We start from the raw sequence: 57,671 nt of genomic DNA, 5'->3' as shown, positions 1-57,671 counted from the left end.
TTGCTGCGGAAAGCTAGAGCAGTTGCACCAGCTTGCTGTAACCCGTGCGGGAGATGGCCAGCTGCATGCCGTTTTTAAGGTTCGCGAGGCGACTGTCTTTGGTTTCGGTTTCGATACCGGCGAGGTAGTCGAGGTTGATAATAGCTGAGCGGTGAATGCGGCAAAACTGGCGTGGGTCGAGGCGGGTCTCCAGTTTGTTGAGTCGCTCCTGCTTGATCAGTTTTTGTTGCTCGGTGTGAATAACCACGTAATCGTCGGCCGCTTCGAGCGCGATAATATCCCGTGTCATTACCACATGCACGTCGCCCTTTTCTCGCACCAGAATACGGTTAATCGGCGTGTTTGCCTGTTGATGAACGGTCAGCAGGTTTGCCATTGTGTTGTCGTCTTGCGGAGTGCTGGTTTGCAGCCGAGTGTGCAACCGGTCGACGCACGCCTGCAATCGCGCTTTAGCAACGGGTTTGAGAAGATAGTCGACTGCGTTATTTTCGAATGCCCGAATCGCGTAGTCGTCGTGCGCGGTTACAAACACCACCGGTGGGGCCGCTTCGCCCAACAGCTCGAGCACATCAAAACCGTCGAGCTTGGGCATCTGAATATCGAGAAATAAGACATCGGGCTGCATTTTGTGCACGGCTTTGACCGCCGCAAGGCCGTTTTCGCAGCGATCAATTATAGCGATATGTAGACACTCCCCCAGCATGCGTTCCAGTGCCTGGCGCGCATGGGGTTCGTCATCCACGATAATCGCTGATAGCGTCATAACGGGTAGTAATCCACGTTAAATTCCAGTTCCGCGTACTGCTCTATTTTTATATTTCCGCCATCGTAATGGCTGTCGAGAACGCCTTCAACTATGCGCGAAACCCGAAGCTTCCCGGAGCAACTGCTGTCTTCGTGGGGCAGCTCATTGTCTAGCAGCTCGGCAAAATTAAAGCTGTTGTAACTACCGGTATCAGTAATCTCTTCTTCAAAATAATAGCTATTAGAGGTACTCATGTAAGTACAGCTGAGCCCGGTGTTGACAGTGATCGAGCCAGAATAGTTTTTCTCCCAGCTGACATTGATATCTTCGTCGATGCTGACACTGTGCTTGGTGGTGGGTGAATGGGAGACAAAGTTCACCTTCGGCGGCACGACCACGTAGCTTTCCGGCGCATCCGCGTCGTTGGGTCGCATAAAAATAATATCGATAGTTTCGCCTGGAATGTTATCCGTAAATGAGGTGATGTAACTGTCAAACAGGCCGAAAGCCTGCGGCTCTCGTTCGAGCTTCTGAATATTGCCGTAGGCGGTCGCATAGAGCAGTTCGTCACTGGTTAATTCAACATCAGAACCATTGGGGCCACCTGCGGTAAGGCGCACGTCAACGTCGGTTTTATTGCCGACAGCATAAATTCGGATAGTTGCGTGAATACCTTCGGTTTTTAAGTCGCTCGAGTCGACTGTGCCGCCACCGCAGGCACTCAACAATACAGCTGGCAGTGCCGTCAAAAGTAAAAGTTTTGGCTTCATTATTAAATTCCTTGTGCACAATTGAATGGGTATTCCGTCAAGTCTAAGCCAATGACTCCGCTGATTGTGTAACAAGGTGTATCGTAAATGGTAGTTCAACCTGCACGATAAAACTCCCATCTGTCGTTTTTGTGTAAAGTTGGAAATTAACGCCAAAGTGCGCGTGGAGGCGCTTGCGCAATGTACTGAGCCCTATTCCGGTGGAATCGGCCTTAGTACCACTGGGGTCGACGGAATTTTCTATACGGACGGTGAGTGTCTCGTTGGCAACAGTGGCATCCACGGAGATAAATCCTGAATCCGTACTGGAGTTAATACCGTGTTTTATACTGTTCTCTATGAGTGGAAACAGCAACAAAGGAAAAACCTGCGCGGCGTTGGCCTGTTCACTAATCCGAATGTTGAGTTTAATTTTCTCAGGAAAACGCTCCCTCTCCACTGCAAGGTAATTTTGAATATGATTAATTTCATCGGCCAGAGAGACTTGGGGACGGCTTGAATAATTGACGCTATAACGTAAAAAGTCTGCCATTTGCACGCATAAACCGTGGATTTTTTCCGGTGCCACCAGACTCAAGTTTGCCAATGTGTTTAAGCTGTTATACATAAAGTGAGGGTGCACACTGGCTTTCACACTGGTGAAATCGATACTTTTTATCAACAGTTGTTGCTGTAACTCCTCTGCTTTTTTTTGTTCATTGGCAACTGCGTGCAAATAGGTGTAGTGAATTAAAATCCAGGTGCAGTATAAAATAGCTCCCAGTAGACAATGCCCGTTAAACGTACGCTGATAGAAAAAGTTTCCTTCCAGTAAACCTACATTATCCATTTGGCTAGCCCAGCCAAAACCTAGTAGCAGCCAGAGAGAAACACTTATTGCCAGTGCGATAAACTGACTGCCGATGATGACTGGCAGAGAGTAAACATTAAATTGCAGTAATTGGCATAAGTAGTAATTAGAAAAACAAACAAATAGAAAGAACAAATACCAGGGCAAAATCAGCACGAAGCTGTGTGCGTATGGCTGTTCGATATTAGCGTTGGTTGCCAGTAGCACCATTAGCATGGCCACACAGCAGCAAATAAACAACCAGAAAACAAACACCACAATAAAGTTGCGCGGTGCGCTTAGTAAAGGGTGCATAGCTCAGACCCAGGTTGTGAGTTGGTCGCGAATCAGTTGCGAATATTGATACCACCCATACACGCAACACCGGAGACAACCAAGGTTTTTTTCGGTACACCAATTTTATCTGCTAGACAAACGGATTTATCAGACACGCCACCTAACAATGGCAATACCTTTAGTGATACCTGCCAGTGAGGAGGGATCTTTATATCAGCGCCGCCCATTAGCGCGACTATATCGAGCTGCATTGTTGAGCCGATAAAATCCGCTTCGCGCAAGTCCAGATCGGCACCGCCCATCAAACAAAAAATGTTGCCGCCGCTTAGTTCCTGAGAGCTTTTTGTGTAGTTGCCGCCGCCGAGGATCGCATAAATATCCAGGCGTTCGTCATTCGGTGGTGGCAGACTTTCTGAGTCGTCGTTTGGTTTATTAAAATTAAACAGCGATTTCTTAAAGTTCGTGCGCTGGGGGTTTAGGAGGTAAAGGCCCACGCCGAATATAACCAATGGTGCAACAACGCTGTGAAAACTGAGATTGAACAAGCCGCGCTGGACGAGAAAAAACAGTGTGCCGACCGCGATTAGCGCGTAGGGGCCAAAGCCTGTGTGCATGCTTGGGTGGCGTTTCGCGCGGTACAGTAGCAGTGCGCCTATTACAATTAATACCAACGGCCACTGTGAGAGAATATAACCGAGCAGTCGAATGCCAATATTATTAAGAAATACCAGCAGTGCGATTGCGATTAGAACTAGGCCAATAACTACGCGAGGCTGCGTATGACCGCGCCATTTGTGCATGTGAGAGCTCCCTTTAGGCGATAGAACACAGGCTGCTGGGCAACCAGGTGACCAGTATGGTCGCCCAGAGTTTAAAGCCTATAGTGTCGATAAGTAAGAATGTAAAAAATAAAACAATTCCGGCAAGCGCAATGGTTCGCGCAGAAACTCGATCCAGTAGTTCCATGCGAATATCCTCAGCTAGTCCCGGTTGTCCGCAGGCCACTGCTGTGTAGGTGATGGATTTGGCCAGGGCGCGAATGGAAAGGGTTTTTCGTCGCTGTTGTAGCTGACAAAAAGCAGTGCGCGATGAATAAACTGGCTGAGGGAGCGGGCAAAACTGCGCAGCTGGCTGTTGTCCTCTCCTGTGGTAACAACAAAAATAAACTGTAGCAGGCAGATTACCCACATTACGCCGGCAGCGAGATTAAGCAAAGCGGCAAAAAGTAACATGTACAGCAAGCGCAGCCAGGCCTGCTGATTGCGCAAATGGTTGTGAATATCGTCTTGGTCCAATGAATTCTGTGTTTGCATCGTCATCTCCTTGAAACAGAGATGGCAGAATACACGGGCTAGGTCAGAAAATACGGCACAACTCGGTGAGTGGCGCCGCGACATCGGCGAATGACGAACATGGCGTGAAGGTCAATGTTAATCCGTGGCGGAATCGACCTTTAAGCGCGCTTTAAAGGCATTAACCACCGTTTCCAACACCTGCACCCGTGCGCGGTCTTTAAAGTCTGTACTCACCACCGTCCAGGGTGCATGTGGGGTGCTGGTGCGTTCAATCATATCTTCCACCGCTGTTACATAGTCGTCCCAGCGTTCGCGATTGCGATAGTCTTCATCGGTGATTTTGTACTGTTTGTAAGGTGTTTGCTCGCGATCCTGAAAGCGTTGCAGTTGTTCCTGATTGCTGATATTGAGCCAGAATTTCAATACCACGCAGTTATGGATGGTGAGTTGCTCTTCGAAGTCGTTAATCTCCTTGTATGCGCGCAGCCATTCGGTTTCGCTGGCGAAGCCTTCGACACGCTCGACGAGAACACGGCCATACCAGCTGCGATCAAATAGGGTCATTTGGCCGTTCTGTGGTATATCACGCCAAAAACGCCACAAATAATGATGGGCGTACTCTTCTTCGGTGGGCTTTGCGATGGGTTTAATGCGATAAAAACCGGCGTCCAAGGGGGCGACCAGGCGCCGGATTGCGCCGCCCTTACCGGCGGCATCCCACCCTTCAAACGCCATCACCACAGGAATATTGCGTTCGCGCAACTGGAAGGTGAGCTTGCGCAACTTGGTTTGCAGCTTTTTCAGACGCGCTTTGGCGTCGCTTTTATCTGGCTTATTGTCGCTGGACTCCGGCGCCATATTGATGGCGGGGCGCGGTGCGACCGGCAAGGGTTCGATGCTTTCCGATGATTGCGGTGTATCCTGTGCCAGCCACTGCTGGAGCTGGATTTTGATTATTTCTGCCACCTGTAGGTTGCGGTGGCGATCATCAGCGCCGTTGACGACGTGCCAGTGATTGCGGTGTGTGCTGGTGGCGTTCAGGGTATTTTGGATTGCCTCAATTGCGTGCGGGTAGTTTTTTAGCGCCAGTTCATCTTTCACGTCAAAATAGGGCGTGTCGCGCACTTCAGCCAGGCGCTCGCGCAGCACGTCCTCACCAATATGCAGCCAACACTTGATCATTAAGGCGCCGTCGTCAGTGTGTTTTTGTTCGAAGTTGCGTATGTAACTCTCCCTCCGGCGCAGCTTCTCTGCGTCGATTTCGCCGTTGAGATATTGCACGATGGAGGTGCTGGTCCAGTCGCGCAGGTAGATTGCGATTTGGCCTGCGCCGGGCAGGTCCCGCCAGAAGCGCCAGAAAAACGGTTTGCGGTCGTCTTCGTACTGGCTCGGGCCATAGGCGTTTACACTGAGAAAGCGCGGGTCCATCCAGGCCGACAAGGTATTGATGGTTTCGTGGCGACCAGAGCGATCATCGCCTGCGATAACGATAATCACGGGTTTATTGCGGTGGCGCACCTGCTGCTGTAGCTGCAGCAATTCTGCGCGCAAATCGCGCACGCGGGCTTTGTATTCCTCTTTGGGAATTTTCGGAGCGGGTTGGCTGAGTGAGATCATAGTTTCTGCCGGGATTTTATCTGGGGGTCAATGGTTAACGCTAAATATAGCGAATCCGGCCTTTCGCCTTTTGGCGTTCATCAAACCAGATTGCCTGTTAACGCTTGAAAGTAAGCATTTATGCACCTGCTGTGCCTTTACCGTTATAATTAGGGCTTTTCTACCGTCTGCCCGCCCGTGCCCGATTATCTACAGCAACTGCAAGCCGCCCTCGCCCACTTTCCTGTGGAATTTTCTGACGACCAGCGCGTTCGCCTGGGCGCATACCTCGAGCTTTTTATTAAGTGGAACAAAACGTATAACCTGTCGGCTATTCGCGATCCTCAGGAAATGGTCAGCAAGCATTTGCTCGATAGCTTGAGTGTTGCTGAACACCTCACCGGCGAACGTTTTATCGACGTGGGCACCGGTGGCGGTCTGCCCGGCATTCCCTTGGCAATTACTTTTCCGGAACGGCATTTCACGCTGTTGGATTCTGCTGGTAAAAAAACCCGTTTCTTGTTTCAGGTAAAGCAGGCGCTCGGGTTGCACAATGTGCAGGTGGAAAACCGACGCGTCGAAAGCTTTGAGCCGGATGAACTCTACGACGGTGTGATCAGCCGAGCTTTCGCGTCATTGCAGGATATGACCGACTATTGCCACCATTTGCTCAAACCTGGTGGCCATTTTTGGGCTATGAAAGGGGTTTTTCCTGAACATGAGTTGAGTGAACTGAAAAAACACTATATCTTCGAGCACAATTTCCCCCTCCAGGTACCCGGTGTAACAGGCGAGCGTTGCCTGATCGTATTGGGAATGGAAAACGCTCAATAATATCAATGTCTTGTAGGACTTATCGTGGGCAAAATCTACGCAATTGCTAACCAGAAAGGCGGTGTGGGCAAAACCACCACCTGCGTGAATCTTGCGGCTTCCCTGGCGGCGACCCGCAAGCGCGTGCTGCTGGTTGATCTGGACCCGCAAGGCAATGCGACCATGGGCAGCGGCGTGGACAAAAACGCGCAGGAATTTACCGTGTACGATGTGCTGATGGGGTTAACCCGCATCGAAAACACGGTGCAGCGCTCCCCCGAGGGCCACTATGATGTGCTGCCTTCCAACGGCGATCTCACCGCGGCAGAAGTGGAGATGTTGTCGCTGGAGAAAAAAGAATACCGCCTCCACAAGGCGCTGGCTGAACTGACTGCGCCCTATGACTATGTATTGATCGACTGCCCGCCGTCGTTGAACATGCTCACGGTTAACGCCTTGACTGCGTGCCAGGGCGTAATCATTCCAATGCAGTGCGAGTACTACGCACTCGAGGGGTTGTCTGCACTCGTGGATACCATTACCACCATTCAGTCGGTACTCAATCCGTCGCTTAAAATCGAAGGTATATTGCGCACCATGTACGATCCGCGCAACAGCCTGACTGGCGACGTTTCCCAGCAGCTGCACAGCCATTTTGGCGACCGTTTGTACCGCACCTGCGTGCCTCGCAATGTGCGCCTGGCCGAAGCGCCAAGCTTCGGGTTGCCTGTAATTGCTTACGACAAGCAGTCGAAAGGTGCGCTCTCCTATATTGCGCTCGCTGGCGAAATTATTCGTCGCAACGATCCCAAAGCACCAGAAGTGCCCGCTGCTGTCTAGACTAGTGGGCACAATCGCAAGAATTTAGAGGTTTGAAGAACACACATGGCAAAACGTAAGGGACTGGGCCGTGGCCTGGACGCGTTGCTGGGAAGTGCCGGCGCTGCCGCGACTGGCGACAGCCCGAAGACCGTCACCGAGATGGCGGCGCAAATCACATCACCGGAAACCAGCCGCGACGGTACCTTGAAAGAACTTCCGGTTGAGTTTCTGCAGCGCGGTAAGTACCAGCCACGGCGCGACATGCATCCAGAAGCGTTGGAAGAGCTGGCAGAGTCCATTAAAGCGCAGGGTGTAATGCAACCGATTGTGGTGCGCCCTATCGCCGACAATCGCTACGAAATTATTGCGGGTGAACGCCGTTGGCGAGCGACGCAGCAAGCGGGCCTGGATACAATTCCCGCCGTTGTCCGCGATGTTCCCGATGAAACCGCCATTGCTTTGGCGCTGATCGAAAACATTCAGCGTGAAGATCTCAACCCGGTCGAAGAGGCCATGGCACTCAAGCGCTTTCAGGACGAATTCGAGCTCACTCAACAGGAAGTTGCCGATGCGGTGGGCAAATCACGCGCGGCTGTTACCAACCTCATGCGCCTTCTAAACCTCACCACTGAAGTCAGCAAAATGCTGGAACACGGCGATCTGGAAATGGGGCATGCCCGCTGCCTGCTGACACTGGAAGAAGGTGCCCAAAAACGGGTGGCCAGACAAATCGTTGCGAAAGGGTTATCCGTGCGTCAGGCGGAAGCCCTGGCAAGGCGGACCCAACAGGAAGACGCCAGCGACGGGTCGGATGCCGCAACCGTCGACCCGGATATTAAAAAGCTAGAGGAAGCACTCGGCGAAAAGGTGGGCGTGCCAGTGATGGTTCAACACAGCGCTAAAGGCAAAGGTAAACTGGTGTTGAAATACAACAGCCTGGACGAGCTGGACGGTATTTTGGCGCATTTGGGGTACGAGCACTAAGTAGCTTCTCACCCCACATTGCCAGACACCGTTTAGCTGGCGTTCGCCAGCTGGGTGCGAGGGGCATATCAGTTTAATTCTCTATTTTTTTACTTGTTCTTTCCCCGGAAAATACCACCGTTTATCGGTGAGTTATCAGGGCCAAGCGGTGGTCTGTGTACACACGGCTAACTGGAACTTCAGGTACCTGGAGGCAGATTTTGGCTATTCAGTGGGTGAATGTTGGTGCGCTAAAATGGCGCTCTAAATTGCATAAAGGGTCAGATTTTGAGGCAAAAATAGAAGAAATAAATGGCGCGACCTGCACCCATTTGATGTTACCTAATGCGCCTGGTAGCGAAAGTGCTTAATTTTGGTGGGGATATTTCGATCGTAAACTCCGCGCAAATTAAGCAACAATGCATACATTTACAGCAATTATTAGTAGACTCTTGCGCTTGATCAAGCACCACAGACTCCCTATAATCCTCCCCGCCCTTTAATACGGTGGATTTTTGTTCATCTGGGTATAACTGGTGTAAAGACGCAAATCCCGACAGCATTTCGCCTCGTTCAGGCGCACAGAAAAATGGGGGATTTGCACAGAAAATCTCGGGCCGTTAGCGCACGACCAACATTCCTGAACCCCCTCAATGCCGAAGATGGCGGGCGTCTGCCCGGGGTGTATTGCGCAAGTTAGTGCGGGTTGTTGGCATGAGGCTGGAGTCCGAAGCAGAACTAAAACAGTCGATGATCGGTTAAGACCGAACGCCCGTAATTTAGTTCCTCATGGTGGGAACAAGTTACGGAAAAGCAGAAGGTAGATTATGAAATCGCCAGCTTTGGCAGGAATACTCGCCCAGCTGGGTTTTGTGTTGCCGGTCAGTTGCGTACTGTTACTGCTGGGCATTGTGGAAGCCTACTCCTTCGCTCTGGGTGCGCTGGTGTACGCCATTCCCAACGCCTACTTTACCCTGTATGCCTTTCGTTACCGCGGCGCAAGAGATACTGCGTTGATCAACAAATCCTTTAAACGGGGAGAGTCTGGAAAATTTGCGTTGGTTGTCGTGGGTTTTGCTCTGGTGTTCCGATTTGTTATGCCATTGAGCTATCCCGCTCTGTTTGCAGGTTTTTGCAGCTTAATTATTTTTCAGTGGGGGCTGTCAGCACACCTGGGCCGCCGCTGGCTTTGACAGAGTCAAAGCCCATACAGAATTCAAATGACTTATGAAAGGTGAAACAACAGCCCATGGCCAGTAGTGAAACGCTCACCATCACGGACTATATAACGCACCACTTGCAAAACATGACCTACGGCAAGTTGCCGGCCGGTTATGCGCGCCATCACGCCGATGGCGAAGTGCATGTACTGGAGCATGATACCTGGACAATGGCGCATACCGCCGAAGAAGCTGCAGCAATGGGCTTTAACGCGGTTCACGTCGATACGCTGGGCTGGGGTATTTTCCTGGCGCTGGTGGTTGGCTTTTTTATGCGTCGAGTTGCGGTTAAAGCCACCACCGACACACCGCGTGGTATGGCGAGTTTCATCGAATTTTTGGTAGAGGGTATCAATGGCGTGGTGAAGGATGTGTTCCACCACAAAAACCGTCTGGTTGCACCCATGGCGATTACCGTGTTCAGTTGGGTGTTTATGATGAACCTGATGGATTTGATCCCGGTAGACTGGTTGCCAATGGCAGCTCAGATAGTAAGCGGCAACGAACACCTGTTCTTTAAAGTGGTGCCAACCACTGACCCCAACGCCACTCTCGGGATGGCGGTTACCGTATTTATATTGATGCTGTTCTTTAGTGTGCAACAAAAAGGTCTGTGGGGCTTCATTAAAGAGCTAACGTGCCACCCCTTCTTCGCGCCGCGCAAGTTTTGGTATTTCAATCTGATCCTGATACCGTTCAACTTCATCCTGGAAACTGTTGCCCTGATTGCCAAACCAATTTCTCTCGGCTTGCGACTATTCGGCAACCTCTATGCGGGTGAAATGATATTTATCCTGATTGCTACCCTGTTCAGTGTCGGCCTGCTGTTTGGCTTCCTCGGTGGTATTTTGCAATTTGGGTGGGCCGTGCTCCATATTTTGGTGATTTTGATTCAGGCTTTTGTATTCATGGTGCTGACCACTGTGTATATGGCGATGGCGCACGACCGCCACGATGAGCACTGAGTCCCCTGACGCAACGAATTTTTAGTCTATTACTTACTCTTTTAACAAACTTTAATCTCAAAACTTTTAGGAGAATACAATGGAAGCACAAGCTTTAGTTTACATCGCGGCAGCTCTGTTAATCGGTTTCGGCGCACTGGGTACAGCTATCGGTTTCGGTACTTTGGGTGGCAAACTGCTGGAAGCGTCTGCACGTCAACCAGAGCAAGGCCCGGCACTGCAGGTAAAAATGTTTTTGATGGCGGGTCTGTTGGACGCCGTACCCATGATCGGCGTTGGTGTTGCCATGCTGTTGATCTTCGGTATTGCGCCTAACATGGGTCAGTAATCCACACCCCTATCATTTAACTAACTAAAGAGGTGTTGGTGTGAATATCAACCTAACGCTGATTGGTCAATCGCTCACCTTCATTGCGTTCGTAATTTTCACTATGAAGTTCGTGTGGCCGCTGTTGATCAGCGCCATGGAAGCGCGTGAACAGCGAATTGAAGATGGCTTGTTAGCTGCAGACCGCGCTGACAAAGACCTGGAACTGGCGCAGAAAAAGGCGACCAGCCAGCTCCACGAAGCCAAGCAACAGGCTGCAGCCATTATCGACCAGGCAAACAAGCGTGCGACCCAGCTGGTAGAAGAAGCCAAAGAGCAAGCTCGTGCTGAAGCGGAGCGCATCAATGCGCAAGCCCAGGCCGAAGTTGAGCGTCAGGTCAGTCAGGCGCGCGAAGAATTGCGCAGTCAGGTGGCCGTGTTGGCGATTGCCGGTGCTGAAAAAGTTCTCGGCGAATCTATCGATGCCAGCAAGCACAACAGCATGCTCGATAAACTAGCCGCGGAGCTATAACCGGAGCTGATCATGGCAGAACCCATTACTCTCGCTCGTCCCTACGCCAAAGCCGCTTTTGAAGCGGCCCGCGATGCATCTGCATTGCAGTCGTGGTCCGATGCGTTGGTAGAAGCCGCTGCCATCACACGCGATAGCAAGGTGAAAGCACTGCTTTCCTCCCCGAGCTTAACCGCTGTACAAAAAGCAGCGGCGTTTATCGACTTGTGTGGTGACACGCTGAACGAAGCGCAGAAAAATTTTATTCGTGTTCTCGCAGACAACAATCGCCTGCCACTTTTTCCGCAGGTATCGCAACTGTTCGAGCTTTACAAAGCCAATCAGGAAAAAGCGGTCGACGTCGAGCTGCAAACAGCTTACGACATTGACGACGCAGTGCTGGCCAAATTGGCCACCAGCCTGACCGAAAAGCTCGATCGCAAGGTGTCGCTGCAAACGGCTATCGACCCCTCGCTGCTTGGCGGTGCGATTATTCGCGCTGGCGATACCGTGATTGACGGTTCGGTGCGCGGTCGACTGGCCAAGCTTGCCGAAACCATGAGTCACTAATACTGGCAGTGCGCGAAGCGAACAGAACATAACCCCTAAATACAGGTAGGGAACAACAGTATGCAACAGCTGAATCCTTCTGAAATCAGTGAAATTATTAAGGCGCGCATCGACAATTTGTCGGTGACCACTGAAGCGCAAAACGAAGGTACCGTGGTTTCCGTAACCGACGGTATTATTCGTATCCACGGTCTCGCCGAGGTGATGTACGGTGAGATGATCGAATTTGAAGGCGGTGTTTACGGCATCGCCCTCAACCTGGAGCGCGACTCTGTCGGTGCGGTTATTCTGGGCGACTATCAGGGCGTGGCTGAAGGCCAAACCTGCAAGTGTACCGGCCGCATTCTGGAAGTACCGGTAGGCCCGGAACTGCAAGGCCGCGTGGTGGATGCTCTGGGTAACCCGATCGACGGCAAAGGCCCGATCGACGCCAAAGCCACCGATGCGATCGAAAAAATCGCGCCTGGTGTTATTGCCCGTCAATCGGTTGACCAGCCAGTACAAATCGGTCTGAAAGCGGTTGATACCATGGTTCCAATTGGCCGCGGCCAGCGTGAGCTGATCATCGGTGACCGCCAGACGGGTAAAACCGCCATTGCCGTTGATGCCATCATCAACCAGAAAGGCACCGGCATTAAGTGTATTTACGTGGCGATTGGCCAGAAGGCGTCATCTATTGCTTCCGTAGTACGCAAGCTGGAAGAACACGGCGCAATGGACCACACCATCGTGGTTGCGGCTACAGCGTCCGACCCCGCTTCCATGCAGTTTCTGGCACCGTTTGCTGGCTGCACCATGGGCGAGTACTACCGCGATCGCGGCGAAGACTGTCTGATTATTTACGATGACCTGACCAAACAGGCCTGGGCTTACCGCCAGATCTCGCTGTTGCTGCGTCGTCCACCGGGCCGTGAAGCCTACCCTGGTGACGTATTCTACTTGCACTCACGTCTGCTTGAGCGCGCGGCACGGGTAAACGCTGCCCACGTGGAAAAATACACCAATGGCGAAGTGAAAGGCCAAACCGGTTCTTTGACTGCCCTGCCAATTATCGAAACCCAGGCGGGTGACGTATCGGCCTTCGTACCGACCAACGTGATCTCGATTACCGACGGCCAGATCTTCCTGGAATCCGACTTGTTTAACGCGGGCATCCGCCCGGCGATGAACGCCGGTATCTCGGTATCCCGTGTGGGTGGTTCCGCACAGACCAAGGTGATCAAAAAGCTCTCCGGTGGTATTCGTACCGCACTGGCGCAGTACCGCGAACTGGCGGCTTTTGCGCAGTTTGCCTCTGACCTCGACGAAGCCACGAAAGCGCAGTTGAATCACGGTCAACGCGTAACCGAGCTGATGAAGCAGAAGCAGTACTCGCCGCAGTCTGTTGCCGAGATGGCCGTTGTGGTTTACGCCGCGAACGAAGGCTTCCTGGAAGATGTTGAAGTGGCCAAAATGGGCGCGTTTGAATCTTCCCTGCTCAGCTATATGAACAGCAGCCACGCCGAGTTGATGGCCGAAATGAATACCGGTGCGTACAGCGATGATATCGCTGGCAAACTGAAAGGTGCTCTGGAGAACTTCAAAGCTACCCAAACCTGGTAATTCACAAGCTTCGGGACATTAACAATGGCGAGCGGAAAAGAGATACGTACCAAAATCGGTAGTATCAAAAACACTCAGAAAATCACCAGTGCGATGGAGATGGTGGCCGCGTCCAAAATGCGCAAAGCGCAGGACCGTATGGAAGTCGGCAAACCGTACGCCCGTCGCATGCGCGAGGTGGTGGGCCATATTGCTGCGGGCAACCTGGAATATCAGCACCTTTACATCACCGAGCGTGAAGTAAAGCGTGTGGGTTACATCGTGGTGTCCACCGATCGCGGCCTGTGTGGCGGTCTGAACGTCAACCTGTTTAAAGCTGTACTGCGCCACAGTAAAGAGTGGGCGGACAAAGGTATTGAAACTGACTTTTGTATGGTGGGCGCCAAAGGCACTGCTTTCTTCAAAAGTGTTGGTGCCAATATCGTTGCCAGCCTGCGCGATATCGGCGAGCAACCCTCCATCACCAGCCTGATCGGCAGCGTTAAGGTGATGTTGGATGCCTTCGCCGACGGCAAGATCGACCGCCTTTACGTGTGCAGTAACGATTTCGTCAACACCATGACGCAAACCCCGAAAGTTGAGCGCTTACTGCCGCTCAAGCCGGAAGATGGCGCCATCCACAAACGCAGCTGGGACTATCTCTATGAGCCCGATGCGAAAGAATTGCTGGATGGTCTGATGGTTCGCTATATCGAATCTCAGGTTTTTCAGGCGGTTGTGGAAAATGGTGCCTGCGAACAGGCGGCGCGCATGATTGCGATGAAGAGTGCAACCGATAATGCCGGCAACCTGATCAACGAACTGCAGTTGGCCTACAACAAGGCCCGCCAGGCGGCAATCACCCAGGAACTTTCTGAAATTGTGGGTGGTGCAGCAGCAGTTTAGATGTTGCCCAAGTGCCAGAGGGGGCCTGCGCCCTGACTGGCCCAACGAGCGAAGCAGAACCGTGCGTTAAGCACTTCGCTCAAGCAGACAGATTTTGAAATTTTAGAGATTATACGAGGAAGCGAAGATGAGTAGCGGACGTATCGTACAGATCATTGGAGCGGTTATCGACGTGGAATTTCCACGGGATTCCGTCCCAGCTGTATACGACGCACTGAAGGTGGAGAGCAAAGGTCTCACCCTCGAAGTGCAACAACAACTGGGTGACGGCATCGTTCGTTGCATCGCCATGGGTAGCTCCGAAGGTCTGAGCCGCAATCTGGAAGTGACCGGCACAGGCGCGCCTGTTTCAGTACCTGTAGGTAATGAAACTCTGGGTCGCATCATGGATGTACTGGGCAACCCCATCGACGAGTGTGGCCCTATCGGCGAACAAGAGCGTATGCCTATTCACCGTAAAGCACCCGCTTACGACGAATTGTCATCCACTACCGACCTGCTGGAAACCGGCGTTAAAGTTATCGACCTGGTTTGCCCGTTTGCGAAGGGCGGTAAAGTGGGCCTGTTCGGTGGTGCCGGTGTGGGTAAAACCGTAAACATGATGGAGCTCATCAACAACATCGCGTTGGAGCACTCAGGTTTGTCGGTGTTCGCCGGTGTGGGTGAGCGTACCCGTGAAGGTAACGACTTCTACCACGAAATGCAGGAGTCCGGCGTTGTTAACGTCGAGAACTTCAAAGAATCAAAAGTGGCGATGGTTTACGGCCAGATGAACGAGCCGCCCGGCAACCGTCTGCGTGTAGCGCTAACGGGCTTGACCATGGCGGAAAAATTCCGTGATGAAGGCCGCGATGTACTGCTGTTTATCGACAACATCTACCGCTACACCCTGGCGGGAACCGAAGTATCGGCACTGCTGGGTCGTATGCCATCTGCGGTGGGCTACCAGCCTACACTGGCAGAAGAAATGGGTGTGCTTCAGGAGCGTATTACCTCTACCAAAACCGGTTCTATTACCTCGGTTCAGGCAGTTTACGTACCTGCGGATGACTTGACTGACCCGTCACCAGCCACCACCTTCGCGCACTTGGATTCGACTGTTGTACTGAGTCGTGATATTGCTGCGAAAGGTATTTACCCGGCAATTGATCCTCTGGATTCCACCTCACGTCAGCTGGACCCACTGGTAATCGGTGCAGAGCACTATGACGTCGCCCGTGGCGTACAGTCAGTATTGCAGCGCTACAAAGAGCTGAAGGACATCATTGCCATTTTGGGTATGGATGAACTCAGCGAAGAAGACAAGCAGACAGTAAACCGCGCACGTAAAATTGAGCGCTTCTTGTCGCAGCCTTTCCATGTTGCGGAAGTATTCACCGGTGCTCCCGGTAAATACGTGCCTCTGAAAGACACCATCGCAGGCTTTAAAGGCTTGTTGGCGGGTGATTTCGACCATCTGCCAGAGCAGGCGTTCTACATGGTAGGCACCATCGACGAAGCTGTTGAAAAAGCGGCGAAAATCGCCGGCAAAGCAGCGTAACAACCGATTGCTCCGCTATGGCGGAGCTTCGCTTGATGACCAATAGGCAAACACAATGGCATTAACCATACATTGCAATATCGTCAGCGCCGAGCAGGAAATCTTCTCTGGCCTGGTGGAGCTGCTGGTGGCTGCCGCGACCGAAGGTGATGTGGGCATCGGTTACGGTCACGCACCGTTTCTTTCCGCGCTCAAGCCTGGCCCGGTACGTGTGAAAAAACAGAGCGGGGACGAAGAAATTTTTTACGTTTCCGGGGGCTATCTCGAAGTTCAGCCAGAAAGCATCAATGTGCTGGCCGACACGGCCCTGCGCGCCGACGACATGGATGAAGCCTCCGCCGAAGCGGCCAAAAAAGAAGCCGAAGAAGCACTGGCCAGCCAGACTGGCGACGGCATAGACTACTCCAAAGCCGCCGCCCGCCTCGCCGAAGCTGCCGCGCAACTGCGCACGCTACAAGCAATTCGCAAGCGCGCACGTTAATTTCCCGCGCGCTATCCAACCTAAAAGGCAGCCCATTGGCTGCCTTTTTTATGCAACCTTTAGCAACATTCAATTTATCGGATTCACGTTTTCAACAGGCACCGTAAGCTAAATGCCTGACACATGCATAAAGGATCGTGCTACCCCGTGTACTTTTACACTCCCGCCAGGCTCTATTCTCTAATCTTGATAATTGCGTCAGCACTCGCCCTAGTGGCGTGCGGTGCGGACACCACTTCAGAGGGATCGCCTATGTTATTCATCAAAAATCCTCCGTCGGCTTCGCTGGAACAGTAATGAAGACGGAGTCGAGCAGGCGTTTTATTCGGACGAAAACGGGTACTTCGACCTGCCTGCGCACGAAGAGACGCTTGAGATTCCGGCTCTGGTGCAGTTCGTGGCGAAAACCGATTTGTATGCCATTGTCGATGGCGAACGCGATCAGTTCTGGTTTTCCAGCAAAATGGACAAGGGTATCGACAGCGAGTTTGAGCGGCGGCCAGCGGTTTGGTGTCTGAACTCGCAAATGACATGACACGGATCGAAAGTAGTGGTGGATTGTGCGGTTCTACGTGCAATTGGAACTAGTGCAATTGGAATCATATGCCGATAGTGGAGTGACGACCAACATGGATGTACAACCAGGAAGGTGTGTAAAACTGGCGCAGAGGGCCATTCGGCAGATTCACTAAGCTATTATTGATAGTGGTGGTCGGTTCTTGAACCGGCCATCACCTAGATACTTACACCGATTTACGCACTTTTTTGGACACCGAGCTTTCTTTTAGTTGTTTTACCAGCGCAATGCCCTCTTCCCCGCCATGTGCCACCAGGTAGCGTGCGAGCCAGATGGTGAGATTCACTTGATCGCGATTATCGGCAGTCATGCCGTACTGATTGAGTAGTGAAAAGGCCAATTCAGTGATTTGCGGGTTCACTATATTCTCTTGGACCAACTTTTTCGCGCCATTTGCCTGGAGCGGCAGGTAAGGCCCGGACAGCATGTTGTATACGCGCAGTGCCTGTAACTGCCCTGCAGGCGCCAGTTGCAAATTGCGGTTGAGTACCTTATTCCAGGTCACATAGACATGCAGGTTAGCGATGCCGATGCGCGTGTGCTGGAGTATTTTATCGTTTCTAGTGTCGTTAGCGATGGTTTGCATGAACGTCAGGTAGCGGTAATTGCCGCTAATTGCGAGAAATTTAATGAGCCAGGCCACTTCATCTACATCCTGCTTGTCGTTCATAGCGGGCAACCTTTTTTCGATTTCCTGCTGCAAAGGGTCGTAGATACGGGCGTCGGTTAAACCTGACCACTGCAATTGTTTATAGGCATCTCGCTGGGTCAGGTACACGCCCGATGCCATTTGCGCGGCGAAATAAGCAACAACTGTTTCGTAGTCGGTACCGCTTTGCGTGGTTATGCGTTGGCCTTCCGGTATATGGAAAGCTTCAACTACCTTGTGCACCCTGAGAGGACTTTCCGGGTTTGCCCGTGAGAGTCGAACTTCTCCAAGGTACGGATAGTTCAAGAATAATTCTTTGTAGCGTTGTTTTGCCAAGTCAGTCTTGGTAAGAAAGTGATCATACAGACCAAGAGTTGCGGGTGAACCCAGTTTAGCGAACACCGCTTCCAGATCGTCACCTACAGCGACACTTTCCAGAGCTGCGCCTGGTGCCGTTTGGCGTTGTGCTTTGAGCCAGTGGTGAATGTCGGCGAGATCGATGGATTCGGGCGAAAGTGTCGTGCCAAGCACCCGGGTATCGCCTTTGATACGGGCAATCGCGTGTTTCGAAAGATTTTTTAGGTGGCGTAGTTCGCTGTTTTGCAGAACATTTTGCAGAAACGGCAAATAGCGTGCGTTGTGGGTGCTTCCAATGCCGCGGGCAAGCGCATAGGTCATATTGAACCATTGCGGCAGGGTATGCTCGTAGTGTTGATACAACACCGCAGCGGCAACATCGCTGATGCGCTGATCAATTTGTTCTGCAAACTCCATCAGTTCACCTGCGAACGCCACCTCTCCAGGGTCATTGCTCAATAGCAGTTGGCCAATAACGAGGTTTTCGGCGCTTGGTGTATTTTGAGCCGCCTGAGCATGAGTGGCAGGCTTGTCGGCAGCGGCCACCTGGTAGGTCAGAAATAGGGTGGAAAATAAAATCAGGGTCGTAACCTGGCGGGCAAAATAGGTACTCAGCATGAGTTTTTATCACTTATCCATTTAAAAGTGACACCTTAATAAAACCAAAACGAACCAGCAATGAATTACCGACGGAAACTGGCCTGGTATTGGCGATGGTAATACTCAGGTCGACCAGTGGGCAGGGAAATGGCACCTATCTGGAAAGAGTCACATCTATCCCTTAAAATTGTTGTCCTAAGCCCTCTCCTATCTGTGTGACCGACTATTTCGACTTCCAACTTTCGCCACGACCGGCCTCTTTATGCTGCTGTGTTCGTGCTACTCGCGTGCCTTTGTTTCTCTGTAATGGCGGTGTGTGTTCGTAAAATCAGTACTCAGCTCCCTTTGGCAGAGCTGGGATTTTTCCGTTCTATTATTCCAACTATCATTGTTGCGGCCATGATAATGCAGTCACGCGGGGCCTTCTTCCCTGCGCCGCGCAAACCGCTTTTAATACGCGGCGTATTGGGGACAGGCGGCCTGTTGTGCTTTTTTCACGCGACACAACATTTGCCTTTATCCGTGTCCGGGATTTTGGTGTGGTGCACGCCGGTTGTGACCTATGTGGTCGCCCGCGTATTTTTGAAAGAACGTCTGGGCCTGGCGACCTTACTTTGGCTGGGTGTTGCCCTGTTCGGGCTGACCATTATTTTTACGCCAGTGTGGCTGAGTGAATTCAGTGGTGACGTCGCTGTTCACCGGTACAATCTGGCCGATTTTGGAATTGGATTGCTGGGAACCTTGTGCGCTGGCGCGGTATTTGTTGCTATTCGGTCGGCGGCGTCCAACCACAACAATAACAGTATCGTGCTCTCGTTTTCGGTAACCGCATCGCTCATTACTGGCGTTTGGATGGGGTTTTCTTACCAGCAGCCGACAGCCAATGAATGGGGAATCTTGTTGTTGATGGGGATCGCGGGAACCCTGGCCCAACTGGCACTCACCGAAGCTTACCGCAACGCACCGGCGGCACTGGTGAGCTCAATGAGCCTGATGCAGGCGCCGATTACCATTATTTGGGGCGTATTTCTCTTTGCTGAACAACTTTCCGGCTACCACTTACTGGGCATATTAGTGATGGGCGGCGGAGTTATCTTTGCGAGTATCGCCCATAGTCGCGGTTAGCAGCGACTACAATACCCCATACTTCAACTGTTTCGGAGTGCAGCCGTGATTGTCGCCATAATCTGTCCTGCTTTGCGTATCGGCCGATACCTGCTCCTTTTGGGGGTAATCTCATGGTTGCCCGCTAACGCCAATGACCATGAATTGGGCCGCCTTTATAAGACCCAGGAACACAAATCTGTGCAAGTGGGCGGAGAAGGTGTGGTGATCAAAATTCTTGACGATGATAATCTTGGCAGCAGACACCAGAGATTTATTGTGCGGTTGAAGAGCGGGCAGACGCTTCTGATTGCGCATAATATTGATCTGGCTCCTAGGATCACCGAGTTATCTGAAGGTGATGAGGTAGAGTTTTACGGTGAGTATGAGTGGAATATCAAGGGCGGAGTTATTCACTGGACTCATCGGGACCCTCGGGGAGCACATGTGGCTGGCTGGATTCGCCACGGGGGCATGACTTACCAGTGACCCGAACTATTTATTGCACTTCACTTGAAAACTCTAGTCCAACTATTAACCCGGCGGCTTTGTGCGAAAACCCTGGCTTTTTAGGGCTCGTATGAACTTTCAGTTCATGGCGGTGCGTCCCTGCACCGCCTATCAACCCGGCATAAACTGCCGCCGGGTTAATAGTATTAGCTTTATTTACAGCAACTGCTCCTCTCAATATTCCTCATCAATATCCAGCCAACTGGCTGTGTCATACCGTAAGCAAATGCTTGCCAAATAACCCCATAATTTTTTAATTTGCGCTGTAACGCGTTATGCACAATGCGACTAAATATGGTAATTTTCGTCGGCGTTTGGATCGCTCCAAACGTGGTACGACACTTAAAGGAAAAGATTCAGCTCAGGGAAGCGAAAGTTAAGATAATCTCGGTCCGCTTTAAACGTTGCTGTAGACGTTGTTATCGATATTGTTTATACGGTTGCAGTTTTCCAAGCATACGTATAAATATGCATTAATTTGCATAACCGAAGATTCGTAGATTGTTAAGGCTCCTTGTTTGCTGTTAAACCAATATTCAAGGAGCATGAGCATGGCGCTTTCACCACGTCATATTGACGATATCGGCGGTTATATCTACTTTTCCCCGCTCACCCGCGGCGCATCAGGTAAACCCGTAAAAATTCATACCAACCTGTTTGTTGATTTGTTTTGTGCAATAAATCCAAACACCAACGAAGGCCAAACCATAATCCGAGATATCGAGAGTCTGCGCGCGAAAATGGCGACCGATAGCCTGCCTAAGCCCGCGATGGGGCCATTGGACTGCCCCCGGGACTCTGCGCGACACCGTGAACAACTAAACCGGGCTCGCAAACTGCAACGCGCGATGATGGAAGACCAGCACATGCGGCGCGAACGTGTGCTTACCACCCGCAATGCGCGGATTTATTACCATATTAATCAGCAGCCTGGAGACAGGGTGCCGACGGTGTATATTTCGGAGGTGCAGGTGGTTGGTACATCGGATCACGAGGGAGGGCTATATGATAACCAAGGCGTGGGTCGTCGTAGTCGCTTCGAAAAATCCAGAGCTGTTGATATGAAAAATCGACACGTTTTTTTGACAGGATCCAGTAAAACGCCACGCGATGCCTTTGACGAAGCGACCTACAATACGAATCTCACTAATCCTGCAGTCTTTTTATATACCTCGAAATGTGGCTAATCAGTTTCGCATTGCCAAGGATAGCCGGCTTGGTAAAGAGGCTATCGCGCTGTCTAAAGAATTAGCTCGTTTATTAAGCGAGAATAAAAATAATAGGGTCGTATGGTATGTCGAAGGTAATGGCGCCGGTCTTTTACAACACGCGCTAAATTCGGTTTCAGCTTCACTCGAAAATCAGTCTTTTAAGTTTATTAATGCCAGGGGTAGGCTCGGGGATCTGTTACGAAAACTTAATAGCAAGAATGCAAAAATGGACGGTGAATTCATAGGGTACAACAGTGATAAAGGCGCCCTGCTTACCCTAACAATACACAAAACAGATATCTTGGAGCAGCTGGATAAACTACCGGTACCCTTTGGTTACGAGCGGATAACACGCAGGTATCTTAAAGAGCAGATTTCCGCGCTAGGAAGAACTGGAAACGCTTCGAGAGCGGCCGATCAGCCCAATATGTTGAGAGGAGCAGGTAAAACCATGGTAGAAGTGCTCATGCAAGTACATGGAGGTTGTTGATGGAACTACCTGAAGGTTTTGTTGGCCCCGTTTTTAGTGGAGGAGATTTCGTCACTTTTAGGTTTGACGATGCTGATCTAAGTTTTAGAGTATTAGCTTTACCCACGGAGGTAGGCAGAGCTAATAGAGTGTCTGTGAAAACTGATTTTACAGCTTTCGACCGAAATGAGTGGCGAGAGCGGGGTGAGATCGGACATCTTTCAAAATCACTCGTTGCACAAAGTTGGCAGGTTTATCACGAAGAGACTCACTTGAATACCGCCGATATGTTCTTTTCGGTAGAGGTGGTTCGTAATATCGAATCAGAAGTGAAGTCACTATTTAGTGTTGATTTTAATCAATTTTATAGTGTTACGTTGAGCGAAATATCCGAGTTGTACAGTGAGGATGTCTCATCAGATATTAGTTACTATCCAACGCTCGAAAATAACTTCCTTTTTCAAAAGATTGATGGATATAAAATTGGTGGAATTAGGGCAGAATTAATGGTGATAAAAGGTCAAAAACACCCCTCCACATGCGCATTTTTTTCATTAGGTCGAACTTACACTTTGGAAATAGAACTTTCGCTCTACCCATGGAAATACGAAGACATCGCCCAACAATACACCGATGAATTTCTGTTGAAATTTAAAGAGCAGCTTTTCGACGACTTCTTAGAGAATTTGACAATCGAATACTCAGCAGAAGCCAAAGCGATTATTGAGCAACTTGAAAAACCGTAGCTAGCTGATTCCAGCTAACAATTTTTCCGATAAAAATGCGTACCTCCCGCATCGGGGAGGTACGTTTGATTGGCTTTGTTTACGAGAGATCAGAGAGGTTGGCACCAAAGTTTATATGAAACGCTGTCCCTTCCAGCAGGACTGCTGGGACAGACTTGATTCCCGCTTCCTCCGCCTCTTTTATACGCGATTTGGAATCGCCTAAATGTACAATCTCCACATCGTAGCGTGTGGCATCAATGGCTTCGGCCAGTTTATCCTCAGCGGCGATACAGACCGGACAACCGGCATGGTAAAAAACGGCTTTTAATTTCATCATTGTTCTCCATAATTGTGGTTTGGAAGTCGCGTGCACAAGAGAACAATAGCGCTTTAGGCCCGGGCAGAATAGTCGGCACAAAACGGTGACCTAGGCACTTTTTGGTGTAAATTTATGAAAAATAACGAGAAAAAACAATCGGCTCGCACACCAACGGTTTACCGCAAGCTAGAGGATGTAGTGGGTTGTAAATGGTCAGTATCAGTTTTAGTTGCTGTCCGCCAAGGGGTGAATCGACCTGGTTTGTTAGAGCAAACTATCGAAGGCATTTCCAAAAAAGTACTCTCTGAGCGGCTTCGCAAACTAACGGCTTATGGACTACTCCGCAAGCAGGTTTACCCTGAGGTTCCCCCGCGAACCGAATACACCATGACGAAATCCGGCGAAAAACTGGCGCTAATTGTGGAGCAAATTCAATTGTTGGATGAACAACTTAGCGAATCCAAAACCAGCGAAAATAAAATAGGGTCCTAATGAGAAAACAGATTTTACTGTTAACAGCATTATTTACTTGCTTTTTTACGCTGCCGGGTTGCGATCTTAAAAGTGAAATACAGGCGGCGAGTACTGTTGCCGACAAAGATCGAGTTTGGGTGTTTGCGCAGTTTAATGTCGTCGAAGACGATAACGGAATGGACACCTATTACTATTACGGTAGCGTATCGCGTACTCTGTACGAGGCGATAGCATCCAATAGTTTGCAGCAGGGGTTTATCTTATTGAAACATGTGAAATATTGGGATGACGATATTATTCACAAGTTTGCAGACGCCGAAAGCACCGGTGAACTGGTTTTTCGTATCGAGCATATTGTAAAAATTGAGCGGATCAACTCTGAGCCGATTGCAGGTTTAGGTATGGAGCAATACGATACTGCAGAAGAAAGCAAAGCAATAAATTCCACCACGGCGGAAGACTTGCCCAAAGGGCGTACAGGCGCAGAACAATAGGTAAGTGGCGGAATTTACATTAGTGCTAAACAGTAGATTAGTAGGTGCTATATGGAATAGGGTGTAATCCAATACAAAAAATATTCGGCACGCAGCTTTCTATCCTAGTGGTAATTTATGAACTATGTCTTATTTTTTAAGCGGCACTTGTACTAAAGTGCTTCGCAGCAAGCTGAGCGAAAAAGATAATCAATAAAACACGCCACTTGCCGTCTGTTGAAGTTATTTTTTAGGTCGAGAAGGCAGTATTCCCGCCGTGTTTTTGGTTGGGAATAAGCAAGAGATGCCGAAATTTTCGGTAATCGCAAAAGTAATATCGACCTATAAAATTCACCCTTCAGGAGGCGATATGTTATCTCGTCATTTCCCCTTTTATCGTGTTAAAACTCTTTTCTTTACGCTTACGCTGACTGGTACTGCGGTGCTTAGCAACGCGCAGGAACTCATCTGGTCTGATGAATTTAATCAGGGCAGCCTCAACTCGCAAACCTGGAATATTGAAACCGGTACCGGTATAAACGGCAACTGGGGTACAGGCCAGTTGGACCGGGCAACTGATCGCCCGGAAAATATTCATTTTTTAAATAACGTTGCGGGTGCAGATGGTGGCGTGCTTGCCATTACCACCCGCAACGAATTCTATATCGACCGCGACTACACCAGCGGCCGCATTAACACTCAAGGCAAGGTCGCGTTTGGCCCTGGTACAAAATTGTCGGCACGTGTATGGCCCCGCGACGTGCGCTATCAGGGCCAGGGCTTTGCGTTTTGGTTAATGCCCAACGAAATCCCACCGGGCTTCGATTATTTGATGTGGCCACAGGGTGGCGAGATCGACATTATGGAGTATGTTGGTTCGATCCCGTTTCATAATCTCGGCACTGTTCACTACGCGTGGTTCTGGGAAGATAATCTCTATCAGGACTGGAATCACGGCCACCAGGGCGGTTACTACAGTTTTAAGGATCAACAGGTACCAGACGAGCCAGAATGGCTGAGTATCGATCTTGGCCAGAGCTATAGCGTCAACCAGGTGCAATTGCATTGGGAGGGCGCGTTCGGAAAGTCCTATTTGATTCAAATGTCGAACGACGGCGCCAACTGGCAAACCATTTATGACACGACATCGGGTGATGGCGGCCTGGACGTTATAAACGCGGCAGGCAGTGGTCGCTATATTCGCATGTATGGCACCGAGCGCGGCACGGATTGGAGCTATTCCCTGTTTGAAATGGAGGTCTATGCTAATGGTGTCAACGTGGCTCTCGGCAAGCCGACCACAGCTTCCAGCCTGCAGGCGAGCGATCTGTCGGCCGGGCTGGCGGTGGACGGCGAATACAGCACGCGCTGGAGCAGTGCGTTGCGCAACCCTGGCTATGGCAACTACCCGCCCCTGGCTGGCGACCCCAACGCAGGCAGCACCGGGTTTCACACCTACAGCCTTAGCTGGTATTCGGACCGGCTGGAGTGGGATATCGACGGTAATGTATATCATGTTCATTACCTGAACGACGGTGGCGCATTTGCTGTAGATGGTAACGGCGAGTCTGCGACACGGGTGATTGATGGGCGCCGGGTGCACGTTTCTGAATACTCCCATTACTTCGCGGAATGGTTTCCGTTCGAACACGAGTTTTACATTATTCTAAGCGCCGGCGTCGGCGGACCCTCTGGTTACACCTACGGTGGTGGGATTGTACCGGAAGCACAATTCCCGGTATCGACACTTGTTGATTGGGTGCGGGTTTACAATCTACCGGGTTATGACAACCCAGGCCCTACTCCTCCGCTCACGCCTGAGCCGGGTGGCAACCTTGCTGCAGGCAAACCCGCGGTGAGTTCATCTGCGGAAAATCCCGATTTAACGGCAGCCCGCGCGTTCGACAGTGATCCGGGAACCCGGTGGGCAAGCACGGCCAGCGACGATGAGTGGATCTACGTGGATCTGGGCCGCGTTTATGATATTGAGCGCGTCGAATTGAACTGGGAAACCGCTTTCGGCCAAGCATATCGTATTGAAGTTTCTGATGATGCCAGCGTGTGGTCGACGGTGTACAGCACAAGCGCAAGCGATGGCGGCATCGACAGTATCAGTCTGAGCACCAGCGGTCGCTATGTTCGCTTATACGGCCAGGCACGGGCCACCGGCTGGGGTTACTCGTTGTGGGAATTTGAGGTCTACGGTTCGGCTGGCAACGGCGGCAATAACACTACCGACTATGCACTTAACCAACCGGTGACAGTGTCGAGTGCCGAAGGTGACTACTGGTTTGGCCGTTATGCGGTAGATGGCGACCCTAACACCCGTTGGGCGAGCGACTTCAGCGATGATCAATGGATATATGTGGATCTTGGCAGCGCGAAATCCCTGTCTAAAGTGGTACTTAATTGGGAAGCCGCCTACGCGACTGAATATCAGCTTCAAATCAGCGACAACGCAACCACCTGGACAACCGTCGCCAATGTTAAGGGCATTGGCGGAGAAGAGGTGATTAACATTAATGGCTCTGGCCGCTATGTGCGAATGCTCGGTGTTGAACGAGCAACGGGGTATGGCTATTCAATTTGGAATTTTGAAGTTTACTAAGCAGTTCTCGCTAGCATTGTGAGAAAGGGCTGGCTGTTGCTGGCCCTTTTTTTATCAGCGAAGCCAGGGAAATAGCGCGATTGCTGGAAGAGTGCGCAGCTATTCAATAGGTAGGGTCGGCTTTTTAAACGCCGGTTTATATAGGGTAGGTTTCCCCGGGTTTTAATTGTGCTCTCAACTCTGACTCGCTAACAGGTCCTGTGATGGACTCTTTAATTACTTCGCCTGAATGCCAATAGTTTGATAGTGTGTAGTAAATATTACTTCCCATTTGTTCGGCGATATTTGAATACTCAACGTACTGCTTCCAGTAAGATGAGTCTATTTCATGCCACCAATCCCAGCCGATACCATCCATATCTTTGGAAATTCCGCGTAGATTACCTGCAGCGGAACGCATTGTGCTGGTTTTACCGCGCAATAGATTATCTTTGGCTTCGCGCGCATTTTGTTGCATTCCTTTGAAGTTAGGTATAACTCTTTCTCGCCATTGCTCAACCTGCATATTCGGAATAGCGCAGGAGGCGTTATTTTGCAATAGATCTTCAAACACAGAAAAGGCGTTAATTGCGACTTCCAGACCGCGAATATAGTAGTCGGCAAAAGCGTTCATATATGCATCGCTACCGAACAACCGGAGCAATAATTCTTCTCTTGTAACGGCGCTCATAATTTTGCATCTTCCCATTTGGTATGTTTTTTAGGGAGAGGAGAAATCGAATCTCGCGCGAGGAAAAGCTGTTCGTCTCCTCCCTCCAAGTAAAACTCTTTGTTGTTGTGCTGCAGATACTCCTGCCCTGCTGTTCTACCTTTCCATACTTTAAGGCCTTCACCTTCGGGAACGGTGTATTCGGTGAAATAACCATTGTCGTTCCATGAATCTTTGACGGCGTAATTGCTGCGCCATTCCGCTTTGCCTGCCGGAAGTGCGAGTGCCCAATATGAACCGGCCAGCGCTGCTTTCTCATCTACTATCCGATAGATTTTTGTGCCTGGCGAAAGTACCACAGGCTCAGCTGTTAAGAAATTTTTATAGTCGCCTGCAAATTTTCCGGGGTCGAATTCGAAATCCAAATCGGGAAATCCCTCCTCAACTAACTGGTTGTGATTCGCAGGAAGTGCTTTTAACCCTATATACTCCCTTGGCATTACGCCTTCTTTAGCACCCAAGGGTTTGCCGTCAGTCTGTAACGTGTAAGGGTCTCTTGTTGCACCATCCGTATGTTCGCGTTTATATACGGTCGCCGAGGTTGTTGGTTCGGGTCCGAGCGGAACTTCCCGGTTGCCGGGGATTTCGGCTGCGGTACTGACGTCTGCTACACCGGATTTAGTGCTCGGTGGTGTGGACGATGGTCAATTCTCCAGACTGAGGCTTCGCCGCTGAGCAATGCTTTAACTAGCATTTCTTGTGTTTGGGTTGGGTCTCGAAGAGTGGTGTTCTGCGGGTGCGAAATGTCTAAACCCGTATCGCGCAGCGCCTGTTCTAGTTGCTCCTGTCTAAGTACGCCGACGTACTTTTCAGCGTCTGTCCGTTTCTTTATCGCTATATTTTCGGCTCCCGACATGCTCCGCGCCTGTGTGCCCTGTGCCGAAAAAACCAGTGCTTTACCCTGGTCTACCGGGATAGGGGTGGCGTCTATCAAGTTGGGTAATTTGAAAAACCGGATTAGCCCGTGGCTGAACAAAGACGCTGCTCTGGCGAGCACAGATTGGTGCGGATTTGAGGTTTCCAGTCCGTTTAAGAGCCTGCGCCATTGGTGATCAGCGAGACCCAAGCCGGCGATGAACTGCAGGGCCAGTTCGTGGTTACGGATTACGCATGCCACTAGGCTGTGATTGCTCGGCTGGTTGTGCCCAATTATAAGTTCGTACGCCTGACCAAAGGCGTCGTAAACGATTGGGTTGTTGTGGTCCATTCAACAAATTCCATTACTTTAATTCTGAGGCAAAATTTCGCCCGTTTGGTGAAGATGGTTAGGGCATGCCTGTGCACGCGCACAGAGATTTATGTTACTTCTCTATAAAGTATAAAGGTGTGGCGCTTTTCGCAAAGCTTGCTTAGCTTAACTCCCATTAGCTTGGCAATGCGTACCGACAAGCGAACGGGTGGTGTAGCTAAGCACCGGCATTGTTCGAAGTGGGAGTGATTCACTAAGTGGGCTTGCCGGGCTAATGTGACTATAAGAAGTAACAAGGGCAAGAAGTAAAAAGGGCAGAAAATCCGCCCCATAGATATTGTTGTTTGGATTTCTCCATTGCCTCTAGCGTTAACAGACTCTCGACCTATAGCTCGACGTAGAGAAAGTCGTAGCCCAGCCAGATAAACAGGCTGCATAGCACCAGGGTAACCAGCATCGCCGGGGTCCCTTTTTTGAACCAGATGCCGGGAGTGATGGCCAGTTCCGGGTTGCCGGTTTCGCGGGCGAGGCGCTCGGAAATGGTGACAATATAGACGTTGGCGGTGGAGCCGATATGCGAGCCATTGCCCCCCATGCCGACACCCATTGCCAGCGCCCACCACATGACACTGACGTTGACACCGTCGTGCTGCAAGCCCACCAGAACCGGGATCATCGCTGCGGTAAATGGAATATTGTCGATTAATGCAGAGAGTATGGCCGCGACCCATAGCAGCAGCAGCGCCGCGGCGAGTGGGTGCTCTACAATGACCGGGCGAAAGGCTTCACCTACCAATTCCAACAGGCCGGAATGCTCTACTCCGCCGATGAGAATAAACAGCGAAATGAAAAACATCAGCAATGGTGTTTCCACCTGTGCAGTCACATGTTCCAACTCGACTTTGCGCGACATAAATACCAGCATGGTCAGGCAGAGGGCGGCAACCATCCAGGGCTCCCAACCGAGTTGGTGGTGATAGACAAACAGCACCACCATAATTCCCATGATTACCAGCGCCTTTTGCCACAGACGGCGATTTTTGTATGCGACGACGTGATCGAAAGTGTGCTCGACCCGGGCTTCCAGATTTTTCTTAAACAAAAATTTAAGCGCTATCAAAATGCCCAGCCAGGCGATGAGGACCGGTGGGCCCATGTGGATAAAAAACGTATTGAAATCGATACCTGCGGCGGAACCGATCATCAAATTAGGTGGATCGCCAACCAGGGTCGCCACACCTCCGGTGTCTGATAATAGGGCCGCTGCCAGCAGATAGGGTATGGGCGATACGCCCATGGAGCGACAGATTAAGATAATCAACGGGCCGAAAATAATCACGGTGGTGACGTTATCCAGCAGCAGCGAGATCACTGTGACCGCGGTGCCCAGCAATACCAGCAAGCGAAACTGCGAGCCGCCGCTGAGCCGTGCGAGCATTTGCGCCAGGTGTTCAAACCCGCCAGTACTGATCATGATCGAGACAATAATCATCATAATCGCAAGCAGAAACACCACGTTCCAATCGATAGCTTCCAGCGCCAGCTCCGGCGTGTAAAACCCGTAGTACTGCCCAAGAAGAATAATCGCGCCTGCACCAGCCATGGCGAATTTGGCACGTTCCACTCCGTGAAAGTGTTCCGTGAAAATACCGATAAATGTAATACAGAGGATCGCGCCCGCGTAGATCATCGGGCTGGTGAGTTCTTCGAGCATGAAATATCTCCGACAACTGTGTTAAAGCGACCTAATCAAGCGGCTGGCTACTCTGCGGTCTGGCCCACAAGCGTAGCCAGTGGCGTCGTTTTCAGCGAGTGCAGCTTGATTATAAGGTTAAGTAATACACTACCTGCGCTCTATAAACAGAGAAATCTAAAAAAAACCTGCCCAGCATCAAGTGATGTGCATTAACAGCAAGTTGGACGCTAACGCTGGAGACACATCAGAATGCTTTTTATCACTCAATGATCTTTAAACCGCAGACCACCGATTGCTAGGTTGATGTAGTTGTGCCGCGTAATTGGGCCTCGGAGAGTGGGGATTGTTTGCTCAAGTGGGTCTGGCCCCAGCGCACCAGTTCCGCCATCACCGGGCGCAACGTCTGGCCGAATTCTGTCAGTTCGTATTTGTACCGGGGAGGCTTTGCCTGGTATTGGTTGCGCTGGATAAGGCCGAGCCCTTCTAACCGTTTAAGTCGGTCGGTGAGGATGTTGGTGGAAATTTTTTCAGGCGAGGTGAGAAAGTCGTTGAACACCGATTTTTGAAAGAACATCAGGTCGCGCAGAATGACCAGCGACCACCGGTCCCCCACAATGTCCAGCGCGCACGCCAGGGGACAGGGGGAGCGGAAAAAATCGTCTTCAGTCAGGTTTGGCAGTTCAGTCATAACCAAAATCCTAACATAAAATAGTAACTTGCATAATAAAAGTAACTAGCCTAGCATACGCTTGCAATTTGCAAGTGAGTTTGTTTTCGCTGTTGTACCACTTTAATGGCTTTCTAAAAGGAGCACCACAATGTACCGGATTCGAGGATTTAATTTCGCAGCCAACACCGCCAAAACTGCTTATGTGGCACAAGCGTTGGGCGTGGATTATGACTATGTAGAAATGATCGCAGCCAAAGGCGAACTGAAAACGCCCGAGCATTTCAAACGCCACCCGCTGGGTAAGGTACCGACGCTCGAGCACGACGATAAAGCGATTTTTGAATCCAACACTATCTGCAAATATATGGCGCAGGTGGAGGGCAGCGAATTGCTACCCACCTCGGCTTATGAAGGTGCGCTGGTGGATCAGTGGTTAAATTTTTTCACCAACCATCTGGGCCGCTGGTTCACTGTGTGTTTTTTCGAAAAGCACATTCGTGCACTGGTGGGCGGCGGCGATCCGAACGAAGCCAACCTGGAAGAAGCAAATGGCTTTATTCTGCAAATGCTGCCCGCCATCGAGAAACATTTGCAGGCGCAGCCCTATTTTGCCGGACAAAACCTGAGTGTTGCGGACTATGTGGCGTTTGCGTATTTTGAGGCGGGCGAACAGAGTGATATCAGTTTTGCCGACTACCCGGCAGTGGAGAGTTGGTACCGCGGAATGCAATCACGAGAAGAGATTGCGCTAGCGAAGAAAAAAATGGGTATTACCGGAGCTTAATACCTTTCCAAGAAGCCGCGCCGGAGTGATCTCCGGGCGGTTCTACCCTGTTACCCGCCCCTACTTTATAAGCAGCTAATCGCTTGTTTATCCGTGCTCGCCAAACGCTTATTTTGCGCCCATTGCAGCTTCTGCTTCCAGTCGATAAGGGCCTTTAGGCAAATCAGCTGCTACAGTCCGGGTGGTGGCCTGGCGGGACAGCTCATAGGTGTTGTCTTGCAAAGAGTTAGCAATTTGGCTCACCACCGCAGAGAGTATCGCTCCGGCAATGCCGCCGCCCTGTTGGTTGGAGTTGGAGTTGGAGTCGGAACCGCTGACTCTGGCTTTCCAAATTTCCGTGCCTGTTGCTGTATCCACCATGGTTAGTGTGGCGCGTACGACGGTCACAGAAGAAACCAGCTGAAATTTTTGTCCCCAGTCGTCAATAGATACGTACAGTACGGCATCGGCGCCGATGTGCTGTTGAATTTTATCCAATGCGATACCGTTCATTTCTGCGGGCGTCGGCAAGCCATTTTCTTTCAGGAAATTATCAATGACGGCCACCGGGAACACATAGTAGCCCTTCTCCGCTAACGGTCGGCTCAGGGTGCTCATAAAGGTGTAGCTGGCGTTGACGTCGACTGAGTTATTCATCGGCGGAATCACCAGAATCGAGCGGGGTGCGTAGGTATATATTAGAGAATTCTCTTTTTGCGGGGCGGTGTCACAACCGCTCAGCAGCAAGGTGGCTGCAAGGCAGATTAAAACGATGACTTTGTTCATTGCGCGGCCCTCTCCTCTCGCATCTGCTTCGCGCGCTCCAGCATGCCGTCGATAAACACGGTCGATTCCGGAAAGCGGGCTTTTTCCTCCATTAGCATTTGTTCGGCTGCAGACTGATTACCCACCATGGCGTACATCATGCCGAGTTGGGCATAGACGCCTGGAGCAACGGCTTTGCCTTCGGTTTGCGCCCGGTCGATGACCTTGCTAAGCCTTTCAATCTGCTCGGCAGGCGTTGCATTACCCGGCTTTTTGTAGGAGAGGTAAATGAGGTCTTCGTAATCGCCCCAGTAGTAAAGCTGGCCCGGACCGCGAGTTGCGGTGCAGGCCGAAAGTGCGGCCAACAACAGGCCGCTGATAAAGAGCTTTTGCATAATCCGTTAGTCTTTGACGCTAGAAAAATGTGCGTGACTGTTGATTGATGGCGAGTAACTGCAACGCTTTGCTGTCGAGGTCTTTGACCATATTGTTGACCGCTTCGGTAATCGCCAGATTGAGCACCTTGCCATTTAAGGTGGAATCGTAACCGGCGTTGCTGCCGAAGCCGAGTACTTCGCGCTCGCTCAATGAGTATTCGCCAGCGCCCTGTACGGAGTAAACAATTTCCGAGGACACAACATCAACAACATTCAGCATGACCTTGGCGTAGGCGATTTGTGTTTTACCCGCGCCAAACACGCCGAAAAATTGCTGGTCGCCAACGGATTTACGACCAAATTCAGTGACTGCGCCGGTTACCGCATAGCGCGCGCCCTTCAGAGCTTGCTGGTTGCCGCGCGTGCTGGCTTCGAACTGCAGCTCGTCCAGGTTTTCACGGTCGACGAGTTTAAAGCGGTTGGTTTGCTGCAGGTGCGTCAGCAAAATGGTTTTGGCCTGGCTGCTGAGCTGATCTTTGCCGCTGGAAAACAGGCCACGCATATAGTCGGAGCGGTTTTCAAATTTGGCGACAGTCAGGGTGGTTTTTTCGCCGTTGTAAACCGTGCCGTAGCTTTGAACTTTGGCTGTTTCCAACGTTTTGTGGGATTCAGTGGTGCTGCAGCCAGCGGCGCTTAACAACACGCCGATCAAGAGCAGGCGCAGGGTTGTGGCTGAAGTCATGGTGGTGCTCCTTAATTGTCGATTTCGCAGACCACGCACTCTAGCAAGCCGAACCTGAACCACGGGTAACGGTTTGTTAACGGGTTACGCCGTATTTTGGCGCATTGAATGGAGAACAAGCGAGCAGATGCCCGGCGTGGCCGGGCGGATGATATGTTTATTCGACGGCTGTTGCCAACTTCGCGAGGTAGTGAATATTCACCAGTTGATTCAGTTCAGGTAAGCACGAACCGCAGTTTGTGCCACAACGTAATTTTTCCCCCAGCGCTGCGCTGCTGTGTGCGCCCTCGGCAATCGCCTTTACGATCGCCTTTTCGCCGACCTGATAGCAGGAGCACACGATTCGCCCTTCGTCTTCGACATCACTGCCGCCGTGTCCGGCCAGCACGGCAAAGCGCTGGTTGAGGTCGCAGGGCTGACCCAGTTGATCGTCCAGCCAACGGTGCTCGGCGACGTCTTTACCGTCGCGTGAGACATGGAGTGCTACCACCAGCGCACCGTTCACAAATCCGGCGCCGGTGTAAAACGCGCGTGCAGAATCGCGGATTTCCACCCAGTCGTTTACTTGCGGGTAGGCGCTGCGCAGCCACTTCGCCCAGTCGCACTCGGCATTGTGGGCGAGGCGGTACTTAAAGCCTGTGGCCAGCAATATTTTGCACCAGTAATCGCTGGCCGGGGCGAGATCCTGGGTGGTGTGCAAATAACCTTGCCAGACGGGTTTGTAGGCGCTCACTTTGACGGGAGAATGTTTGAATTCAGGTTGCCCGCAAATAGGATCGGTAATCGCATTGACCAGGGCGTCGGCTCGGCTACTACTGGCAAAGCGGTCGTTCCAGTGGATGGGCACAAACACTTCGCCGCGACGCTGGCCGTCGTTCAGCTTTATCCGGCCCAGGTAGCGGGCACCGAGGTTTTCGAGCACCGCCAGTTCGCCCTCGCTCAGGCCAAGTTGTTTGGCATCCGCCGGATGGATATCCACACCCGGCTCATCCATATGGCTCATTAAATGCGGTGCGTTGCCGGTGCGGCTCATGGTGTGCCACTGATCGCGAATACGACCGGTGTTCATGATCATTTGGCCGTTATTGGGCGGCTTTTTGGGGAAGCGCGCGGTAACTGAAATCAGCCGTGCCCGTTTACTCGGTGTGAAAAACCGGCCGTCGCTGAACATCCGCTTGGTGCCGTTGGGCGCGGCGGCATTGACAGGCCACTGGACAGGGGCAAGCTGGTTGTAATCTGCTTTGCTGATGGTGGCGAAAGCCGAGATGTCGAAATCGCGCTCGCCATTGTTTTCAAAGGCCGACAAAGCTGAGTGCTCGCGGAAAATATCCACCGGGTGCTGGTAGTCAAAACCCTGCTCAAAGCCCAGTTTACGTGCGAAGCGGCAGAGAATATCCCAGTCGTTAAGCGCTTCACCGGGCGCAGGTACCAGCCCCTTTTGCAGCGAGATGCATCGCTCAGAGTTGGTAACTGTGCCGTGTTTTTCGCTCCATGTGGTCGCGGGTAGCAACACATTGGCGAGTTTGGCGGTGTCGGTGTTGGCAATACATTCGTTCACCACCACCAGTTCGCAGCGCTCGAGCGCCTCGCGCACAAAATTCGCGTCCGGCATGCTTACCACCGGATTGGTCGCCATTATCCATACGGCTTTAATTTCGCCGCGGTGGATGGCTTCGAACATGTCGACCGCTTTTAAGCCTTCGTGCTGCGCCATATTGGGCGCATGCCAAAAGCGCGCGACCTTGTCTATATGGGCGGGGTTATCGAAACCCATGTGTGCCGCGAGCTGGTTGGCGAGCCCGCCGACTTCGCGGCCACCCATGGCGTTGGGCTGACCGGTGATGGAAAAGGGGGTAGCGCCGGGTTTGCCAATTTTACCGCTGGCCAGGTGGCAGTTGATAATACTGCTACCCTTATCGACCCCGGAAGACGACTGGTTTATGCCCTGCGAGAACACCGTAACCGCCTTTGGTGTAGCGCAGAAAAGCTGATAAAACCGCTCGAGATCGGCAGCGGGGACATCGCAAATAGTAGCCGCCTGGGCCACGCTGGGAACCTGAGCACGGGCGGTTGCGAGTGCCGCGTCCAAGCCCTCGCAGCTGCTGTTGATAAAGTCCTGATCCAAGCCGTCGTGGTCCGCCAAATAGCTGAGCAGGCCATTAAACAGAAAGGCATCAGCGCCGGGGCGCAGAGCTAAATGCAAATCGGCAATATCGCAGGTGGCAGTGCGGCGCGGGTCGATAACCACCACTTTCATTTTGGGTCGTTCGGCCTTGGCTTTAACAATGCGCTGGAACACCACCGGGTGGGCATAGGCGGTGTTGGAACCGACCAGCACCAGCAGGTCGGTTGTTTCCAGATCTTCGTAACAGCCCGGTACTGTGTCGTAGCCAAAGGCTTTTTTATGGGCGACAGTCGCGGCCGCCATACACAGGCGTGAATTTGTATCCACATTGGCAGTGCCAATAAAGCCTTTCATCAGCTTGTTGGCGACATAATAATCTTCGGTAAGCAACTGGCCGGAGAGGTAAAACGCCACCGCGTTAGGGCCGTGTTCATCGATGATGCGGCGGAAGCCGTTCGCGGTGTGCTCGAGTGCGGCGTCCCAAGTGGAGCGTACACCGTTAACCATCGGGTGCAGCAGGCGATCTGGCGACTGACTGGTTTGGTGCAGTGCCGTACCCTTAACACAGAGCCGGCCCAGGTTTGCCGGGTGGTTGCGATCACCGCTCACAGCAATCACCGTGCTGTGACTCACTTGCGCGTTTACACCGCAGCCTACACCGCAGTAACAACAGGTGGTTTTATGCTGGCTGGCGGCAGGCTGCACCGCGATTAAGGAGTCGTCTGTCATGGGATTGCCGCCGCCTGAGGGAGTTGCACGGGAGTAGATTCGGTTAAAAAGCTTTTGCCGAGAGTGAGTGTGGACACCTGCACAGGTAGTGTTTGCGCAGCGGATAGCCATTCAAAATAGGTATTGCCGTCGCGGGTGTCACCGAATAAGACCACGCCTACCAGCGTATTCTCGTGCAACAGAAGTTTACGATACACCTGATGGCGGCAGTCGTGTAGGACTATCTCGCGATGTTCCGGCCGTGTGATGTACTCCCCGGCGGAATAAAGCTGCACCCCGGACACCTTGAGTTTGGTGGCGACCTGGGGATTGCGAAACGGTGTGAGGCGGTTACCGCAGAGGCGATCTGCGAGGGTGACGCACTGATGCCAAATAGGCTCTACCAGACCAAAAGTCTCGCCCTCGAACTCACAGCATTCGCCCAGCGCACTGATGTTTGCCGCAGAGGTTTGCATGAGGGCGTCGACCTGGACGCCGCGGCCGCAGGCAATATCACTGTCCTGCCCCAGCTCACGGTTGGGGGTAATGCCGGTGGCGATAATTGCCAGATCGCAGTCCAGTTCGCGGCCGTCATTGAGAACGACTTTATTGACCGCGCCTGTATGGTCACCCTCGAAGCTGGCGACCTCGGCACTCAGCGCGAAAGCAACACCCTTGGCGGCCATCACCGACTGCAGCATAGCACCAGCGGTCGCGTCCAGCTGGCGGTTTAAGGGCCAGCCACTGCGGTGTACCACGGTGACGGCGACGCCTTTTAGGGCCAGCCCATACGCCGCTTCCAGGCCTAACAGCCCGCCGCCAATCACCACGGCGTTGGCGGCATTGCGCGCGGCTGAAGTGATGGTATCGACATCCACCAAGGTGCGGAAGCTGAAGATATTTTCGAGGGTCTGGTTTTTGGCCGGAATCGCGGCCGGGCGCGAGCCGGTGGCGATAACCAGCTGGTCGAACGCCAGTCGCTGGCCATCGTCCAGGGTAATAATCTGCTTATCTTTGTCGATCTGAGTACCGCGCTTGCCTGCGATAAACCTGATTCCCTGCGCCGCAAACCAAGCGGGGCTTTTATGAATAATGGTGGCGCGCTCGGTTTCGCCTGCCAGCACAGGTGACAGCATGATGCGGTTGTAACTGCCTTCGGGTTCATCGCCAATTACGGTGATACGAAACTGGCCACAGCCGCGCTTGAGTAGCTCGTCGAGGAGCCGCCCGGTCGCCATACCATTGCCAACAATAACCAGCTCAAGTCGAGTGTCTTGTCGTTGTGAATGTCGTTGTGAATTTTCCATCTATGCGTATTCTTGGTGCTCTAAATGGTAGTCAAGTACCAAATTTTGGCTCACTCATGCGGGTTTTGTGAAATAAAATGCACCACAAACTTAAACAAATGCATTATATCTGTGCATATTTCTTATGAATCTGCGTTTTTTCAAAGGTTTACAGCTTGTGAGCAAGATTTAAACCATGGTTTGGGAGTGTAAATATCTTTGGCGTAACGAAAATTTTAGTGGCGCTTTATAACTGATCCAAATCAGGGCGCGTGATTGCGTTGAGCGTGAGGCTGCGCCGTAGCGCCGATATGTGAGCGTCGACAATCTACACATCGGCAATGTACTCATCGACAGTGATCACACACACTGCCGATTTCCTTAACGTGCACTGGCGAGAAATGACGCGATAAAGGGGTTGGCCGATTCTGCCTCCTGGCGCACACCCAGGTGAATATGCTTGTGCACACCCTGTTGCCCCAGGCGCACGGTGGTAATCGCCAGCTCGCCGCGCATTTGCTCCACCAGCCACAGGGGAAGGCAAGCCACACCGCGGCGGGCGGCTACCAGCTGAAGCATCATTTCGGTGGCTTCTATGACTTTGTGTTTGCGGGGCTGGCACTGGCCGGGGAGCAGAAATTCCGTATAGATGTCGAGCCGTGACGGCTCTACCGGGTAGGTATAGAGCACCTTGTCGGAGAGCGCGTGCGGCGCTATCCATTCTTCGTTGGCCAGGGAATCGTGGCGGCTGACAACGAGCACTTGCTCATAGGCGAAGCAAGGGTGGAATTCAACACCGCTGCGGGCAAGCGGGTCGGGGGTGACCAGGATGTCGATATCGTAATTGAAGAGCGCCGCCATCCCCCCGAACTGAAATTGCTGTTTTACGTCCACGTCGACGCCTGGCCATTGCGCCAGAAACGGCTCGACAATAGTCAACAGCCACCGATAGCACGGGTGGCATTCCATACCGATCCGCAAGCTGCCGCGGTTGCCCTGGGCGAAGTCCGCCATGGCGTCGTCCAGGCGCTCCAGCTGGGGTAATAACCGTTGCGCTTCGAGCAATAAGTGGCGGCCCGCTGTGGTTAACTGGAGCTGTCTCCCCTGTTTTATCCACAGACTTACACACAGTTGTTGCTCCAGTTTTTTAAGCGCGTGGCTGAGCGCAGATTGAGTGAGATGAAGCGATTGTGCCGCGCGCGTCAGTGAGCCCTGGGCATCGATTTCGCGCATGATGCGCAAATGCATTCGATCAATCATATGAATTGTATTCATGAAAAAATGAAATAATACCATTTTTATTCATTAATTAGCCTGCATAGACTGCCCGCCAACATTTACTGACCTTGGGAGGGCACGATTGTGGTTACTGTGCATAATTTGGGATACCCACGTATTGGCGCGGCGCGCGAATTGAAATTTGTACTGGAAAAATATTGGCGCGGGGACGCACACGAGCAGCAACTGCAAGGGGTCGCCAGCGAATTGCGCCAGCAGCACTGGACACATCAGCAGGCCTGCGACTGGGTGCCGGTGGGGGATTTTTCACTCTATGACCAGGTACTGGACGCCAGCGTGATGCTCGGCAACCTGCCAGCCCGTTTTGCTCACCTGCCGCCTACTGAACTGGCGACCTATTTCGCGGTTGCGCGCGGCGTGCAGGGCGACGAGGCGGCGTCTGCCTGCGGCCATCACGGCGGCGATGCGGCGGAAATGACCAAGTGGTTTGACACGAATTATCACTATCTGGTGCCAGAGGTTAGCGCTGATACCCAGTTCTCGCTAAACAGTGAGCGTTTACTTACGCAGTTGGCGGAGGCGCACAGGCTTGGAGTGCGCGCCAAGCCCGTTATTCTCGGGCCGCTGACTTATCTGTGGCTGGCGAAAGCGAAAGACGGCAGTGACCCGCTGGCACTCCTCGACAGGCTCCTGCCGGCATACCAGACGTTGCTCAGCCAGTTGGCCGATGCGGGTGCCGACTGGGTACAAATTGATGAGCCCATATTGGTAACAGAGCTGGACCACAACTGGCAGCACGCATTCAGTCGCGCCTATCACGGGTTGCAGCAACGCGGTATTCGCCTGCTTCTGGCGACGTATTTTGGGCCCCTGCGGGACAACCTGCAGCTCGCCTGCCAGTTACCGGTTGCGGGTATTCACCTGGATGCTGTGCGCGGCCGCGACGACGTGCCTCGCCTCGCCGACTGGCTGGGTGATCATAAAGTGCTGTCGTTGGGGGTGGTGGACGGGCGCAATATTTGGCGCACCGACCTCAATGCTACCTTGGACTGGCTCGCGCCCATCGCCGAGAAATTTTCACAGCGCCTGTGGTTGGCGCCTTCCTGTTCGTTGTTACACGTCCCCGTGGATGCCGATGTGGAAACCGATATGGACCGGGAAATTCAGGGCTGGTTGGCTTTTGCCCGCCAGAAACTGGCCGAATTGACGCTCTTGCGGCATGCTTTGAACCACGGCCGCGACAGCGTGGCCGGGCAATTGGCAGCCAACGCCAGCGCCATTCGTGCGCGCCGGGAGTCGCGCCGGGTTACGGTGGCGGCGGTACAAAAGCATTTCGCCCAGGTCGATGGTAGTTGGGGGCAACGGGCGAGCGCATACCCGCAGCGTAGCGAGAAGCAGGCGGCGATACTGGCGTTGCCGCCCTTTCCTACCACCACGATCGGCTCATTTCCGCAGACGGCCGATATACGCAAGGTGCGCAAGCAGTATAAAAGTGGCGCGTTGAGCGAACAGAATTATCGCGCGGCCATGGCCGCCGCCATCGCGGAAGCTGTATCCATACAGGAGCAGTTGGGCCTTGATGTACTGGTGCACGGTGAAGCCGAGCGCAACGACATGGTCGAATACTTTGGCGAACAGCTGGAGGGTTTCGTGTTCAGCCGGTGCGGCTGGGTGCAGTCGTACGGTTCGCGCTGTGTTAAACCGCCGATTATCTACGGCGATATTCAACGCCCCTACCCGATGACCGTCGACTGGATTAAGTACGCTCAATCATTGACCAGTAAACCCATGAAAGGCATGCTCACAGGCCCGGTGACCATGCTGAACTGGTCGTTTGTGCGCGACGATCAGCCGCGCAGTCTCACCTGTCAGCAGCTGGCGCTGGCGATCCGCGCTGAAGTACAGGATCTTGAACGCGCCGGCATTGGCATTATCCAGATCGATGAAGCCGCGTTGCGCGAAGGCTTGCCGTTGCGGCGCAGCGAGTGGCAAGGCTATCTGAATTGGGCGGTGGAAGCGTTTCGGGTAGCGGCCAACGGTGTTGCAGACGAAACCCAGATCCATACCCATATGTGTTACAGCGAGTTTAACGACATTATCGGTGCAATCGCGCATATGGACGCAGATGTCATCACAATAGAGACCAGTCGATCACATATGGAGCTGTTAGACGTATTTCGTGACTTCCACTACCCCAACCAGATCGGACCCGGTGTTTACGATATACATTCACCTGCAATTCCCTCGGCGGAGCAGATGGTGGCGCTTATAACGCGCGCGGCACAGACGATTCCGGCGGAGCGGCTGTGGGTAAATCCGGATTGCGGCCTGAAAACCCGGCGTTGGGAGGAAGTATTACCAGCGTTGCGACATATGGTGAATGCCGCGCAAACACTCCGCGAAAAAGCCGGGTAGCGCCTGACCTGCTTGACGTTCGGCGCTTTTATTTGCGCGCCTTGGGCGCTATAGTTCCCGGCAGGTTCATCGGTGCTGTACTGGCAGTTGCCGCAGCCTCTGGGGTGGCGAGTTTGCTCGGCCAGACTCCGCCAACCCGATAGCGCCTTGTCATGATTCGATTGTTACTCGTTTTAGTTCTCGCCATCAGCTCAACCTTGCTGCGCGCCGATCTACTCCCGGCAGAGTCTCTGCAGGCCGTTGCCTGCGAGCTCGCTGCGTCCGCTGAACTGGACGATGACAGCGCTGATTTCGATGCTTTGGTCCATCAGGTAGCGACTGTGTCCCCCAGAGCAAGACCTGATGCGATGGAAGCGCGCCTTCCGTCTGGCGCGGCCGGATTCAGTTGCGACCATCAACTTATTCGTGCCCCTCCCCCCTCCCTTGCGTAAGCTTGAAAGATTGCCTGCTCGCCAGGCGTTGTTGAGTGCTGCATGCGGAGTTGTTGAGTGAATAATCGTGCGTTAACACTGTTCCTACTGGCCTTACCCCTGGGTTTAATGGGCTCAGTGCAACTGGTGTTTGCCGGTGTCAGCCATTTTATTTTCGACGACCATGAAGAAGTGGAGTTTCTCCTGCCCGCACTGGGGCTAGTCGCCTGCTCGCTCGTCTTATTGCTGTTCAAACGGCGGATAAATATGCAAAGCATTGGTTATCGCACGGCACTGCTGTACGCGGTGGTCACCTGGGTGGCAATGGGCGTGACTGGTGCGATTCCGATCATTAATGCGACCGGGGTGTCGTTTACCGATGGGGTGTTTGAGTCAGTCAGCGCGCTGACTACCACTGGCGCAACTGTACTGAGCGGTCTGGATGCCATGCCGAAAACGTTTTTGATGTACCGCCAGTTTTTGCAGTGGCTGGGGGGCCTGGGGGTGGTGATTTTTGTGGTTGCGGTATTGCCCATGCTTAACGTGGGTGGCATGCGACTGTTGAAAGCCGAGACTCCGGGGCCGATAAAAGACGACAAGCTCACCCCCCGCATTGCCAGTACCGCGCACTATTTGTGGCTGGTGTATCTTGCGATCACCTTGCTCTGCGCGCTTGCCTACTGGGCGGGCGGCATGTCTTTGTACGATGCAATCGCGCACAGCTTCACCACGGTTTCGACCGGTGGCTTTTCCACCCACGATGCCAGCATGGGGTACTTTCAGAGTCACACGCTATTGATGATTTCCAACGTGTTTATGCTCGCTGGAGCAATAAACTTTGCGTTGCATTTTCGTGTGTGGGAATCGCGGGACTTTATCGCTTACTGGCAGGATGAGGAAAACCGGGTATTTATACTCACCGTGCTTGCCATGACTGCGGCAATCACCTGGGTGCTGGTGAGTAGCCATTATAGTGAACTGACTCTGGAGACGCTGAGTGACACGCTGTTTCATGTGATTTCGTTTATTACCAGTACCGGCTATGGCGCGAGCAGTTTTACGGAGTGGCCAGTGCTGGCCACTTTTCTCCTGGTGATTGCCGGGTATATGGGCGGATGTGCCGGGTCCACTGCCGGCGGCAATAAGTTCGTGCGCAATATTCTCGCGGTTAAATACGTTGCGCGGGAGATGAAACGACTGGTGCATAACTGGGGGATGTTCTCGATCCACTACCAGGGCCGGGCAATCGAAAATTCGGTACTTAATGCGACCATGTCGTTTTTGTTTCTAACCGCCATCAGCAGCCTGGTGTTTTCATTGGTGCTGGTGGCCACCGGGTTGGATTTCTGGTCCTCAATCACAGCGGTGGCTGCCTGTGTGAATGTGCTCGGCCCGGCGTTTGGTGAACTGGGGAGTAATTTTCAGCCGGTGAGCGACGTCGGCACCTGGGTGCTCAGCTTCGCTATGATTCTCGGCCGTCTGGAATACTTTACTGTGCTCGCAATATTGTCCCCGATGTTCTGGAGACGCTAAAATCGGCGCCCGGTGCCGGCGAGTGCCGCTAATAATAAGGAGCCCCTCGGTCGTATGGAATGCCGAACCCCATTTTACTGTTTCATTGCTGTGGTGTGCCTGAGCTACGCGGTTTTAGCGCATGGCGAAATTTATCAGTGGACAGACAGCAACGGTAAAGTCCATTTTAGCGATCAGCGCCCGCGCGCAGACCAGTTAAGCGACGTTGTGCCCGAGAGCCAGGCGCACCGCTGGCACGGCTTCAAAATTGCGATTACCGACAAAAGTCAAAGCCTCACCGCGGCGGAAGTCCGCAAGATCGAAACTGGCGTCAACCACGTATATTGGCTGTATGACCGGGTGTTGTTCTTCGATATGTACAAAACCGTTCCGGTGAATATCACCATTCTGGCGGACGAGGCCGACTACTACGCGTACTTGCAAGAGAAACTTGGGCCAGACGTACCGCCTTCGCGGGGAATGTACCTGCGCGCCGACAACCAGATCGTGGCCTATATCCAAAAAGATCGGGCGCGTAGCTTCCGCACCATCAACCACGAAGTCAGTCATGCGCTATTGGCAACCCTGGCGCCTCACACCGCGGCCTGGTTGAACGAGGGCTTGGCGGAGCAGGCGGAGTTGCTGCAGGAAAAATTGGGAGATATGCGAATTCTGGGCGATCGCGGCCAGTTCCGAACCACGGTAAATGGCTATGCCGATGAATCCCTGCCGCCCTTGCGCGAATTTCTAGCCATGCACAGTGGAGAGTGGTCGCGCACCAACCGGCACGGCAACTATGGCTTGCAATCCTACACGGGCACCTTCTGTTATTTTCTTTTTAATAGTGTGCAAGGGCGTGCCTTACTGACGCGTTTAATCCACCGCTACGAGCGCGGAACGCAGGGAACAGCCGTGGCGCTGGTGGACGAATTCTATACAGGAGGTGTGGATATGCTCGAAGTGCAGTGGCAGGCGTTTTTACGCGGGGCTCCGCCGCGCTACATCACGCTGCAATAGCCCACCCGTCACACATTGATCTTGTAGTTAAGGTCGCGTGCTTCGTCGCCTGTCATGCCGCGAAAACCCCACTGGTGCGGCGCCTGCTCCTTGATCACGATTTCCACATCTATCGGCGCCAGACCAAGGTCGCGCTCGATTTCGCGAAACAACGTTTTAATCAGCGTTTTCTGGGTGTCTACTGTGCGGCCAGCCATCATATTGATTTCGATAACGGTGTAAGCAGAACTGCGCCCGCCGGGGTAGTAAAAATCTTCTTCCGCCAGGTGTACGAACCGGTGTGCCCGTTTATCTTCCGGCAAACCTAAAACCTGCTGCATACAGCGGTGAATCGTGTTGGAGAGTACAGACGTTTTTGGCTTCAATTGGCTGCCAATACCATAAATTACGATCATCGGGGTGTCCTGGAGGATAGCGGAAAAGGCGTCAGAGCTTAGCGCAGGTGGGGTGAATGAAGGTGCCGCTCGTTAGGGCAACCGGCTGATCCAGCGATTGCGGCCCTGGGATTTGGCCGCGTACAAGCGCGCATCCGCTTGGCCCAAAAACAAATCCTGGGTATCGCCGGCGGAAGGCAGATGGGTAAATACGCCAAGTGACAAGGTTACCAGTGGTGCTGCACGCGCGTGTTCGTTGGGAATTTCGCGAGCCAGAACGGCGAGGCGCAGGCGTTCTGCGTAGATCTCTGCATCGGCTGGCTGAGTGTTCGCCAACAGAATTGCAAACTCCTCGCCGCCAACCCGAAAAGCAAAATCCGCACTGCGTCGGCTGCTTTTGGTTATGACTTTTGCCACCGCCTGCAAGGCCAGATCGCCCTGCGCGTGACCGTAAGTGTCGTTTAGCTTTTTGAAGTCATCAATATCGAGATAGATCAGGGTGAGAAAGTTACGCTGACGCCGCGCGCGATTGATTTCCCGCTGCAGTACGGTGTCGAAATGACGCCGATTGAACAGGCCAGTGAGTTGGTCGGTAATGGCCAGGTTCACCAACTCGCGATTAGTGGCTTCGAGTTTGTTTTGAATGTCATTGCGCTGCGCGCGCTCGCGCAGCAAGGCAAGCGTGCGGCTAGCCAGCTGGCTGTGCATATTCAACAGTGTATCGACAAATACCGTGAGCAAGTTGTTCGCCCGGCTTTTCGCCAACGCTTTGGCTGCTTTCGGGTCGAGTCCGCTCTGGATCGCCAATACTGCGTCGGCAAGTTTTTTATCGTCCTCCAATATGTGGCAGAGCAACCAGCGTACAAGGAAACGAAAGGTGCGCTCGATGGCCTGGTCTGCGTCGAGGTTTTCGTCTCTCCCACTCAGCCTGTTCAGGCTCGGAATAAAATGCGCGTGTTCCCGCTGGTGCGCGCTAAACCAGGCGTCGCCAGCGAGATATTTTTCCCAGATAGCCTCTTCGGTGGCGAAGTGATAGCCTGCGTAGTCGGCTAGATCAGCGTAAATATGGTCGGCGTCTGCTGGCGACCCTACCATGAGGCAATGGGCCAGGCGATTGGTTAGCGCCACCAGACGCTGGTGCTGTTCGTCGATAATATCAATCCCGGTTTCCAGGTTTTTGTCCCATCGGAATACCGGGTTGGCATCACATTCAAGGGCGTGGTGAAATATCACGGCTGGCTCTCCTCACGATGGATGAGGCGCAAGAAATTGTGCAGAAAACATTCATTTACCCTGAGCATAGCAGAGCCTGGTCGAACGCCGGATTTCACTTACACTTGTATGATGATGGCCGATAATTAGCCGCTAAATTCCGTCTTTTCCCCTCGAATCCCCACAACAAGGAGTACCCCCGCCTTGATTAAACTTACTGTAAACGGCAAGTCATTGGAGTTGGATGCCGACCCCAATATGCCTCTGCTCTACGCGCTGCGCGATATCGCCGGAATGACCGGCACCAAATTCGGTTGCGGTGTCGGCCAGTGCGGCGCCTGTACGGTGCACATCAACGGCAGCCCGACCCGCTCTTGTTTAACCCCTGTCTCGGCAGTTCAAGGCACTAAAATCACCACGATTGAAGGCTTGGCTGACGGAGATACGCTTCATCCCTTACAGCAGGCGTGGCTGGACAATTCAGTGCCCCAGTGCGGTTACTGCCAAAGCGGGCAACTGATGAGTGCGGCGGCGCTGCTGGCTGGCAACCCTTCTCCCTCTGATGCGGATATCGACACCGCGATGCAGGGCAATATCTGCCGCTGTGGTACCTACCCCCGTATTAAAAAGGCGATTAAACAAGCGGGCGTGCAGATTCAGGAGGTGAAGCATGGTTAATGTGGTGCAATTGGATCGTCGGCGCCTATTCAAAACAACGGGCTTGATCGGCGGCGCTCTAGTGTTGGGGGTGCAACCGTCATTGGGTGCTGCGGCGCCTGCAACCATGGGTAGCGCACTCACCCTGTTCGTGAGCATTGCCACCGATGGCAGAGTTACTATCGCCAGCCATCGCGCGGAAATGGGTCAAGGCATCAGCACCAGTACGCCGCAGATGATTGCCGACGAACTGGAGGCGGACTGGGACAAGGTCGAGGTGGTGCTGGCGCCGGGCAACAGCGGCTTTGGCGATCAGAGCACGGGCGGTTCCGCGTCGATTCGCGAGTACTACGAGGATATTCGCCGCGCCGGTGCGGTGGCGCGCGAAATGCTCAAGCAGGCCGCCGCCGAGCAGTGGGGTGTGGCCGTTAGCGAGGTCGCAGCGAAAGACCACGGGGTGGTGCATAAAGTATCGGGTAAAACACTGGGTTTCGGTGAACTCGCGGCAAAAGCGGCGAAATTGCCGGTACCGGATGCCGAATCCGTTACCCTGAAAAATCCAGCGGATTTCAAATATATCGGCAAAGATTTTGGCATTCGCTTTCAAGACCAGATCGTTACCGGCCGTGCCAAGTACGCACAAGATATTCAGCGCGAAGGCATGCTGGTCGCCAGTATTGAGCGACCGCCCGTGGTGCTGGGCAAGGTGAAAAGTTTCGACGCCAGCGAAGCGAAGAAGGTGCCTGGGGTGGTGGATGTGGTGCGCCTCAAAGATCGCGGTGCGCCGATGAATACTCGCCCGGTGGGTGGTGTAGCGGTACTGGCAACTAATACCTGGGCCGCTCATGAAGGCCGCAAAAAATTAAAGGTGACCTGGGATCTGGGCCCGAACGCGAGCCATAATACCGACAGCTACACGCAAGAGCTGATTGCTGGCGTTGAAAAGCAAGGCATTGCCGTGCGTGCCGCTGGCGATGTCTACGCTCACAAGTACGACGCCGCTAATACGGTTGAAGCGACTTACGTTGTGCCTTATCACCACCATATGATGATGGAAACCCCATCCGCCACGGCCTGGCTTGAGGGCGATAAGTGTGTGGTGTGGACGGGCAGCCAGACCCCGCAGTGGGGACAGGCGCTGATTTGTCAGGAACTGGGCTGGGACCCGAAAAAAGACACCGGCCGGGTGGAATTTAATCAGGTGCTCATGGGGGGCGCATTCGGTCGCAAAGGTAAAAACGATTTCGCAATCGAGGCCGTCGAGCTGACCAAGGCAACTGGCAAACCAGTGAAAGTGGTCTGGACGCGGGAAGATGACGTCAAACATGGCTTCTACCATTCCATAGCGGCGAACTATTTTAAAGCAGAAGTGACGCCGAAAAAGAGTGCGGACTTCTGGGTTCAGCGGGTGTTACATCCGCAGATCGGCTGGATTTTTAACCCTGAAACTGACCAGCCGGACACCGGTAATCTGTCGCAGAACTTTGCCGACCTGCCCTTCCAGCTCGATAACCTTAGCTGCGAAACCAACAAGGTCAAAACCCATTTGCGCATTGGCTGGTTCCGCGCGGTGCAAAACATTCACAATGCCTTTGCCCGGGGGTGCTTTGTGGATGAGCTGGCGGAAAAGGCCGGAATTTCGACAGCGCAAATGTGGTACAACCTAATTGGTGAAGACCGCACTGTAGACCCTGGTGCCGAGGGATTTGAGGGCTGGAGCAACTACGGGCAAAACCCCAAACCCCAGTACGCGCTGAAAACAGCACGCATGAAGCATGTTATTCGCGAAGTGGTGCGCTTGTCTGGCGCCGATAAAGCGGCGGCGGACAACGAGGGCTGGGGCATTGCTTATGCCACCAGTTTCAATTCCTATGTTGCCGCAGCGACCAAAGTTCGAGTGGTTGGCAAAAAACTGACCGTGCTGGAAATGCACACAGCGATCGACACCGGGACCGTCATTACGCCAGACAGAGTGAAATCCCAGATGGAAGGCGCGATGATTATGGGCTTGAGTCTGGCGATCAGCGAGATCACCGTGCGCGACGGCGCGATTGTACAGGGCAATTTTCACGACTACCCGGTGGCACGTATGCCTCAGGTTCCGCCATTACATGCCCATATTATCGCCAGCGACGAAGCGCCAGGTGGCGTAGGTGAGCCGGGCCTGCCGCCGGTGTTGCCCAGTCTGGTGAATGCGATCTATCACGCGAGCGGGCGTCGGTTGCGCCATATGCCGGTTACGCGCGAGCTGGAGGTGTAGTTTGCGGTGTGGTTTTCAGTTGTGGTTTTGGCTTGTATTTTTGAAGTGTGGTTTGAAGCTGTAGTCCGCGATTAAAGTCAGCCGTTAAAATGGAAAAGGCGCCGTTTAGGCGCCTTTTTTTTACATCGAAAACTATCTTTACTCTTCTTTGCAGCCAGGAAAACCTGCTGGGAGTCGTTCAAGACGAATATTGGCAATACCAATTGTCATTTTCCCGTCGGTACTAAGCAGGAAGGGGCCTTTGATTTTAGTAAGATCAAAGTCGTCGCTTTTGAAGCAATTAAGCGGCATCCATAATAGAGACCACTCTCCCTTTTTAAATTCACGAAGTTTCCTAGCTATCGGTACTTCCGCACGACAGGGGTAGCCGCAGTCCATGCCGAGCTGCACATCTTTGCTGGGTTTCTGATCTACACGTACATCAAAAGCAAGTGCGGTGAGATCTTTATATTTTTCCAAGTCCATAGCCGGGCCATTCAGCGCGAGCGTTCCTTTGACCTTTTTGTGGCTCCAGGTGACGTGTATCGCGTCGTTTTTAGCTTTATAGTCTGTAGGCTCCATCTTTAGTTTTCTGCCCTTTGATTCAGCGGTAAAATTTTGAGCAGGTATGCCGTTCCAGTTATCGGGATCACTCACCGCAAATCCCCGTGGCCCCACGATATTGCCATTAAAATAATAGAAAAAATCCGGATTAAGCTGCTGGCTATCGGCTGCCTGGGTTACTGGTGCAAACCAGGTGCTTGCCAAACACAGTGCAGCAATCCAAAGGGCTTTTGTTGTAGTGCGAATCATGGTCACGCCTCCGCTTGTTATGTTGGTAGTGTTATTTTTAGCCCGCGGGTGATACGCCACTGGCGCGAGCCTAGTCGCCCAAAAAGGTGTCGATGGTAGCAATGCTGCCGTCGGCCCGATGGACAAGTTCAGTCATTTTGGGGCTGCGCAGATGGTCCTGTCCGGACAGCCCGATGTCGTGGTAAAACAGGTACCATTTGCCGTTAAATTCAGTGATGGCATGTTGGGTGGTATTGCCGGTTACCGCCTCTACAAGCTTGCCCTGCCAACGAAAAGGCCCGTAAGGGTTGTTGCTGGTGGCGTACTGGATCAGGTTAGTGTCGCCGCTGGACCAGCTCAGGTAGTAGGTGTTGTGGTATTTATGCACCCAGGTGCCCCCGCCGAAACGTCGCTCTGTATCTCCAAAATTGACCAGGTTGCCGGTATCGTCTTGCAGTGCGATCTCCGTCAGCGGGTGCTCTAACGAAACCATATCCGGATTGAGCTTGGCCATGCGCGGCATCAACGTTGGTGAACGCGGCTGTGGATAATTATCAGCGGCGAGATAGCTGTCGCCCAGCCAGCGCTGTAATTGGCCGTCGCCGATACCGCCCAGATAAAGGTAGTAGGAACCGTCGTCATCTTCAAAAATGCAGGGATCAATACTGTAGCTGCCAGCGATAGGGTCGGGCCTGGGCTGGAATGGCCCTGCCGGGTTGTCCGCAGTGGCGACGCCGATGCGGAATACGCCGCGGTCATCTTCGGCAGGAAAATACAGGTAGAAGGTGCCGTCGCGCTCAATGGCGTCAGGTGCACCCAGCCGATCGCGGGCCCAGGGCACATCGCCGACATGCATAATCGGCCCGTCGTGGCGAATGTCACCCCCCACCGTGTTCATGGAGAACACGTGATAGTCCACATGTTCGGGCTTGCCGGAAGCCGTTTCGCCATCGTGGGTGGGGTAAACATACAGGCGCCCGTCGAAAACCCGTGCAGAAGGCGCACCGGCGTAGATGTCGGTGATAAGCGGTGCACTGATGTAATCGCTGTCTTTGATATCGGAGGTACTGGGTGGAACATCCTCGGTTGCCCTGTCGCAACTGACCAGACCAATAAGGCTTACGCTGAGAAGAGTCCTTTTAATCATTGTCGAGTGTCTCATTGTTATGGCGGATACAAGCGCCAATTAAAGCAGATTTATAGTCGGTACCCAACGGGAAATCCGACCGCCCTGGTCTAAATTTGATCGGGCTCAGCGAGAAAGTTCACACTGCAAGTATAGGTGGGATTGGCGGAATAACCCGCCAGTTTGAGAGGACAGCGCGCAAGCCCGGAGACAAAGCGCGCTGTGCAGTAGGCGGTACTTACTTGCGCGGGCTTTCCTGTGGTCCCAGGTAGCTGGGCTTAAGGCCGCCCGTATCAATCATGATTTTCTGGAAGGTGACCGCCGGGTCAACCATATAGATACGCAGTTTGGTGCGACCGGGTTCTTCCACCGTATGGCGGCTGGTGCTGATGCGGCGGTTGTCGGAAACAACCTTGCCCCACGCGCCATCGGTGCCATTGAAGCCTTCGAGGAAATCCACCACTTGCGGCTTTTCGTCGCCGAGCGCAATAGCGTAACGCAAGCCGCGACCCGGGAAAATGGGCCAGCTGGGCGCCATGACCAGATTGACATCAAACTCACCTTTATTGAAGAAAGTGAGGTCGTACTCCAGATAGGGTGCCTGTGTTGGATCTTCAAAGACCTGGTCGGTAACCGGCAGTGGCGTCATGCCGCTGTGGGTGTGACCGTAACCGGGGATCTCCGTCCACGCGATACCTTTACTGGCACTACCGCGACTGGCACTGGCGGCTTCGATAGCGATATAGCCGTCGGCTTCAAGAAAGCCTTTGGCTCGGCGTTCCAGTGACTTGTTGGGTTTGTATGCGCTTACTTTTATACGTGCGCGGTTCCAACTGGGTCCTTTGGCACCAATGCTGCCGGTGGACGTACCTTCTGGCAGCTTTTTCCAGTCGATGGAAACCGTAATGCGCTCGGTGCCCTTGGTTTTGCCTCCAGTTTTACTCAGCTTGATCCAGTCGTCGCTTGGCGTGAGTGTGTAACCGAATTCGCGCGTACCCCGGTTATACACGTCGAGCCAGCGTGAATCTTGCCCGTTTTGGTCGAATGCCAATGCCTGGCCGCCGTTGTCTGGCCAGATGTTGGGGTTGCCCTCCACAGCAATACTCATTTCTGCGTAGTTGCCTGGCATGTAATCGTAAGTTACCGGCATCTGGTCCCCTTCCGGGTTGTTCCAGTTGGTGTAACCGATGTGCGGCTGGTTCATGAAGTTGTTCCACTTGCCGCCGTTTATGCTGTGATATTTATCCTTCAGCGCGGCATCCTGGGCGAACAGATCCAGAGCTTTCTCTGCATAATTATTGGCATTGTTGCGACTTTGATTCGCATACAGGCGGTTTTCACCTACAGCGATGTTCAGCAAAGTGACGGTGGCGGTTGCTTTAACCGGGTGGAGCACAAGCTGAAAGTAAGCGTCTTGCTTGTCAGCAGGGATTTTTTTCGCCAGTGCTTCAGCGCGAACCACCAGATCCTCCAGCTCCGCTTTTACCCGTTCCGCTTCCCGGTAGTTGAGCAGGTTATAGGTGTCGGGCTTGATCAGCTCTGGTTTGCGGCGGCCACTATGACGCGTGTAACCACTCACTAAGGCTTCGATTTCAGCTGCGTACTCAGGGCCAAATTCACGCTCCGCCCAAAGTCGGCCAAACTCCTGTAAGCGCGTTTGGGGCCAGCGTTCCGGGTCCCATGCCATGCGCAGGAAGAACTCGATGGGAAACTCCATCGGCTTAAGGTCGCCCACGTTGGTGATCCAGATTTTGTTGGCGTCGTAGTTGTACGCCAGGTTCATCTGCTCCCAAATGCGGGAGATGGGCGTGTTGTTAATCCAGCGGTAGGATACCGGGCCACCCACGTAATCGAAGTGGTAGTAGACCCCGGCGCCGCCGCTGCGCTTGCGTTCTTCCGGGGTTGGCAGGCGGCGTATATTGCCCCAGTTATCGTCAGTCCACAGCAGGATGACATCGTCGGGGACACGCATGCCTTTTTCATAGTAAGCCTGTACCTCTTTGTACAGACACCATACCTGGGGCACTTCTTCGAGTGGTTGGTCGGTGAAAACATTGCCGAGAATCTCGCGCTGATCGTGCACGATTTTCTCTAGCAGGCCGATGTTTTCCCCTTCACTCATGGGCTTATCTTCCTGACCGCGCATGCCGAGAGTGTAAATGCTCTCGTAGTCTTTGTTGCGCTTGGCGCCGTCGACCCAGAAGTCGTACAGGTTTTCGGGGTTAGAGGAGTATTCCCACACGCCCTTGCCGTGACGGTTCCATTCTTTGTCGGCGCGCATCATAGGTTCGTGGTGGGAGGTACTCATGACGATCCCATACTCGTCGGCGAGAATCATATTCTGTGGATCGTCGTCGGCGAAGGCGTTATTCCACATAGCCGGCCACAGGAAGTTCGCCTTCAGGCGCAACAGCAGCTCAAACACTTTTACGTAAAACTCGTGGGTGTAGTTGCCGTGATTGGCCGCCACCCAGCTGGACAGTGCGGGTGCTTCGTCGTTGAGGAAAATACCGCGGTACTTCACTTTGGGAGCATCCTGAACGCGGGTTTTATTTAGTACATAAAGCGCGTCTTTGTGTTCCGTTGGCACGTCTGCCCAGTAGTACCAGGGAGACACGCCGATCTGCTCGGACACATCGTAGATACCATAAATAGTGCCGCGTTTATCTGCACCGGCGATGACGAGTGCGCGGTCGACGCCGGGAAGTGGGTTATTGACCACTTCCAGATGGTAGGCATCCCATTTGTCGGCGATGCGACCGGGATCGATAATCTTATCCGCGATTAACTTGTCGATAACCGGGCTTTTGCCAATGGTGCCAATAATGACTGCCTGACCTTTCAGGGTGGTGGCGTCATTCACAACTTTGGGCGTTTTGCCAGTGACGCGCTCAATGTCTGACTGCAGATCGCCGGCTGCACGGACGACGCCTTTGAAATCACCGTTGTCGACAAAGAGGGTGGCTTGTTGCTTGTCATCGACCAGTACCAGAGAACCCCGCTTGGGATTCTGCGTGATATAGCTGGCTTCACCGAGTGATGCCCAGCTGCTGGTCGACCAGAAACTGGAAAAGAAAATAAAACATAGACAGGCTTTTAACCAAAACCTGATGCGTGTACTTGCCACCATTAGTATGCTCCTAAGGCATTTTACTGCGAGAGAATCCGGTATAAGGGTTGATTGACCGGGCCCGGCTCACACCCTGATGAGTGTCCTCCGTGCCCTTGTTATTCTGCTTTAAGCGTCAAATTTGGCGGAGCGTCATATAACATGGCGTGCTCCTGCCTGGCGGGGAGGAACCCCGGTTCGCCAGCAACTTTTGTTTTTCCAGCGTTAAGCCTAGCCCAAAAACTGTTGGGATAAAGCTGCTAACGCTAAACAGGTTAATTTACCCGAGTGTTGTATACAAGTGTAAACTGACGTTGATAAGGCCGAGGAAAATTTAGTGACGGCGTAGATCAAGGACTCGATCACACCCTGGCAAGGTCAGCAACGAGAGTCTAATAGTTTAATTGACTATAACTAATTTATATGCGAATCTGGTTAATCTTTAACCAAGCGCCTACACTGTCTAACCAATCTCGTTAGCGTCGCTTATCGAATCAGGATTTTTGTTGTACCTGGAGCCACCCTTTGAAAGCCTGTATGTATTCCTTCCTCGCTGTTAAATCAGTTGTATTTGCTCTTATTCTGTTTGCACTTTCCGCTTGCGGTGGCAGTGGTAAAACCACTGTGCCAGTGCCGGAAAATCCGGTGATAACGCCAACCCCTACACCGGAGCCAACACCGACCCCGGTGCCGACGCCGGAAATCACCGTCGAACATCTACATAGCTTGGCGGATATGCCAATCGGCGTTGCCGTGGAAGCGGGTGGCGCTATTAACTCCATTCTTACCAGTACGCCTCGGCAGGCCATTGTTGAAGCGCATTTCGATACGGTTACACCGGAAAATATTATGAAGCCTTTCCTTCTGCACCCGCAGCAGGAGACGTACGATTTCGCTAACGCGGATGCCCTGATGGACTATACCGTCGCACAGGGGCTGGTGGTACATGGACATGTGTTGATCTGGCACGCGCAACAGCCAGACTGGATCAATAACTTCGCCGGTACCCAGGCTGACTGGCAGGCGATGATGGATGATCACATCGCCACTATTGTTGAGCACTTCGCGCAGAATTACGACAATGTGGTGAGTTGGGATGTGGTCAACGAAGCCTTTCTGGACGGTGGCGGTTCGCAATTGCGTGATAGCGTATGGCGCTTGGGCGTGGGCGACGATTATATCGCACGAGCGTTTACGTCGGCCCGCAGTGCCGCTGGGGCAAATGTGGACTTGTATTACAACGACTATGGCATGGAAAATAACGGATCAAAGCTGAACTCCATTCTTGCCATGGTGGATGAATTGCAGGCGAACTCCGTGCCTATTGATGGCATCGGGTTTCAAATGCATGTGAATATGGACTACCCCGACGTGGGCACATTTAAACAGGCCCTGGCGAAAGTCGTCAGCCGTGGCTTGAAGGTGAAACTGACCGAGATGGATGTAGCGCGCAGTACGCTCGATACCGACCGTATCAGTCAGTTGACGCCAGAAATGCAAATTGCGCTGGCTGATCGCTATCAGGCGCTGGTGAGTGCGTATTTGGAAGCCGTGCCGGCTGCGTCGCGCGGTGGTATCACCGTGTGGGGCATTACCGATGCCGACAGCTGGTTGAATCGAAATACGAGCCGCCTGGAGTTTGGCGTGCTTTTTAATAGCGACTTTACGCCCAAGCCAGCACTGCAGGGATTTGCTGATGCGTTAATCGAGGCGCCCTGACCAGTGAGCGCCCGAGAAAGGAATGCGATTGGGCGCGCTCAAACATAATAAAAATAGGTAGAAGAGATGAAATCTTATCGTTGGTTGCCCGTGGGTTTGTGTGTGATCTTCGCAATAGTGGCTTGCGGCAGTGAGCCCCAGCCCAGTGTCCACCCTGGGAATTTCGCCGAGCATGCGCTCAAGGTAAACTGGTTCGAATACCAGGGCCAGGATGAGGTATTTGAACAACCATTGGCCGCCGGCGAATACCAAAATCCCATTTTGTCGGGCTTCTACCCAGACCCCAGCATTACCCGCGCCGGGGACAGCTTTTACCTGGTGACGTCTTCGTTTGCCTACACCCCGGGCATCCCCATTTTTCGCAGCACCGACCTGGTGAATTGGGAGCCGTTAGGGCATGTCCTGACGCGCACATCACAGCTGGATATGACCGGCAAAGGCGTTTCGCGCGGTATCTACGCGTCAACGATTCGGTATCACGACGGCACCTTCTACGTGATCAGCACCGATGTGGACGGCATTGGCAACTTCATCGTTACCAGCAAAAACCCGGCAGAGGGGTGGTCCGACCCGATTCTTCTGCCAGAAGTGCAGGGTATCGACCCCTCGATGTTCTTCGATGACGATGGCCGTGTCTACATCACGCACAACGGTGCACCAGACGAACAGCCCCGCTACAACGGGCACCGGGCGATCTGGATATGGGAGTTGGATCTGGGGACAATGAAGGTGTTGCCAGATTCCGGCCGGGTGATCGTGAACGGTGGCGTGGACATCAGCCAGGAGCCGATCTGGATCGAAGGGCCGCACCTGTATAAAGTTGATGGCTGGTACTACCTTATGTGCGCGGAAGGTGGCACTTCACAAGATCACTCTGAAGTGATCTTTCGCAGCCGCAAGCTGACGGAACCTTTCGTGCCAGCGGCCGACAATCCGATTCTCACTCAGCGCGACTTGCCTGCGGACCGCGAAAATCCGATTGCGACTGCCGGTCACGCGGATCTGGTGCAAACAGCCAGCGGGGAATGGTGGGCCGTATTTCTGGCGACGCGCAATTACGACAAAACGTTTTTCAACACTGGACGGGAGACGTTTTTGCTGCCGGTGAGCTGGGAGAAGGGCTGGCCGCGCATTACCGCACCAGCCGCGGAAATTCCCTACCATGTTACCGCGCCCAGTGGCTTGCCACGCACGCAAGATGCGGTGCCGCTGACCGGTAACTTCACCCAGCGGGACTATTTTACTGACGGTGAACTGGGTTACGCCTGGAGTACCTTGCGCTCTAATAACCGCGGTTGGTTGCAGCCAGGTGATGACGGTGGCGTGTTGCTGAAGGCGCTACCTGAGGGGCTGGACGGACGCAATCAACCGGCGTTTATCGGTCGTAGGCAACAGCACCAGGATTTTACCGCTAAGCTGAACATGGATCTGCCGGAAAACGAAGGTGTTCTGGGCGGGCTAGCCTTATTTCAGAATGACACAGCACATTTTTTTCTGGCAGTGAAAAAATCAGGCACCTACTACCGTGTGGTACTCGAGAAGGCGTCGCAAGGCCCGGTGGATGTCGTTTCCAGCAAAGTGTTTCCAGTAAAGCCAACGCGACGGATTACCCTTGAAGTCGTATCCAAAGACAATAAATTGAGCTTTTACTACCAACCTGAGGGCGATGCCCGCGAACTCATTGGCCGCGCCCACGATGCGCGCGTGCTCAGTACGCAGTGGGCGGGTGGCTTTGTGGGTACACAGGTAGGCATTCACGCGAGAACGGCAGAATCTATTTTACCGTCTGGGGGGTAACTGGCACCCGTACTTGGGGTAGCTTTTTTTGCCTGGTTCTATCTTCTGGAAGGGACTTTTATCTTTTTGTTACTTGTACGTCGTTATTATGCGATACAGTTTGTAGAAATTTTCACGCGGACTTCGCGTAAACAACAAGATAACAAATGATAACGATCAAAAATCTCTGCAAAGCCTACGGGGATGAGGCGCAGCGGTTGCAAGTGCTCAAGGGGTTGGACCTGTCCATCCGCGAGGGTGAGCTTGTTTCCATTATGGGTTCCTCCGGTTCGGGTAAATCCACTCTGCTGAATATTCTCGGCTTGCTGGATCGCCACGACAGTGGCGTGTATGAACTGGCGGGGCAGCGGATTGGCAAATTGAGCGAATCCCAGGCCGCGCAACTGCGCAACCGCTATCTTGGCTTTGTGTTCCAGTCGTTTAATCTGCTGCCGTTCAAAACCGCGCAGGAAAATGTTGCCCTCCCCCTCTATTACCAGAAAGTCTCTCGCAAAAAGCGCAATGCAATGGCACTCGAGTATCTCGAGCGCGTCGGTTTGGCGGAGCGAGCGAATCACCATCCGGGTGAACTATCCGGCGGCCAGAAGCAGCGGGTGGCATTGGCGCGCGCGCTGATCACCGACCCGCAGGTGATTCTCGCCGACGAACCTACCGGCGCACTGGATTCCAAAACTTCCGATGAAGTCATGGCTTTGTTCAAGCAAGTCCACAGCAGCGGCAAAACCATTGTTAT

The 57,671-nt window shown here is 52.8% G+C and carries 58 protein-coding genes (2 of these 58 only partly in view); 33 read left to right on the top strand and 25 right to left on the bottom strand.

Annotated features, from left to right (window positions below; all coding sequences use genetic code 11):
* Positions 1–17: the final stretch of a tRNA uridine-5-carboxymethylaminomethyl(34) synthesis enzyme MnmG gene (gene mnmG / locus TERTU_RS21000; RefSeq protein ID WP_015817682.1), read on the top strand. It extends 1,876 nt beyond the left edge of the window; only the last 17 of its 1,893 coding nucleotides appear in the window; its start codon lies off the left edge, out of view; it ends in the stop codon at positions 15–17.
* Here the strand turns inward: mnmG and TERTU_RS20995 are convergent.
* The 7 genes from TERTU_RS20995 to pap all read right to left on the bottom strand — a co-directional run bounded on the left by TERTU_RS20995 (position 14) and on the right by pap (position 5,553).
* Positions 14–763, bottom strand: coding sequence for a LytR/AlgR family response regulator transcription factor (locus TERTU_RS20995; protein ID WP_015818166.1), 750 nt, complete (start codon positions 761–763; stop codon positions 14–16). The two genes, mnmG and TERTU_RS20995, sit on opposite strands and share 4 nt — an antisense overlap.
* Positions 760–1,515 (bottom strand): hypothetical protein, encoded by a 756-nt coding sequence (locus TERTU_RS20990; protein WP_015819968.1) that lies wholly within the window; start codon positions 1,513–1,515, stop codon positions 760–762. The genes TERTU_RS20995 and TERTU_RS20990 overlap by 4 nt, the downstream gene beginning before the upstream one ends.
* A gap of 43 nt (positions 1,516–1,558) precedes the next feature.
* Positions 1,559–2,659 (bottom strand): sensor histidine kinase, encoded by a 1,101-nt coding sequence (locus TERTU_RS20985; protein ID WP_015818398.1) that lies wholly within the window; start codon positions 2,657–2,659, stop codon positions 1,559–1,561.
* 32 nt (positions 2,660–2,691) lie between these two features.
* Positions 2,692–3,441, bottom strand: a complete 750-nt coding sequence (locus TERTU_RS20980; RefSeq protein WP_015818484.1) for a LiaF transmembrane domain-containing protein — start codon at positions 3,439–3,441, stop codon at positions 2,692–2,694.
* A 13-nt stretch (positions 3,442–3,454) separates the two neighbouring features.
* Positions 3,455–3,607 (bottom strand): hypothetical protein, encoded by a 153-nt coding sequence (locus TERTU_RS22090; protein ID WP_015819175.1) that lies wholly within the window; start codon positions 3,605–3,607, stop codon positions 3,455–3,457.
* Between the two features lie 14 nt (positions 3,608–3,621).
* Positions 3,622–3,954: a DUF4389 domain-containing protein gene (locus tag TERTU_RS20975; protein WP_015819884.1), complete on the bottom strand. Its 333-nt coding sequence runs from the start codon at positions 3,952–3,954 to the stop codon at positions 3,622–3,624.
* Between the two features lie 117 nt (positions 3,955–4,071).
* Complete coding sequence (gene pap, locus TERTU_RS20970; protein ID WP_015820340.1) at positions 4,072–5,553, bottom strand: polyphosphate:AMP phosphotransferase; 1,482 nt, start codon at positions 5,551–5,553, stop codon at positions 4,072–4,074.
* A 177-nt stretch (positions 5,554–5,730) separates the two neighbouring features.
* Here pap and rsmG point away from each other — a divergent pair, with 177 nt between their 5' ends.
* From rsmG to TERTU_RS20905, 14 genes are all read left to right on the top strand, one after another.
* Positions 5,731–6,366 (top strand): 16S rRNA (guanine(527)-N(7))-methyltransferase RsmG, encoded by a 636-nt coding sequence (rsmG, locus tag TERTU_RS20965; protein ID WP_015820005.1) that lies wholly within the window; start codon positions 5,731–5,733, stop codon positions 6,364–6,366.
* Between the two features lie 24 nt (positions 6,367–6,390).
* Complete coding sequence (locus TERTU_RS20960) at positions 6,391–7,185, top strand: ParA family protein (RefSeq protein ID WP_015818393.1); 795 nt, start codon at positions 6,391–6,393, stop codon at positions 7,183–7,185.
* 45 nt (positions 7,186–7,230) lie between these two features.
* Positions 7,231–8,151: a ParB/RepB/Spo0J family partition protein gene (locus TERTU_RS20955; RefSeq protein WP_015816778.1), complete on the top strand. Its 921-nt coding sequence runs from the start codon at positions 7,231–7,233 to the stop codon at positions 8,149–8,151.
* Positions 8,152–8,351: 200 nt separating this feature from the next.
* Entirely contained in the window at positions 8,352–8,501 is a 150-nt protein-coding gene (locus TERTU_RS22085; protein ID WP_015818602.1) for a hypothetical protein, read from the top strand.
* Between the two features lie 456 nt (positions 8,502–8,957).
* A complete protein-coding gene (locus tag TERTU_RS20950) occupies positions 8,958–9,323 on the top strand; it encodes an ATP synthase subunit I (protein WP_015819709.1) in 366 nt (121 codons plus the stop codon).
* A gap of 56 nt (positions 9,324–9,379) precedes the next feature.
* On the top strand, positions 9,380–10,315 hold the full coding sequence (gene atpB / locus TERTU_RS20945) for a F0F1 ATP synthase subunit A (RefSeq protein WP_015817394.1): 936 nt from the start codon (positions 9,380–9,382) through the stop codon (positions 10,313–10,315).
* A 79-nt stretch (positions 10,316–10,394) separates the two neighbouring features.
* Complete coding sequence (atpE, locus tag TERTU_RS20940; protein WP_015817989.1) at positions 10,395–10,643, top strand: F0F1 ATP synthase subunit C; 249 nt, start codon at positions 10,395–10,397, stop codon at positions 10,641–10,643.
* 40 nt (positions 10,644–10,683) lie between these two features.
* Positions 10,684–11,154 carry a F0F1 ATP synthase subunit B gene (locus TERTU_RS20935; RefSeq protein ID WP_015818589.1) on the top strand — a complete coding sequence of 157 codons (471 nt, stop codon included), beginning with the start codon at positions 10,684–10,686 and terminating at the stop codon, positions 11,152–11,154.
* 12 nt (positions 11,155–11,166) lie between these two features.
* On the top strand, positions 11,167–11,703 hold the full coding sequence (locus TERTU_RS20930) for a F0F1 ATP synthase subunit delta (protein WP_015819367.1): 537 nt from the start codon (positions 11,167–11,169) through the stop codon (positions 11,701–11,703).
* 60 nt (positions 11,704–11,763) lie between these two features.
* Positions 11,764–13,305, top strand: coding sequence for a F0F1 ATP synthase subunit alpha (gene atpA / locus TERTU_RS20925; protein ID WP_015818902.1), 1,542 nt, complete (start codon positions 11,764–11,766; stop codon positions 13,303–13,305).
* A 24-nt stretch (positions 13,306–13,329) separates the two neighbouring features.
* Positions 13,330–14,190, top strand: coding sequence for a F0F1 ATP synthase subunit gamma (gene atpG / locus TERTU_RS20920; protein ID WP_015820268.1), 861 nt, complete (start codon positions 13,330–13,332; stop codon positions 14,188–14,190).
* 127 nt (positions 14,191–14,317) lie between these two features.
* The gene (gene atpD, locus TERTU_RS20915; protein WP_015820740.1) at positions 14,318–15,730 is read left to right on the top strand and encodes a F0F1 ATP synthase subunit beta; all 1,413 of its coding nucleotides are present in this window, start codon (positions 14,318–14,320) and stop codon (positions 15,728–15,730) included.
* Positions 15,731–15,785: 55 nt separating this feature from the next.
* A complete protein-coding gene (locus TERTU_RS20910) occupies positions 15,786–16,211 on the top strand; it encodes a F0F1 ATP synthase subunit epsilon (protein WP_015817728.1) in 426 nt (141 codons plus the stop codon).
* A gap of 223 nt (positions 16,212–16,434) precedes the next feature.
* Positions 16,435–16,746: a DUF6795 domain-containing protein gene (locus tag TERTU_RS20905; RefSeq protein ID WP_015817074.1), complete on the top strand. Its 312-nt coding sequence runs from the start codon at positions 16,435–16,437 to the stop codon at positions 16,744–16,746.
* A 208-nt stretch (positions 16,747–16,954) separates the two neighbouring features.
* Here the strand turns inward: TERTU_RS20905 and TERTU_RS20900 are convergent, their stop codons facing one another.
* A complete protein-coding gene (locus TERTU_RS20900) occupies positions 16,955–18,412 on the bottom strand; it encodes a hypothetical protein (protein ID WP_015817861.1) in 1,458 nt (485 codons plus the stop codon).
* Positions 18,413–18,664: 252 nt separating this feature from the next.
* On the opposite strand from TERTU_RS20900, the gene TERTU_RS20895 reads away from it, so the two are divergent.
* The 5 genes from TERTU_RS20895 (at position 18,665) to TERTU_RS20880 (ending at position 22,434) form a co-directional block, all read left to right on the top strand.
* Positions 18,665–19,519 (top strand): DMT family transporter, encoded by an 855-nt coding sequence (locus tag TERTU_RS20895; RefSeq protein WP_015819551.1) that lies wholly within the window; start codon positions 18,665–18,667, stop codon positions 19,517–19,519.
* A gap of 45 nt (positions 19,520–19,564) precedes the next feature.
* Positions 19,565–19,987 carry a DUF3465 domain-containing protein gene (locus tag TERTU_RS20890; protein WP_015819103.1) on the top strand — a complete coding sequence of 141 codons (423 nt, stop codon included), beginning with the start codon at positions 19,565–19,567 and terminating at the stop codon, positions 19,985–19,987.
* Between the two features lie 572 nt (positions 19,988–20,559).
* On the top strand, positions 20,560–21,195 hold the full coding sequence (locus tag TERTU_RS22315) for a hypothetical protein (protein ID WP_015818328.1): 636 nt from the start codon (positions 20,560–20,562) through the stop codon (positions 21,193–21,195).
* Complete coding sequence (locus tag TERTU_RS22310; RefSeq protein WP_228378217.1) at positions 21,188–21,709, top strand: hypothetical protein; 522 nt, start codon at positions 21,188–21,190, stop codon at positions 21,707–21,709. The genes TERTU_RS22315 and TERTU_RS22310 overlap by 8 nt, the downstream gene beginning before the upstream one ends.
* Positions 21,709–22,434 carry a hypothetical protein gene (locus TERTU_RS20880; RefSeq protein ID WP_015818541.1) on the top strand — a complete coding sequence of 242 codons (726 nt, stop codon included), beginning with the start codon at positions 21,709–21,711 and terminating at the stop codon, positions 22,432–22,434. The genes TERTU_RS22310 and TERTU_RS20880 overlap by 1 nt, the downstream gene beginning before the upstream one ends.
* 79 nt (positions 22,435–22,513) lie before the next feature.
* On the opposite strand, the gene TERTU_RS20875 is transcribed toward TERTU_RS20880, so the two are convergent.
* Positions 22,514–22,750 (bottom strand): thioredoxin domain-containing protein, encoded by a 237-nt coding sequence (locus TERTU_RS20875; RefSeq protein WP_041590377.1) that lies wholly within the window; start codon positions 22,748–22,750, stop codon positions 22,514–22,516.
* Between the two features lie 117 nt (positions 22,751–22,867).
* Between TERTU_RS20875 and TERTU_RS20870 the strand changes: the two genes are divergently transcribed.
* From TERTU_RS20870 to TERTU_RS20860, 3 genes are all read left to right on the top strand, one after another.
* Positions 22,868–23,227 carry a winged helix-turn-helix transcriptional regulator gene (locus TERTU_RS20870; RefSeq protein WP_015819217.1) on the top strand — a complete coding sequence of 120 codons (360 nt, stop codon included), beginning with the start codon at positions 22,868–22,870 and terminating at the stop codon, positions 23,225–23,227.
* Positions 23,227–23,703 (top strand): hypothetical protein, encoded by a 477-nt coding sequence (locus TERTU_RS20865; protein WP_015818655.1) that lies wholly within the window; start codon positions 23,227–23,229, stop codon positions 23,701–23,703. Before TERTU_RS20870 ends, TERTU_RS20865 begins: the two co-directional genes overlap by 1 nt.
* Positions 23,704–24,052: 349 nt before the next feature.
* Complete coding sequence (locus TERTU_RS20860) at positions 24,053–26,290, top strand: galactose-binding domain-containing protein (protein WP_228378216.1); 2,238 nt, start codon at positions 24,053–24,055, stop codon at positions 26,288–26,290.
* A 136-nt stretch (positions 26,291–26,426) separates the two neighbouring features.
* On the opposite strand, the gene TERTU_RS20855 is transcribed toward TERTU_RS20860, so the two are convergent.
* The 5 genes from TERTU_RS20855 to TERTU_RS20835 form a co-directional block, all read right to left on the bottom strand.
* The gene (locus TERTU_RS20855; RefSeq protein WP_015819455.1) at positions 26,427–26,960 is read right to left on the bottom strand and encodes a hypothetical protein; all 534 of its coding nucleotides are present in this window, start codon (positions 26,958–26,960) and stop codon (positions 26,427–26,429) included.
* The gene (locus TERTU_RS22305) at positions 26,957–27,460 is read right to left on the bottom strand and encodes a hypothetical protein (protein ID WP_015820528.1); all 504 of its coding nucleotides are present in this window, start codon (positions 27,458–27,460) and stop codon (positions 26,957–26,959) included. Before TERTU_RS22305 ends, TERTU_RS20855 begins: the two co-directional genes overlap by 4 nt.
* Positions 27,461–27,606: 146 nt before the next feature.
* A complete protein-coding gene (locus tag TERTU_RS22300) occupies positions 27,607–28,206 on the bottom strand; it encodes a hypothetical protein (protein ID WP_015816891.1) in 600 nt (199 codons plus the stop codon).
* 367 nt (positions 28,207–28,573) lie between these two features.
* Positions 28,574–29,902: an ArsB/NhaD family transporter gene (locus tag TERTU_RS20840; protein ID WP_015817534.1), complete on the bottom strand. Its 1,329-nt coding sequence runs from the start codon at positions 29,900–29,902 to the stop codon at positions 28,574–28,576.
* Between the two features lie 277 nt (positions 29,903–30,179).
* Entirely contained in the window at positions 30,180–30,572 is a 393-nt protein-coding gene (locus TERTU_RS20835; protein WP_015817602.1) for a winged helix-turn-helix transcriptional regulator, read from the bottom strand.
* A gap of 130 nt (positions 30,573–30,702) precedes the next feature.
* On the opposite strand from TERTU_RS20835, the gene TERTU_RS20830 reads away from it, so the two are divergent.
* The gene (locus tag TERTU_RS20830) at positions 30,703–31,338 is read left to right on the top strand and encodes a glutathione S-transferase family protein (protein WP_015819627.1); all 636 of its coding nucleotides are present in this window, start codon (positions 30,703–30,705) and stop codon (positions 31,336–31,338) included.
* 108 nt (positions 31,339–31,446) lie between these two features.
* Here TERTU_RS20830 and TERTU_RS20825 read toward each other — a convergent pair whose 3' ends face one another.
* The 6 genes from TERTU_RS20825 to TERTU_RS20800 form a co-directional block, all read right to left on the bottom strand.
* The gene (locus TERTU_RS20825) at positions 31,447–32,103 is read right to left on the bottom strand and encodes a DUF799 domain-containing protein (protein WP_015819034.1); all 657 of its coding nucleotides are present in this window, start codon (positions 32,101–32,103) and stop codon (positions 31,447–31,449) included.
* Positions 32,100–32,477 carry a DUF4810 domain-containing protein gene (locus tag TERTU_RS20820; RefSeq protein WP_015818084.1) on the bottom strand — a complete coding sequence of 126 codons (378 nt, stop codon included), beginning with the start codon at positions 32,475–32,477 and terminating at the stop codon, positions 32,100–32,102. The genes TERTU_RS20825 and TERTU_RS20820 overlap by 4 nt, the downstream gene beginning before the upstream one ends.
* Before the next feature lie 19 nt (positions 32,478–32,496).
* Entirely contained in the window at positions 32,497–33,201 is a 705-nt protein-coding gene (locus TERTU_RS20815) for a CsgG/HfaB family protein (protein ID WP_015819398.1), read from the bottom strand.
* A 157-nt stretch (positions 33,202–33,358) separates the two neighbouring features.
* On the bottom strand, positions 33,359–36,055 hold the full coding sequence (locus TERTU_RS20810) for a nitrate reductase (protein WP_015818242.1): 2,697 nt from the start codon (positions 36,053–36,055) through the stop codon (positions 33,359–33,361).
* Positions 36,052–37,341: an NAD(P)/FAD-dependent oxidoreductase gene (locus TERTU_RS20805; protein ID WP_015818842.1), complete on the bottom strand. Its 1,290-nt coding sequence runs from the start codon at positions 37,339–37,341 to the stop codon at positions 36,052–36,054. Before TERTU_RS20805 ends, TERTU_RS20810 begins: the two co-directional genes overlap by 4 nt.
* A 360-nt stretch (positions 37,342–37,701) precedes the next feature.
* A complete protein-coding gene (locus tag TERTU_RS20800) occupies positions 37,702–38,616 on the bottom strand; it encodes a LysR family transcriptional regulator (RefSeq protein ID WP_015817066.1) in 915 nt (304 codons plus the stop codon).
* 66 nt (positions 38,617–38,682) lie between these two features.
* Here TERTU_RS20800 and metE point away from each other — a divergent pair, with 66 nt between their 5' ends.
* From metE to TERTU_RS20780, 4 genes are all read left to right on the top strand, one after another.
* Positions 38,683–40,974, top strand: a complete 2,292-nt coding sequence (gene metE / locus TERTU_RS20795) for a 5-methyltetrahydropteroyltriglutamate--homocysteine S-methyltransferase (RefSeq protein WP_015820569.1) — start codon at positions 38,683–38,685, stop codon at positions 40,972–40,974.
* A gap of 152 nt (positions 40,975–41,126) precedes the next feature.
* Positions 41,127–41,405, top strand: a complete 279-nt coding sequence (locus tag TERTU_RS20790; protein WP_041590375.1) for a hypothetical protein — start codon at positions 41,127–41,129, stop codon at positions 41,403–41,405.
* A gap of 57 nt (positions 41,406–41,462) precedes the next feature.
* Positions 41,463–42,917 (top strand): TrkH family potassium uptake protein, encoded by a 1,455-nt coding sequence (locus tag TERTU_RS20785; protein WP_015819837.1) that lies wholly within the window; start codon positions 41,463–41,465, stop codon positions 42,915–42,917.
* 54 nt (positions 42,918–42,971) lie between these two features.
* The gene (locus TERTU_RS20780; protein WP_015817913.1) at positions 42,972–43,913 is read left to right on the top strand and encodes a DUF4124 domain-containing protein; all 942 of its coding nucleotides are present in this window, start codon (positions 42,972–42,974) and stop codon (positions 43,911–43,913) included.
* A gap of 8 nt (positions 43,914–43,921) precedes the next feature.
* Here the strand turns inward: TERTU_RS20780 and TERTU_RS20775 are convergent, their stop codons facing one another.
* Both TERTU_RS20775 and TERTU_RS20770 read right to left on the bottom strand, forming a co-directional pair.
* Positions 43,922–44,308, bottom strand: coding sequence for a tautomerase family protein (locus TERTU_RS20775; protein WP_015818360.1), 387 nt, complete (start codon positions 44,306–44,308; stop codon positions 43,922–43,924).
* 72 nt (positions 44,309–44,380) lie between these two features.
* Complete coding sequence (locus tag TERTU_RS20770; protein ID WP_015818352.1) at positions 44,381–45,520, bottom strand: GGDEF domain-containing protein; 1,140 nt, start codon at positions 45,518–45,520, stop codon at positions 44,381–44,383.
* A gap of 183 nt (positions 45,521–45,703) precedes the next feature.
* On the opposite strand from TERTU_RS20770, the gene TERTU_RS20765 reads away from it, so the two are divergent.
* Positions 45,704–46,177: a (2Fe-2S)-binding protein gene (locus tag TERTU_RS20765; protein ID WP_015818828.1), complete on the top strand. Its 474-nt coding sequence runs from the start codon at positions 45,704–45,706 to the stop codon at positions 46,175–46,177.
* On the top strand, positions 46,170–48,416 hold the full coding sequence (locus TERTU_RS20760; protein ID WP_015818259.1) for a xanthine dehydrogenase family protein molybdopterin-binding subunit: 2,247 nt from the start codon (positions 46,170–46,172) through the stop codon (positions 48,414–48,416). The genes TERTU_RS20765 and TERTU_RS20760 overlap by 8 nt, the downstream gene beginning before the upstream one ends.
* Before the next feature lie 138 nt (positions 48,417–48,554).
* Here the strand turns inward: TERTU_RS20760 and TERTU_RS20755 are convergent, their stop codons facing one another.
* The 3 genes from TERTU_RS20755 to TERTU_RS20745 all read right to left on the bottom strand — a co-directional run bounded on the left by TERTU_RS20755 (position 48,555) and on the right by TERTU_RS20745 (position 53,443).
* Positions 48,555–49,208 carry a putative glycoside hydrolase gene (locus TERTU_RS20755; protein WP_015819761.1) on the bottom strand — a complete coding sequence of 218 codons (654 nt, stop codon included), beginning with the start codon at positions 49,206–49,208 and terminating at the stop codon, positions 48,555–48,557.
* Between the two features lie 70 nt (positions 49,209–49,278).
* Positions 49,279–50,334 (bottom strand): glycoside hydrolase family 43 protein, encoded by a 1,056-nt coding sequence (locus tag TERTU_RS20750; protein WP_015819027.1) that lies wholly within the window; start codon positions 50,332–50,334, stop codon positions 49,279–49,281.
* A gap of 217 nt (positions 50,335–50,551) precedes the next feature.
* Positions 50,552–53,443: a glycosyl hydrolase 115 family protein gene (locus tag TERTU_RS20745; RefSeq protein ID WP_015820695.1), complete on the bottom strand. Its 2,892-nt coding sequence runs from the start codon at positions 53,441–53,443 to the stop codon at positions 50,552–50,554.
* Between the two features lie 504 nt (positions 53,444–53,947).
* Here TERTU_RS20745 and TERTU_RS20740 point away from each other — a divergent pair.
* From TERTU_RS20740 to TERTU_RS20730, 3 genes are all read left to right on the top strand, one after another.
* Positions 53,948–55,141, top strand: a complete 1,194-nt coding sequence (locus TERTU_RS20740; protein ID WP_015819954.1) for an endo-1,4-beta-xylanase — start codon at positions 53,948–53,950, stop codon at positions 55,139–55,141.
* Positions 55,142–55,207: 66 nt separating this feature from the next.
* Entirely contained in the window at positions 55,208–56,938 is a 1,731-nt protein-coding gene (locus TERTU_RS20735) for a glycoside hydrolase family 43 protein (RefSeq protein ID WP_015817345.1), read from the top strand.
* A 146-nt stretch (positions 56,939–57,084) separates the two neighbouring features.
* On the top strand, positions 57,085–57,671 hold the 5' portion of the coding sequence (locus TERTU_RS20730) for an ABC transporter ATP-binding protein (RefSeq protein WP_015817714.1). It continues 94 nt past the right edge of the window; 587 of the gene's 681 nt are visible here — the first part of the coding sequence; the start codon lies at positions 57,085–57,087; its stop codon lies beyond the right edge, outside the window.

The organism is Teredinibacter turnerae T7901 (genome assembly GCF_000023025.1).
GTDB classification, from domain to species: domain Bacteria; phylum Pseudomonadota; class Gammaproteobacteria; order Pseudomonadales; family Cellvibrionaceae; genus Teredinibacter; species Teredinibacter turnerae_B.
The sequence above is the reverse complement of the archived record's forward strand: the minus strand, read 5'-3'. Positions and strand labels throughout refer to the sequence as shown.

Bases quoted from the DNA above. Each gene is read 5' to 3' on its own strand.
- TERTU_RS20995 (WP_015818166.1), bottom strand. From the start codon at position 763: ATGACGCTATCAGCGATTATCGTGGATGACGAACCCCATGCGCGCCAG.
- TERTU_RS20990 (WP_015819968.1), bottom strand. From the start codon at position 1,515: ATGAAGCCAAAACTTTTACTTTTGACGGCACTGCCAGCTGTATTGTTG.
- TERTU_RS20985 (WP_015818398.1), bottom strand. From the start codon at position 2,659: ATGCACCCTTTACTAAGCGCACCGCGCAACTTTATTGTGGTGTTTGTT.
- TERTU_RS20980 (WP_015818484.1), bottom strand. From the start codon at position 3,441: ATGCACAAATGGCGCGGTCATACGCAGCCTCGCGTAGTTATTGGCCTA.
- TERTU_RS22090 (WP_015819175.1), bottom strand. From the start codon at position 3,607: ATGGAACTACTGGATCGAGTTTCTGCGCGAACCATTGCGCTTGCCGGA.
- TERTU_RS20975 (WP_015819884.1), bottom strand. From the start codon at position 3,954: ATGCAAACACAGAATTCATTGGACCAAGACGATATTCACAACCATTTG.
- pap (WP_015820340.1), bottom strand. From the start codon at position 5,553: ATGATCTCACTCAGCCAACCCGCTCCGAAAATTCCCAAAGAGGAATAC.
- TERTU_RS20955 (WP_015816778.1), top strand. From the start codon at position 7,231: ATGGCAAAACGTAAGGGACTGGGCCGTGGCCTGGACGCGTTGCTGGGA.
- TERTU_RS20950 (WP_015819709.1), top strand. From the start codon at position 8,958: ATGAAATCGCCAGCTTTGGCAGGAATACTCGCCCAGCTGGGTTTTGTG.
- atpB (WP_015817394.1), top strand. From the start codon at position 9,380: ATGGCCAGTAGTGAAACGCTCACCATCACGGACTATATAACGCACCAC.
- atpE (WP_015817989.1), top strand. From the start codon at position 10,395: ATGGAAGCACAAGCTTTAGTTTACATCGCGGCAGCTCTGTTAATCGGT.
- TERTU_RS20930 (WP_015819367.1), top strand. From the start codon at position 11,167: ATGGCAGAACCCATTACTCTCGCTCGTCCCTACGCCAAAGCCGCTTTT.
- atpA (WP_015818902.1), top strand. From the start codon at position 11,764: ATGCAACAGCTGAATCCTTCTGAAATCAGTGAAATTATTAAGGCGCGC.
- atpG (WP_015820268.1), top strand. From the start codon at position 13,330: ATGGCGAGCGGAAAAGAGATACGTACCAAAATCGGTAGTATCAAAAAC.
- atpD (WP_015820740.1), top strand. From the start codon at position 14,318: ATGAGTAGCGGACGTATCGTACAGATCATTGGAGCGGTTATCGACGTG.
- TERTU_RS20910 (WP_015817728.1), top strand. From the start codon at position 15,786: ATGGCATTAACCATACATTGCAATATCGTCAGCGCCGAGCAGGAAATC.
- TERTU_RS20900 (WP_015817861.1), bottom strand. From the start codon at position 18,412: ATGCTGAGTACCTATTTTGCCCGCCAGGTTACGACCCTGATTTTATTT.
- TERTU_RS22315 (WP_015818328.1), top strand. From the start codon at position 20,560: ATGGCGCTTTCACCACGTCATATTGACGATATCGGCGGTTATATCTAC.
- TERTU_RS20880 (WP_015818541.1), top strand. From the start codon at position 21,709: ATGGAACTACCTGAAGGTTTTGTTGGCCCCGTTTTTAGTGGAGGAGAT.
- TERTU_RS20875 (WP_041590377.1), bottom strand. From the start codon at position 22,750: ATGAAATTAAAAGCCGTTTTTTACCATGCCGGTTGTCCGGTCTGTATC.
- TERTU_RS20870 (WP_015819217.1), top strand. From the start codon at position 22,868: ATGAAAAATAACGAGAAAAAACAATCGGCTCGCACACCAACGGTTTAC.
- TERTU_RS20865 (WP_015818655.1), top strand. From the start codon at position 23,227: ATGAGAAAACAGATTTTACTGTTAACAGCATTATTTACTTGCTTTTTT.
- TERTU_RS20860 (WP_228378216.1), top strand. From the start codon at position 24,053: ATGTTATCTCGTCATTTCCCCTTTTATCGTGTTAAAACTCTTTTCTTT.
- TERTU_RS20855 (WP_015819455.1), bottom strand. From the start codon at position 26,960: ATGAGCGCCGTTACAAGAGAAGAATTATTGCTCCGGTTGTTCGGTAGC.
- TERTU_RS22300 (WP_015816891.1), bottom strand. From the start codon at position 28,206: ATGGACCACAACAACCCAATCGTTTACGACGCCTTTGGTCAGGCGTAC.
- TERTU_RS20840 (WP_015817534.1), bottom strand. From the start codon at position 29,902: ATGCTCGAAGAACTCACCAGCCCGATGATCTACGCGGGCGCGATCCTC.
- TERTU_RS20835 (WP_015817602.1), bottom strand. From the start codon at position 30,572: ATGACTGAACTGCCAAACCTGACTGAAGACGATTTTTTCCGCTCCCCC.
- TERTU_RS20830 (WP_015819627.1), top strand. From the start codon at position 30,703: ATGTACCGGATTCGAGGATTTAATTTCGCAGCCAACACCGCCAAAACT.
- TERTU_RS20825 (WP_015819034.1), bottom strand. From the start codon at position 32,103: ATGAACAAAGTCATCGTTTTAATCTGCCTTGCAGCCACCTTGCTGCTG.
- TERTU_RS20820 (WP_015818084.1), bottom strand. From the start codon at position 32,477: ATGCAAAAGCTCTTTATCAGCGGCCTGTTGTTGGCCGCACTTTCGGCC.
- TERTU_RS20815 (WP_015819398.1), bottom strand. From the start codon at position 33,201: ATGACTTCAGCCACAACCCTGCGCCTGCTCTTGATCGGCGTGTTGTTA.
- TERTU_RS20810 (WP_015818242.1), bottom strand. From the start codon at position 36,055: ATGACAGACGACTCCTTAATCGCGGTGCAGCCTGCCGCCAGCCAGCAT.
- TERTU_RS20805 (WP_015818842.1), bottom strand. From the start codon at position 37,341: ATGGAAAATTCACAACGACATTCACAACGACAAGACACTCGACTTGAG.
- TERTU_RS20800 (WP_015817066.1), bottom strand. From the start codon at position 38,616: ATGGTATTATTTCATTTTTTCATGAATACAATTCATATGATTGATCGA.
- TERTU_RS20790 (WP_041590375.1), top strand. From the start codon at position 41,127: ATGATTCGATTGTTACTCGTTTTAGTTCTCGCCATCAGCTCAACCTTG.
- TERTU_RS20780 (WP_015817913.1), top strand. From the start codon at position 42,972: ATGGAATGCCGAACCCCATTTTACTGTTTCATTGCTGTGGTGTGCCTG.
- TERTU_RS20775 (WP_015818360.1), bottom strand. From the start codon at position 44,308: ATGATCGTAATTTATGGTATTGGCAGCCAATTGAAGCCAAAAACGTCT.
- TERTU_RS20760 (WP_015818259.1), top strand. From the start codon at position 46,170: ATGGTTAATGTGGTGCAATTGGATCGTCGGCGCCTATTCAAAACAACG.
- TERTU_RS20755 (WP_015819761.1), bottom strand. From the start codon at position 49,208: ATGATTCGCACTACAACAAAAGCCCTTTGGATTGCTGCACTGTGTTTG.
- TERTU_RS20750 (WP_015819027.1), bottom strand. From the start codon at position 50,334: ATGATTAAAAGGACTCTTCTCAGCGTAAGCCTTATTGGTCTGGTCAGT.
- TERTU_RS20745 (WP_015820695.1), bottom strand. From the start codon at position 53,443: ATGGTGGCAAGTACACGCATCAGGTTTTGGTTAAAAGCCTGTCTATGT.
- TERTU_RS20735 (WP_015817345.1), top strand. From the start codon at position 55,208: ATGAAATCTTATCGTTGGTTGCCCGTGGGTTTGTGTGTGATCTTCGCA.